Annotated in this window: 56 protein-coding genes and 1 pseudogene; 45 read left to right on the forward strand and 12 right to left on the reverse strand. The window is 68.5% G+C overall.

Going from position 1 to position 44,271, the window contains the following annotated elements; genetic code table 11:
• The 42 genes and pseudogenes from B5M43_RS12570 to B5M43_RS12775 form a co-directional block, all read left to right on the forward strand.
• Positions 1-250, forward strand: a pseudogene (locus B5M43_RS12570) (IS5/IS1182 family transposase); the annotation flags it as partial.
• A gap of 264 nt (positions 251-514) precedes the next feature.
• A complete protein-coding gene (locus tag B5M43_RS12575) occupies positions 515-2,116 on the forward strand; it encodes a DUF4012 domain-containing protein (RefSeq protein WP_167626785.1) in 1,602 nt (533 codons plus the stop codon).
• Between the two features lie 320 nt (positions 2,117-2,436).
• On the forward strand, positions 2,437-3,816 hold the full coding sequence (locus B5M43_RS12580) for a sugar transferase (protein ID WP_230668066.1): 1,380 nt from the start codon (positions 2,437-2,439) through the stop codon (positions 3,814-3,816).
• 151 nt (positions 3,817-3,967) lie between these two features.
• A complete protein-coding gene (locus B5M43_RS12585) occupies positions 3,968-4,183 on the forward strand; it encodes an Rv0909 family putative TA system antitoxin (RefSeq protein ID WP_134745974.1) in 216 nt (71 codons plus the stop codon).
• A gap of 234 nt (positions 4,184-4,417) precedes the next feature.
• Positions 4,418-5,275, forward strand: a complete 858-nt coding sequence (locus tag B5M43_RS12590) for a phospholipase (protein WP_230668068.1) — start codon at positions 4,418-4,420, stop codon at positions 5,273-5,275.
• A gap of 135 nt (positions 5,276-5,410) precedes the next feature.
• Positions 5,411-6,532, forward strand: a complete 1,122-nt coding sequence (locus B5M43_RS12595; protein WP_134745973.1) for a glycosyltransferase family 4 protein — start codon at positions 5,411-5,413, stop codon at positions 6,530-6,532.
• Between the two features lie 16 nt (positions 6,533-6,548).
• Positions 6,549-7,790 carry a hypothetical protein gene (locus B5M43_RS12600; RefSeq protein ID WP_134745972.1) on the forward strand — a complete coding sequence of 414 codons (1,242 nt, stop codon included), beginning with the start codon at positions 6,549-6,551 and terminating at the stop codon, positions 7,788-7,790.
• Between the two features lie 23 nt (positions 7,791-7,813).
• Positions 7,814-8,356, forward strand: coding sequence for an acyltransferase (locus B5M43_RS15455; protein ID WP_230668070.1), 543 nt, complete (start codon positions 7,814-7,816; stop codon positions 8,354-8,356).
• A 390-nt stretch (positions 8,357-8,746) separates the two neighbouring features.
• Complete coding sequence (gene rpsJ / locus B5M43_RS12610) at positions 8,747-9,055, forward strand: 30S ribosomal protein S10 (RefSeq protein WP_055992136.1); 309 nt, start codon at positions 8,747-8,749, stop codon at positions 9,053-9,055.
• Between the two features lie 14 nt (positions 9,056-9,069).
• Positions 9,070-9,729, forward strand: coding sequence for a 50S ribosomal protein L3 (gene rplC, locus B5M43_RS12615; RefSeq protein WP_134745971.1), 660 nt, complete (start codon positions 9,070-9,072; stop codon positions 9,727-9,729).
• Positions 9,730-9,734: 5 nt separating this feature from the next.
• Positions 9,735-10,394: a 50S ribosomal protein L4 gene (rplD, locus tag B5M43_RS12620; RefSeq protein WP_055992142.1), complete on the forward strand. Its 660-nt coding sequence runs from the start codon at positions 9,735-9,737 to the stop codon at positions 10,392-10,394.
• Entirely contained in the window at positions 10,391-10,690 is a 300-nt protein-coding gene (gene rplW, locus B5M43_RS12625; protein ID WP_055992145.1) for a 50S ribosomal protein L23, read from the forward strand. The genes rplD and rplW overlap by 4 nt, the downstream gene beginning before the upstream one ends.
• Before the next feature lie 22 nt (positions 10,691-10,712).
• The gene (gene rplB, locus B5M43_RS12630) at positions 10,713-11,552 is read left to right on the forward strand and encodes a 50S ribosomal protein L2 (RefSeq protein ID WP_055992148.1); all 840 of its coding nucleotides are present in this window, start codon (positions 10,713-10,715) and stop codon (positions 11,550-11,552) included.
• 11 nt (positions 11,553-11,563) lie between these two features.
• On the forward strand, positions 11,564-11,845 hold the full coding sequence (rpsS, locus tag B5M43_RS12635) for a 30S ribosomal protein S19 (protein ID WP_055992152.1): 282 nt from the start codon (positions 11,564-11,566) through the stop codon (positions 11,843-11,845).
• A gap of 25 nt (positions 11,846-11,870) precedes the next feature.
• Positions 11,871-12,266, forward strand: a complete 396-nt coding sequence (gene rplV / locus B5M43_RS12640) for a 50S ribosomal protein L22 (RefSeq protein ID WP_055992155.1) — start codon at positions 11,871-11,873, stop codon at positions 12,264-12,266.
• The gene (rpsC, locus tag B5M43_RS12645) at positions 12,266-13,024 is read left to right on the forward strand and encodes a 30S ribosomal protein S3 (RefSeq protein WP_055992158.1); all 759 of its coding nucleotides are present in this window, start codon (positions 12,266-12,268) and stop codon (positions 13,022-13,024) included. Before rplV ends, rpsC begins: the two co-directional genes overlap by 1 nt.
• Positions 13,024-13,443 carry a 50S ribosomal protein L16 gene (rplP, locus tag B5M43_RS12650; protein WP_055992161.1) on the forward strand — a complete coding sequence of 140 codons (420 nt, stop codon included), beginning with the start codon at positions 13,024-13,026 and terminating at the stop codon, positions 13,441-13,443. The genes rpsC and rplP overlap by 1 nt, the downstream gene beginning before the upstream one ends.
• The gene (gene rpmC, locus B5M43_RS12655) at positions 13,443-13,748 is read left to right on the forward strand and encodes a 50S ribosomal protein L29 (protein ID WP_134745970.1); all 306 of its coding nucleotides are present in this window, start codon (positions 13,443-13,445) and stop codon (positions 13,746-13,748) included. Before rplP ends, rpmC begins: the two co-directional genes overlap by 1 nt.
• On the forward strand, positions 13,748-14,056 hold the full coding sequence (rpsQ, locus tag B5M43_RS12660) for a 30S ribosomal protein S17 (RefSeq protein WP_055992166.1): 309 nt from the start codon (positions 13,748-13,750) through the stop codon (positions 14,054-14,056). The genes rpmC and rpsQ overlap by 1 nt, the downstream gene beginning before the upstream one ends.
• A complete protein-coding gene (gene rplN, locus B5M43_RS12665; RefSeq protein WP_055992168.1) occupies positions 14,053-14,421 on the forward strand; it encodes a 50S ribosomal protein L14 in 369 nt (122 codons plus the stop codon). Before rpsQ ends, rplN begins: the two co-directional genes overlap by 4 nt.
• A gap of 3 nt (positions 14,422-14,424) precedes the next feature.
• Complete coding sequence (gene rplX / locus B5M43_RS12670) at positions 14,425-14,784, forward strand: 50S ribosomal protein L24 (protein WP_055992171.1); 360 nt, start codon at positions 14,425-14,427, stop codon at positions 14,782-14,784.
• Positions 14,785-14,786: 2 nt separating this feature from the next.
• Positions 14,787-15,374 carry a 50S ribosomal protein L5 gene (gene rplE / locus B5M43_RS12675; RefSeq protein WP_082543139.1) on the forward strand — a complete coding sequence of 196 codons (588 nt, stop codon included), beginning with the start codon at positions 14,787-14,789 and terminating at the stop codon, positions 15,372-15,374.
• A gap of 172 nt (positions 15,375-15,546) precedes the next feature.
• The gene (gene rpsH, locus B5M43_RS12680; RefSeq protein WP_055992177.1) at positions 15,547-15,945 is read left to right on the forward strand and encodes a 30S ribosomal protein S8; all 399 of its coding nucleotides are present in this window, start codon (positions 15,547-15,549) and stop codon (positions 15,943-15,945) included.
• A gap of 6 nt (positions 15,946-15,951) precedes the next feature.
• Complete coding sequence (rplF, locus tag B5M43_RS12685) at positions 15,952-16,488, forward strand: 50S ribosomal protein L6 (RefSeq protein WP_055992180.1); 537 nt, start codon at positions 15,952-15,954, stop codon at positions 16,486-16,488.
• Positions 16,489-16,490: 2 nt separating this feature from the next.
• Positions 16,491-16,850 carry a 50S ribosomal protein L18 gene (gene rplR / locus B5M43_RS12690; protein ID WP_055992182.1) on the forward strand — a complete coding sequence of 120 codons (360 nt, stop codon included), beginning with the start codon at positions 16,491-16,493 and terminating at the stop codon, positions 16,848-16,850.
• Entirely contained in the window at positions 16,847-17,539 is a 693-nt protein-coding gene (gene rpsE / locus B5M43_RS12695; RefSeq protein ID WP_134745969.1) for a 30S ribosomal protein S5, read from the forward strand. Before rplR ends, rpsE begins: the two co-directional genes overlap by 4 nt.
• Positions 17,539-17,724: a 50S ribosomal protein L30 gene (gene rpmD / locus B5M43_RS12700; RefSeq protein ID WP_055992188.1), complete on the forward strand. Its 186-nt coding sequence runs from the start codon at positions 17,539-17,541 to the stop codon at positions 17,722-17,724. Before rpsE ends, rpmD begins: the two co-directional genes overlap by 1 nt.
• On the forward strand, positions 17,724-18,224 hold the full coding sequence (gene rplO, locus B5M43_RS12705; protein WP_134745968.1) for a 50S ribosomal protein L15: 501 nt from the start codon (positions 17,724-17,726) through the stop codon (positions 18,222-18,224). The genes rpmD and rplO overlap by 1 nt, the downstream gene beginning before the upstream one ends.
• Before the next feature lie 102 nt (positions 18,225-18,326).
• Positions 18,327-19,649: a preprotein translocase subunit SecY gene (gene secY, locus B5M43_RS12710; RefSeq protein WP_134745967.1), complete on the forward strand. Its 1,323-nt coding sequence runs from the start codon at positions 18,327-18,329 to the stop codon at positions 19,647-19,649.
• Entirely contained in the window at positions 19,646-20,245 is a 600-nt protein-coding gene (locus tag B5M43_RS12715; protein WP_134745966.1) for an adenylate kinase, read from the forward strand. The genes secY and B5M43_RS12715 overlap by 4 nt, the downstream gene beginning before the upstream one ends.
• Before the next feature lie 65 nt (positions 20,246-20,310).
• Positions 20,311-21,117, forward strand: coding sequence for a type I methionyl aminopeptidase (gene map / locus B5M43_RS12720; protein WP_230668087.1), 807 nt, complete (start codon positions 20,311-20,313; stop codon positions 21,115-21,117).
• 57 nt (positions 21,118-21,174) lie between these two features.
• Complete coding sequence (locus tag B5M43_RS12725; protein WP_134745964.1) at positions 21,175-21,849, forward strand: thioredoxin domain-containing protein; 675 nt, start codon at positions 21,175-21,177, stop codon at positions 21,847-21,849.
• 171 nt (positions 21,850-22,020) lie between these two features.
• On the forward strand, positions 22,021-22,242 hold the full coding sequence (gene infA, locus B5M43_RS12730; protein ID WP_055992200.1) for a translation initiation factor IF-1: 222 nt from the start codon (positions 22,021-22,023) through the stop codon (positions 22,240-22,242).
• 63 nt (positions 22,243-22,305) lie between these two features.
• Positions 22,306-22,422 (forward strand): 50S ribosomal protein L36, encoded by a 117-nt coding sequence (rpmJ, locus tag B5M43_RS12735; RefSeq protein WP_005050492.1) that lies wholly within the window; start codon positions 22,306-22,308, stop codon positions 22,420-22,422.
• 216 nt (positions 22,423-22,638) lie between these two features.
• The gene (gene rpsM / locus B5M43_RS12740) at positions 22,639-23,013 is read left to right on the forward strand and encodes a 30S ribosomal protein S13 (protein ID WP_134745963.1); all 375 of its coding nucleotides are present in this window, start codon (positions 22,639-22,641) and stop codon (positions 23,011-23,013) included.
• A gap of 25 nt (positions 23,014-23,038) precedes the next feature.
• Entirely contained in the window at positions 23,039-23,437 is a 399-nt protein-coding gene (gene rpsK / locus B5M43_RS12745; protein WP_055992206.1) for a 30S ribosomal protein S11, read from the forward strand.
• Positions 23,438-23,601: 164 nt separating this feature from the next.
• The gene (locus B5M43_RS12750; protein WP_134745962.1) at positions 23,602-24,591 is read left to right on the forward strand and encodes a DNA-directed RNA polymerase subunit alpha; all 990 of its coding nucleotides are present in this window, start codon (positions 23,602-23,604) and stop codon (positions 24,589-24,591) included.
• A 39-nt stretch (positions 24,592-24,630) separates the two neighbouring features.
• A complete protein-coding gene (rplQ, locus tag B5M43_RS12755; protein WP_134745961.1) occupies positions 24,631-25,170 on the forward strand; it encodes a 50S ribosomal protein L17 in 540 nt (179 codons plus the stop codon).
• Between the two features lie 215 nt (positions 25,171-25,385).
• A complete protein-coding gene (locus B5M43_RS12760; protein ID WP_230668073.1) occupies positions 25,386-25,865 on the forward strand; it encodes an S-ribosylhomocysteine lyase in 480 nt (159 codons plus the stop codon).
• Positions 25,862-26,557, forward strand: a complete 696-nt coding sequence (gene mtnN / locus B5M43_RS12765; RefSeq protein WP_230668076.1) for a 5'-methylthioadenosine/S-adenosylhomocysteine nucleosidase — start codon at positions 25,862-25,864, stop codon at positions 26,555-26,557. Before B5M43_RS12760 ends, mtnN begins: the two co-directional genes overlap by 4 nt.
• A gap of 29 nt (positions 26,558-26,586) precedes the next feature.
• Entirely contained in the window at positions 26,587-27,438 is an 852-nt protein-coding gene (locus B5M43_RS12770) for a tRNA pseudouridine(38-40) synthase TruA (RefSeq protein ID WP_134745960.1), read from the forward strand.
• 52 nt (positions 27,439-27,490) lie between these two features.
• Positions 27,491-28,162: an endonuclease/exonuclease/phosphatase family protein gene (locus tag B5M43_RS12775; protein WP_134745959.1), complete on the forward strand. Its 672-nt coding sequence runs from the start codon at positions 27,491-27,493 to the stop codon at positions 28,160-28,162.
• Positions 28,163-28,167: 5 nt separating this feature from the next.
• On the opposite strand, the gene B5M43_RS12780 is transcribed toward B5M43_RS12775, so the two are convergent.
• The 7 genes from B5M43_RS12780 to B5M43_RS12810 form a co-directional block, all read right to left on the reverse strand.
• Positions 28,168-29,001 carry a hypothetical protein gene (locus B5M43_RS12780; protein ID WP_134745958.1) on the reverse strand — a complete coding sequence of 278 codons (834 nt, stop codon included), beginning with the start codon at positions 28,999-29,001 and terminating at the stop codon, positions 28,168-28,170.
• A gap of 126 nt (positions 29,002-29,127) precedes the next feature.
• Positions 29,128-30,402 (reverse strand): hypothetical protein, encoded by a 1,275-nt coding sequence (locus tag B5M43_RS12785; RefSeq protein ID WP_134745957.1) that lies wholly within the window; start codon positions 30,400-30,402, stop codon positions 29,128-29,130.
• 4 nt (positions 30,403-30,406) lie between these two features.
• Positions 30,407-31,327: a hypothetical protein gene (locus tag B5M43_RS12790; RefSeq protein WP_134745956.1), complete on the reverse strand. Its 921-nt coding sequence runs from the start codon at positions 31,325-31,327 to the stop codon at positions 30,407-30,409.
• A 14-nt stretch (positions 31,328-31,341) separates the two neighbouring features.
• Positions 31,342-31,944 (reverse strand): low molecular weight phosphatase family protein, encoded by a 603-nt coding sequence (locus B5M43_RS12795; RefSeq protein WP_134745955.1) that lies wholly within the window; start codon positions 31,942-31,944, stop codon positions 31,342-31,344.
• 4 nt (positions 31,945-31,948) lie between these two features.
• Positions 31,949-33,397 carry a polysaccharide biosynthesis tyrosine autokinase gene (locus B5M43_RS12800; RefSeq protein WP_134745954.1) on the reverse strand — a complete coding sequence of 483 codons (1,449 nt, stop codon included), beginning with the start codon at positions 33,395-33,397 and terminating at the stop codon, positions 31,949-31,951.
• A 69-nt stretch (positions 33,398-33,466) separates the two neighbouring features.
• Positions 33,467-33,844 (reverse strand): DapH/DapD/GlmU-related protein, encoded by a 378-nt coding sequence (locus B5M43_RS15365; protein ID WP_167626784.1) that lies wholly within the window; start codon positions 33,842-33,844, stop codon positions 33,467-33,469.
• 178 nt (positions 33,845-34,022) lie between these two features.
• A complete protein-coding gene (locus tag B5M43_RS12810) occupies positions 34,023-35,168 on the reverse strand; it encodes a glycosyltransferase (RefSeq protein WP_134745952.1) in 1,146 nt (381 codons plus the stop codon).
• A 117-nt stretch (positions 35,169-35,285) separates the two neighbouring features.
• Between B5M43_RS12810 and B5M43_RS12815 the strand changes: the two genes are divergently transcribed.
• The gene (locus B5M43_RS12815; RefSeq protein WP_134745951.1) at positions 35,286-36,266 is read left to right on the forward strand and encodes a glycosyltransferase family 4 protein; all 981 of its coding nucleotides are present in this window, start codon (positions 35,286-35,288) and stop codon (positions 36,264-36,266) included.
• 15 nt (positions 36,267-36,281) lie between these two features.
• Here the strand turns inward: B5M43_RS12815 and B5M43_RS12820 are convergent, their stop codons facing one another.
• The 5 genes from B5M43_RS12820 to B5M43_RS12840 form a co-directional block, all read right to left on the reverse strand.
• The gene (locus tag B5M43_RS12820; RefSeq protein WP_167626783.1) at positions 36,282-37,262 is read right to left on the reverse strand and encodes a glycosyltransferase; all 981 of its coding nucleotides are present in this window, start codon (positions 37,260-37,262) and stop codon (positions 36,282-36,284) included.
• Positions 37,263-37,431: 169 nt separating this feature from the next.
• Complete coding sequence (locus tag B5M43_RS12825; RefSeq protein WP_134745949.1) at positions 37,432-38,328, reverse strand: NAD(P)-dependent oxidoreductase; 897 nt, start codon at positions 38,326-38,328, stop codon at positions 37,432-37,434.
• A gap of 1 nt (position 38,329) precedes the next feature.
• Positions 38,330-39,313 (reverse strand): GDP-mannose 4,6-dehydratase, encoded by a 984-nt coding sequence (locus tag B5M43_RS12830; protein WP_134745977.1) that lies wholly within the window; start codon positions 39,311-39,313, stop codon positions 38,330-38,332.
• A 98-nt stretch (positions 39,314-39,411) separates the two neighbouring features.
• The gene (locus tag B5M43_RS12835; RefSeq protein WP_230668090.1) at positions 39,412-40,338 is read right to left on the reverse strand and encodes an NAD(P)-dependent oxidoreductase; all 927 of its coding nucleotides are present in this window, start codon (positions 40,336-40,338) and stop codon (positions 39,412-39,414) included.
• Positions 40,331-41,461, reverse strand: a complete 1,131-nt coding sequence (locus B5M43_RS12840) for a glycosyltransferase family 4 protein (protein WP_167626781.1) — start codon at positions 41,459-41,461, stop codon at positions 40,331-40,333. The genes B5M43_RS12835 and B5M43_RS12840 overlap by 8 nt, the downstream gene beginning before the upstream one ends.
• A gap of 207 nt (positions 41,462-41,668) precedes the next feature.
• On the opposite strand from B5M43_RS12840, the gene B5M43_RS12845 reads away from it, so the two are divergent.
• Both B5M43_RS12845 and B5M43_RS12850 read left to right on the forward strand, forming a co-directional pair.
• A complete protein-coding gene (locus B5M43_RS12845; RefSeq protein WP_134745946.1) occupies positions 41,669-43,120 on the forward strand; it encodes a hypothetical protein in 1,452 nt (483 codons plus the stop codon).
• On the forward strand, positions 43,117-44,271 hold a 1,155-nt coding region (locus B5M43_RS12850), incomplete at its 3' end, for a UDP-glucose/GDP-mannose dehydrogenase family protein (protein WP_230668080.1). The genes B5M43_RS12845 and B5M43_RS12850, both read left to right, overlap by 4 nt.

Here is a 44,271-nt window from a genome sequence, read left to right on the forward strand (position 1 = left end):
CAAGGCCGTGATCCCCGAGCCGTCCGACCAGCAAGGCCACCGCAAGCGCCGCGGCTCACGCGGCGGACGCCCCGTCGGCCTCGACGCCGCCGACTACAAGGGCCGCAACGTCATCGAGCGCCGCTACTGCCACATCAAGCAATGGCGAGGACTCGCCACCCGCTACGACAAACTCGCGATCACCTACCGGGCCGCTGTCATCCTCAACGCCGTCATCGCCTGGACCCGGCAATTGTCAGACATGCCCTAAGCGCACCTTGACCCACGGCGCGGGAGTCGCGCGCCACGAGGGCTCCCGTGGGCTGGGCTCAGCGGCATCTCGTACCATGACGGAATGCCTCATTCCCCCGCCGATCAGCTCGTTCACTCGTCGAGGCGGGCTCGACGGGGTCGCCAGGCCGGCAGTCTCCACAGGCGGAGTCGAGCCCGGACACGACGGCGACTCATCGGTCTGACCGCGCTGGTTCTCTTGGCCGTCACGGTGGGCGCAATCGGGTGGGTCGCCCTCCGGGCCGTGACCGTGAAGAACGAACTCGAGGCGAGTCGCGCCGTCATTGCTGACGTCCAGGCGGACCGCGTCAGCGTGACCGAAGGGGTCGAGGTTCTAACGAGTCACTCCGCCCGCGCCGCGGAGGCAGCGGCCGACCCGATCTGGCGGATGTTCGAGGTTCTGCCATTTCTTGGCGAGAACCTCCGAGCGGTGAGGCTCGCCTCGGAGTCTGTGGATGTATTGGCGCGTCAGGTTGCGGAGCCGCTGGTCAGCGGCTCTGACGGATCGGTGGTCCAGCGTCTGCTCGATGTGACGGAGCGGACCGGTGCTCGCATCTCCCTGCTCGCCAGCGAACTACAGGGAGCCACACGCTCAAGCACGTTGATCGGCCCGGTCCGGGACGGGGTTTCGGGGGTTGCCGACGTGATGGCGACCATGGCGCCGGTCATGGAACTTGCGCCGCCGATGTTGGGTGCCGAAGGGCCGCGCAACTATCTCCTGGTCTTTCAGAACAACGCCGAGGCTGTGGGGCTGGGGGGATCCGCGGCAGCGCAGACACTAGTTGCGGTGGACAACGGCGCGCTCTCGCTGCGGAGCCAGGCGAACAGCGGCTCGTACGCCACAGGACAGGCAGTCGATGCGGACGTCCCCAGAAGCGCGATCGACCTGTACAGCAACTATCTGATCGATCACATCAATACGTCAGCCAGCCGACCTGACTTCCCTACGATGGCGAACATCCTGATCGGGTGGTGGCAGCGCGACATCTCTGATGACCGGATAGATGGCGTCGTCTCGATTGATCCGATCGCGCTCGCCCGGGTCCTACGTGCTACCGGGCCCATTGCGCTGCCCACCGGTGACGAGTTGAACGAGTCCAACGCTGTCGATCTGCTCCTGCACGACATCTATATGCGGTGGGGATCATACGAAGAGGCGCCGCTCGTAGACGCGTTCTTCGCGGGGGTTGCAGGCCTGGTGTTCGAGAAGGTGGCGACAGGCGCGTTCGATCTGCAGGACATGGCCTGGGCTCTGCGTGAGGGCATCGATGAGGGAAACATCATGTTCTACAGCACAGACGAGCGGATCCAACGTGAGATCGCGCCGTTGCGGGTATCGGGGATCCTGCCGAACGACAACACTGTCACCACGACTGCGGGCGTGTACTTCCGGGATGAGTCGACGTCAAAGATCGATTACTACATGAGCTCGGCGATCGACCTCTCCGAGCGATGCAGCGATGGAATGCGGTTCTTCACGGTCCAGCCCACGCTCAAGCTCGACCTCTCTCAGGCCGAGGCCGACATGCTCCCTCAGTACATCAGGAGCGGCCGGTGGGGTTCCGCGCAGTTCCGTACTCAGGTCTACGTCTACGGCCCTCCCGGCACTGCGGTGGAGTCCGTATCCGTGGATGGTCGCGATGTTCGCGTCGTCCGTGACGATGTGACGGACCTGGAGCGCCCGGTGGCCTGGTTCGAGACGAATCTGGCGCCAGGTGAGGCGGCGACCGTGTCGGCGACATTCGCTGGTCCCGAAGCCGAGTACGGCCCGTTGGAGATCCGATCGACCCCGATGATCAACAAGACGCCGTACTCGACCTCGTCCGAGGGCTGCCGGGGGCGGTGACCGAAGGGCGCCGCAGCTGCCGTATCTGGCGTGGTGGCGCGGGTAGTGCTTCCCCGGCGCGTATTCTGCGAGCGGAGTAGACTGCCACGGTCGCCGGTCGACGGCAACAGGAGGCTTTGGGCTTGACAACCGAGATCACGAGTGCCGGTCAGGCAAGGGTGGGCGCGTCGGGCGATGCTCCGGCCCGTCGTGCACCCTCGCCGTTCCCAGCTGTCGTGCGGACTGCGAGCGGAGGCATTCCCGTTGTCGCCGGTGCGTCCAGACCTCGATTCGACTGGCGCAAGCGCTATGCCCGGATGCTTAGGATCACTGACCTTTTCGTGATCCTGGTCGTGGTCTTCGGCACCCAGTTCAGCTGGCTGGGCTTGCACGCGAATATTCCGATGCCGATTCCCACGTGGCCCGGATTGTCGTCCTATTCGTTCCTGTCCGCGCTCATCGTGTCGCTCTGGATGTTGGTGCTCGCGCTGAATGACACGCGCTCGGAGCGAGTAGTGGGGGTCGGTGCAGAGGAGTATCGCCGGATCTTCGACAGCAGCTTCATGCTGTTCGGCGTCATCGCCATCGTCGCGTTCGCGCTGGGGGTCGAGATCGCCCGGGGCTATCTGTTCATCGCGTTGCCGCTCGGCGTATTCCTCCTCATCGCCGAGCGATACCTCTGGCGGTTCTGGCTACGCCGTCGGCGCGCGAGGGGAGAGTACTCCGCCAACGTGCTGCTCGTGGGATCCGAGGCGAGCGTGGCTCACATGGCCCGGGAGCTTAAGCGCGCGAGCGGCGCCGGGTACCACGTGGTCGGCGCGTGCATCCCGACCGGCCGGGTGGCGGCCGAGCTGGCGGGCACCGACGTCCCGGTCATGGGCAGCGTTGACTCGATCGAGCGTGCGATCAGCGTGACAGGTGCGGACACAGTCGTGATCACGAGCACCGACGCGATCGGTCCGCAGCGGGTCAAGGAGATCTCGTGGGCGCTCGAGTCCGGGCGCCAGCACCTGGTCCTCGCCCCGAGCATCACGGACATCGCCGGTCCGCGACTCCACATGCGGCCGGTCTCCGGGCTTCCACTGATGCACGTCGAGACGCCGCGGTTCTCCTCGGGGCAGCGGTTCGTCAAGCGGATGATGGACCTCTTCTGCGCATCTCTTCTGGTGGTGCTGCTCAGCCCCGTGTTCCTCGTGCTCGCGGTGCTCGTGTGGGGCACCTCGAAGGGGCCGATCATCTACCGCCAGAAGCGCGTCGGACGGCACGGACGCGAGTTCGAGATGCTCAAGTTCCGCTCGATGGTCGCCGACGCGGACAAGCAGCTCGCGTCGCTGCTCGACATGCAGGACATGGGCAACTCGGTGCTGTTCAAGATGCGCAACGACCCCCGCGTCACGCCGGTGGGCCGCATCATGCGGAAGTACAGCCTCGACGAGCTGCCGCAGCTGTTCAACGTGATCGGCGGCTCCATGTCGCTCGTGGGTCCCCGCCCGCCGCTGCAGCGCGAGGTGGACCAGTACGCGGACCACGTGCACCGCCGGTTCCTCGTCAAGCCCGGCATCACCGGCCTCTGGCAGGTGTCCGGCCGGTCGAAGCTGTCGTGGGACGACAGCGTCCGCCTCGACCTCTCCTACGTGGAGAACTGGAGCGTGATGGGCGACATCGTGATCCTGTTCAAGACCGGTAAGGCCGCGCTCATGCCCGGCGACACCGTCGCCTGACGCGCCGGCCGCCGGCCTCGCGGGCAGTCCTGCCCATGACGCCGTGCGTCGCCACTCCCGCTGGATGGGTTCCCCGCCGCGCGTCCGCCTGACACAATGGCGGCGACGCGTCCGAGCTGCGGACGCACCGAACCCTTTGGGAGGGGAAATCATGGGCTTCGACGATCTCGTGAACCAGGGCAAGGAACTCTTCGAGCAGAACAAGGACAAGCTCCAGGACGCGCTCCAGAGCGCGGAGGCCGAGGGCGTCAGCGACTCGGTCCTGGACAAGGTCACGGACTTCGCCAAGGGCGTTCTGCCGGACGGCCTGGACGCGCAGATCGACCAGATCCGCGACAACGTCGACGGCGCCGTCGGCGACGAGTAAGCAGCCGGCTTCCGACGCCTCCGCCCTCACCGGGCGGGGGCGTCGTCGCGTACCCGGACGAGCGGAGGGCGGGCGGATCCAGGTAACGAACAGGTAACGCCCACGGGTCGTCCAGACCAGTCGGTAACGGTAGGGGGTCCCCATTCGCCGCGGCCGCCACCCGAAGGCCCGCCGCGTGGCGCGCCTCCCGTGCGCGCACGGCGAGTGCGGACGTACCCGAACGAAACGCAAGGTATGTCGCACAACACACCCGAAACACCCCTGCTCACCCCGTTCCCGCGTCCCAACCACCTGGCCCTGCTGCGTCGCGAGCGCCGCGCCCGTCAGCGTCGCCGCCTGCTCGGCGTCGCTGTGGCCGCAGGCCTGATGCTGTCGGGCACCGCCGCCGTGGCGGCGACCGCGCCGCCGCCGGGCGCGCGCACCGTCGCCGAGCCGACTCAGGGCGCGGACGACGCCACGGCCGCCGCCGTGGCCGAGGCCGCGCTCGACCGGGCCGAGAAGGCGCTGGCCCAGGCGCACGCCGAGGCCGACACGAGCAAGCTCCGCGCGAAGCTGGACGAGCTCAGCGACTACGAGAAGCTGCCGGCCGTCGTGATCAGCGGCGAGGCCGTCGAGACCGAGCACGCCACGCAGGACCTCGTGGCCCAGACGGCCGCCCTCGTGCGCGAGGACGAGGAGGAGGCCCGCCGCGCCGCCGAGGAGGCCGCTCGCAAGGCCGAGGAGGAGGCCGCGCGCAAGGCCGAGGAGGAGCGCCAGGCGGCCGAGGCCCTCGCCGCCGCGAACACGCCCGCGGGCGCCCAGGCGATCGCCGAGCGCATGGCGGCCGAGGTCTACGGCTGGGGCGCCGGCGAGTTCAGCTGCCTCGTGTCGCTCTGGAACAAGGAGTCCGGCTGGAACTACCAGGCCATGAACCCCTCGAGCGGCGCCTACGGCATCCCGCAGTCGCTGCCCGGAGACAAGATGGCGACGGTCGCGTCGGACTGGGCCACGAACGCCACGACGCAGATCACGTGGGGCCTCGACTACATCTCGCGCGCCTACGGCACCCCCTGCGCGGCGTGGGGTCACTCGCAGGCCGTGAATTGGTACTGACCCCGCCGTAGGGCTCCGTGCGGGTCCAGTGGAACGCGCGTGGGTGCGTCAGTCGTTCAATTAGTGTTGAGGCGGCTGTCTTCGCTCCGGTCGGCGGTGCGTGGAGGCCACCGATCTCGCGGCACCCGAGGAGACATGAGAGTTCTCGTACTGACCCCGCACTATCCCCCTCGCCACGGGGGCACCTCCGATTACACGAAGCGATTTGTCGCAGAACTGCGGCACCGCGGTGCCGTGGTCCAGGTGGTCACGAAGGAAGGCGGCAATGCGGAGGAGCCTGACGCGCGCACCTTCGAAGGGCCGTGGTCCCTCCGTTCGTTCGGATGGTTCCACCGCCTGCTGAAGGAGTTCGGGCCCGACGCGGTCGTCGTGCAGTACGGCCCGTACTCCTTCAACAAGCGCGGTCCGGGCCTGCCCGTCACGTCTCTTCTTGTGGCCTTGGTGTCCTTGCATCGCGTGCCCCTGCTGGTCTATGGTCACGAGCTTTACTCGCCCTGGCGCGAGTCCCTCCTGAGGGCTCCGTGGGGCGTCGCTCAGCGTCTCGCGGTCATTGCTCTCATCGCCCGTTCGCGCTCGTTCATCGTGACCATCGAGTCGCGCCGATCCCGGCTCGTGCGCCTGCTGCCTTGGTGGCGACGACGCATCAACGCGATCTCGGTGCCGCCGACGCTCTCCGACGAGCCGATCGATGCGGCGTGGCGCAACGCTCGAGGAGTGCCGGACGGTGTACTCCTCGTGGCATCCATGGGCGTCGACGACCCGACGAAGGGCGCTGATTCGCTGGCCGCCGTCGCTGACGGCCTCGCCGACGCGGGCGTACAGGCACGCGTGATCGCGGTCGGTGGGCTGCAGTCCCATAGTCCCCGGGTGGAGGCGTGGGGGTACGTCAGCCGTTCCGACGCCTGGAACCTGGTCTGCGCTGCTGACCTGTTCGTCGCGCCGTACTCCGACGGCGTGTCAGCGCGTCGCACGACGGTGGTCAACGCGCTGATGGCGGGCAGCGCGATCCTCACCACTGACGGTGTCAACACTGATCCCCGGATCTTCTCCCCGGAGGCCCTCGCGCTCGTACCGGCGGGCGACACGGAGGCGCTCGTGCGTCGTGCGGTGGAGCTGAGCGGGAGCGTCGAGGAGCTCGCTCGGCTGAAGAGGGCCGCCCGCGACCTCGGCCTTCGAGAGTTCGGCTGGGATGCTCACATGTCCCGGTGGACACGCCTCCTCGCGGACGTGACCGGCGATATCCGGCAGGGCCGGTAATGGCAGGGGGCGCCTCATGAGCCGTGTGGCCAGCGCGCGCCGGCTGCTCGGCAGGAGCCGTCAGGTTCTCGCGCTGGCCGGCGTGACCTACGCGGGCCTCGCGCTCAGTGTCCTTTCCGCCCCGATGCTCGCAATGGCACTCGGAGCCAGCGGACGTGGGCAGCTGGCTGCGGCGTTCGCGGCCATCCAGGTCATGGGGTTCGTCGCGTTCCTGGGGTTGCCGCGCGGCGTCGCGGTGCAGGACAGCCGAGAGGCTTCGGCGTCGAGACAGGCAGTGGTGCTCGTCGGCGCACTGGGCATACTCTCTGCGCTCGCGTGCTTCGCGGCTGCGGAGATTCTGTCCGGTGGTGATGCGTGGGTGGCGGGTGCCATCCGCATCGCCAGCGTCGTGCTTGCCCTCACGGGTGTCTACCAGATCGGCGTAGAGCGTCTTCTTCTCACGTCGCGGCTGGGCGTATACAACCTGAGTCGCGTCTTCAACGTCATCCTGCCGTCACTGGGATACATCGTCGCTTTCCTCTTGGGTGCTCTGACGCTTGAGCTGGCCTTCGTCATCTCTCTGATCGGGCAGCTGGCGGGCTCGCTCGTCGGTGTTGTCAGCTCCTTCGGGGTTCTCGCGCGTACCGACGCCAAGAAGACCCCGTGGCGATTCAGCCTCTCGATGTGGTCGTCAACCGTCGTCGACGGCGTGGCGTGGCGAATGGACCAAGTTGTGTTGGCCATCTTCGCAAGCTCGGCCACCCTCGGTATCTATGCGGTCGCGTCGACTGTCGCCAACGCGTCCGGTGGTCTGACCCAGGCGCTGAATACGGTCTTGTACGGCCGTTTCGCGGTGTCGGAAGAGGGCGGCTCGGCACGCACCGGCCGCGTGCGCCTGATCGCGCTCGTCTCTTCGTGCGTCACCTCCACGGCCGTGATCACTGCGATCGGTCTCTGGCAGGAGCAGCTTCTCGGCCCCACGTACGGCGGACTGATGGTGCCGCTGGTCTTGCTGTGCATCGCCCAGGCGCTCAACGACCAGTGGCAGCTGCAGGTATACCGCCAGGCGGCCGCACAGAAGTCAGCGTGGATCACGGCACCCTCCTGGGGTGGCCTTGTGGCACTGGGCGCTGCGGCCTTCGCCTTCGGATACTGGTGGCGTCTCGACGCTGCCACGATGGCGATCGCGGTCCTGATCGGAGCTGTGGTGCGGCTCGCGTTGAGGGAGGCGGGGCAGTCGCTCGATCATCGGCGCGAGCGAGTGGAAGCCCGCGCGTGAGGTTCACGCTAGGCTCTCGTCTCGTGCGGTTCCTCAAGGCGTGGTGGCTCGAGCTGCGTGTGTACGCCTCCAATCACGTGATCAGCCACGTGCCGCTTCACTGGGTGCGGCTCGGCTTCTATCGCAAGCTGATGCACTACAGGATCGGGCGCGGATCCTCGATACACCTGGGTGCGTGGACCGACATCGCCCGGGGCCTCGTCATCGGCGACGACACGACCATCAACCAGAACTGTCGGCTCGATTCCCGTGGCGGTCTGACGATCGGAAATCGTGTGTCCATCTCCGCTGACTGCATCATCCTCACCGCTGACCACGATGTCCAGTCGTTCGACTTCGCCGGGCGCCGGACGCCGGTTGTGATCCACGACTACGTCTTTCTGGGCACTCGGGTGACTGTGCTTCCCGGCGTCACGATCGGCGAAGGCGCCGTGGTCGCCGCCGGCGCCGTCGTCTCAAGGGATGTGGAGCCATACGCGATCGTCGGAGGCGTGCCGGCGAAGAAGATCGGCGAGCGGCGGCGCGACCTCGACTATCGACCGATCTACCGTCGCGTTCTGCACTGAGGGCGGGCCGCCAGCCTCTCCGAGGCCTCTCCTCCGCCTTGCTGGGAGGGTGCCGAACGCCCTCCCGAGACCCGCGTGATTCCGCGGGATCTCGCGCGACACGCCCGGGTTGCTCTCGTGCCGCCCGGGGTGGCAGAATAGACAAGTTCCACATTCCTGCGTGCGCTCCCTCGGGAGGACTGCGCGGGATCACTGCCAGGGCAGTGCACAGACCTGAAGGTCTGGGCCGCGGGCAGGAGAACGAAATCACACACCCACCTCGCAGAGGTTGCTCTGCGCGCGTGGACTGACATGTGAACACGACCCATAGGGGTCAGCCCGAAGGGTATCCGGAGGGTACGTGCGTCCAATGCCCGTGAGGTACGACGCGTAAAGAGAGTGAGCAGACAAATGGCGGGACAGAAGATCCGCATTCGCCTGAAGTCGTATGACCACGAGGTCATCGACACGTCGGCGCGCAAGATCGTCGACACGGTCACCCGTGCGGGTGCTCAGGTCGTGGGCCCGGTGCCCCTTCCGACCGAGAAGAACGTGGTCGTCGTGATCCGTTCGCCCCACAAGTACAAGGACAGCCGCGAGCACTTCGAGATGCGCACCCACAAGCGCCTCATCGACATCGTGGACCCGACGCCGAAGGCCGTCGACTCGCTCATGCGTCTCGACCTTCCGGCCGACGTCAACATCGAGATCAAGCTCTGAGGCTGGGGATCGACATGGCTGACATCAACAACAAGATTTCGAAGGGCCTGCTGGGCACCAAGCTCGGCATGACCCAGGTGTGGAACGAGAACGGCAAGCTCATCCCCGTCACGGTGATCGAGCTCGCGCCGAACGTGGTCACGCAGGTCCGCACGGCGGAGAAGGACGGCTACTCGGCCATCCAGATCGCCGCCGGCGCGATCGACCCGCGCAAGGTCAACAAGCCGCTCTCGGGCCACTTCGAGGCCGCGGGCGTCACGCCCCGCCGTCACCTCGCGGAGATCCGCACGGCCGACGCCGCCGAGTACTCGCTGGGCCAGGAGCTCACGGTCGACGGCACCTTCGAGGCCGGCCAGCTCGTCGACGTCGTCGGCACGAGCAAGGGCAAGGGCACCGCGGGTGTCATGAAGCGCCACAACTTCAAGGGCGTCTCGGCTTCGCACGGTGCGCACCGCAACCACCGCAAGCCCGGTTCGATCGGCGCCTCGTCGACCCCGAGCCGCGTCTTCAAGGGCATGCGCATGGCCGGCCGTATGGGCGCCGAGCGCGTGACCGTCCTCAACCTCACGGTTCACGCCGTCGACGCCGAGAAGGGTCTGCTGCTCGTCAAGGGCGCCGTCCCCGGCGCGCGCGGCCGCACCGTGTACGTCCGCAACGCTGTGAAGGGGGCCTGAGTTAGATGGCTGACTCGACTCTCGCTCTCGACGTTCTGGGCATCGACGGCAAGAAGGCCGGCTCGGTCGAGCTGCCCGCCTCGGTGTTCGACGTCAAGACGAACATCCCGCTGATCCACCAGGTCGTCGTCGCGCAGCTCGCCGCGGCTCGCCAGGGCACCCACTCGACCAAGCGTCGCGGTGAGGTCTCGGGCGCCGGCCGCAAGCCCTTCAAGCAGAAGGGCACGGGCAACGCCCGTCAGGGCTCGATCCGCGCGCCGCACATGACCGGCGGTGGCATCGTCCACGGCCCGAAGCCGCGCGACTACTCGCAGCGCACCCCCAAGAAGATGATCGCCGCCGCCCTCGCGGGCGCGCTCAGCGACCGTCTGCGGGGCGAGCGCATCCACGTCGTCGAGTCGTTCGGTGTGACCGAGCCCTCGACCAAGGCCGCCGCCTCCTTCCTCGCGAAGGTGTCGCCTGCCAAGAACGTGCTCGTCGTGCTCGACCGCGAGGACGACTTCGGCTACCTGAGCGTGCGCAACCTCGGTTACGTGCACGTGCTGATGGCCGACCAGCTGAACGCCTACGACGTGCTCGTCTCGGACGACATCGTCTTCACCAAGGCCGCCATCGACGCGTTCATCGCGCAGAAGGCCGGCGCCACTGAGGAGGTCTCGGCATGACCGCCGTCCAGAAGGACCCGCGCGACGTCATCCTGAAGCCGGTCGTCTCGGAGAAGAGCTACGGTCTCATCGACGAGGGCAAGTACACGTTCATCGTGGACCCCCGCTCGAACAAGACCGAGATCAAGCTCGCGATCGAGAAGATCTTCGGCGTCAAGGTGGCTTCGGTCAACACGATCAACCGCGTCGGCAAGGCCCGCCGCACCCGCTTCGGCATCGGCAAGCGCAAGGACACCAAGCGCGCCATCGTCACGCTCAAGTCGGGCACCATCGACATCTTCACGGCAGTCGGCTGACGGTCGGGGAGGAAGAGAGAACATGGCTATTCGCAACTACAAGCCCACGACCCCCGGTCGCCGCGGCTCGTCGGTGGCAGACTTCGCCGAGATCACCCGGTCGACGCCTGAGAAGTCGCTGCTCCGCCCGCTCGCCAAGACGGGTGGCCGCAACAACCAGGGCCGCATCACGACGCGCCACATCGGTGGTGGCCACAAGCGCCAGTACCGCGTGATCGACTTCCGTCGCAACGACAAGGACGGCATCGACGCGAAGGTCGCGCACATCGAGTACGACCCCAACCGCACGGCGCGCATCGCGCTCCTGCACTACGTGGACGGCACGAAGCGCTACATCCTCGCGCCGAACAAGCTGCAGCAGGGCGACGTCGTCGAGTCGGGTCCGAACGCGGACATCAAGCCCGGCAACAACCTGCCGCTGCGCAACATCCCGACCGGTACCGTCGTGCACGCCATCGAGCTGCGCCCCGGTGGCGGCGCGAAGATGGCGCGCTCGGCCGGCGCCGCGGTGCGTCTCGTCGCCAAGGACGGCCCCTACGCGCAGCTCCGTCTGCCGTCGGGTGAGGTCCGCAACGTCGACGCCCGCTGCCGCGCCACGATCGGCGAGGTCGGCAACGCCGAGCAGTCGAACATCAACTGGGGCAAGGCCGGCCGCAAGCGCTGGAAGGGCGTCCGCCCGACCGTCCGCGGTGTCGCCATGAACCCGGTCGACCACCCGCACGGTGGTGGTGAGGGCAAGACCTCCGGTGGCCGTCACCCGGTCACCCCGTGGGGTCAGCCTGAGGGCCGCACCCGTCACGCCAACAAGGAAAGCGACAAGCTCATCGTGCGTCGCCGTAACGCCGGCAAGAAGCGCAAGTAGGAGTAAAGAAGATGCCCCGCAGTCTGAAGAAGGGCCCCTTCGTCGACGAGCACCTGCTGCGCAAGGTGGTCTCGCAGAACGAAGCCGGCACCAAGAACGTGATCAAGACCTGGTCGCGTCGCTCGATGATCATCCCGGCCATGCTCGGCCACACGATCGCCGTGCACGACGGTCGCAAGCACATCCCGGTGTTCGTCACCGAGACGCTTGTCGGCCACAAGCTGGGCGAGTTCGCGCCCACCCGCACCTTCCGCGGCCACGAGAAGGACGACAAGAAGGGCCGTCGCCGCTGACCGCGGTGACGCAAGAGGAGAAGAAATGGTGGAGTCCATCGCACGCGTGCGACACATCCGCGTGACCCCTCAGAAGGCTCGTCGTGTCGTCGCGCTCATCAAGGGCAAGCAGGCCCAGGAGGCGCTCGCGATCCTGAAGTTCGCGCCGCAGGCGGCTTCCGAGCCGATCTACAAGCTCGTCGCGTCGGCCATGGCCAACGCGCAGGTCAAGGCCGACAAGGACGGCGAGTACCTGGACGAGCAGGACCTGTTCGTGGCGAACGCCTACGTGGACGAGGGCACGACGCTCAAGCGTTTCCAGCCCCGTGCCCAGGGCCGCGCGTTCCAGATCAAGAAGCGCACGAGCCACATCACGGTCGTGCTCTCGACGCCGGCGGTCGCGGAGACCGCTGACGCCGACAAGAAGAAGGCGAGCAAGTAATGGGACAGAAAGTCAGCCCCTACGGCTTCCGCCTCGGCATCACCACGGACCACGTTTCGCGCTGGTTCTCGGACTCGACGAAGCCGGGTCAGCGGTACGCCGACTACGTGGCCGAGGACATCAAGATCCGCAAGCTGCTGCAGACGAACCTCGACCGTGCCGGCGTGAGCCGCATCGAGATCGAGCGCACGCGTGACCGCGTCCGCGTCGACATCCACACGGCCCGCCCGGGCATCGTGATCGGTCGTCGTGGCGCGGAGGCCGAGCGCATCCGCGGCGAGCTCGAGAAGCTCACCGGCAAGCAGATCCAGCTGAACATCCTCGAGGTGAAGAACCCCGAGGCCGACGCTCAGCTCGTCGCCCAGGGCGTCGCCGAGCAGCTCAGCGCCCGCGTGGCCTTCCGCCGCGCGATGCGCAAGGGCCTGCAGGGCGCCCAGCGCGCCGGCGCCAAGGGCGTCCGGATCCAGGTCTCGGGCCGCCTCGGCGGTGCGGAGATGAGCCGTTCGGAGTTCTACCGCGAGGGTCGTGTGCCGCTGCACACGCTGCGCGCGAACATCGACTACGGCTTCTACGAGGCCAAGACCACCTTCGGCCGCATCGGCGTGAAGGTCTGGATCTACAAGGGCGACCTCACCAACAAGGAACTCGCGCGCGAGCAGGCCAACATGAAGCCGGCCCGCGACCGCGATCGTGGCGGCCGCCGTGGCCCGCGTCGTGACGACGCGCAGGCGCCGGTCGCGGAAGGAGCTTCGGCGTAATGCTCATCCCCCGCAAGGTCAAGTACCGCAAGCAGCACCACCCCAAGCGGGATGGCGCGGCGACGGGTGGCACCAAGGTCTCCTTCGGTGAGTTCGGCATCCAGGCCCTCACGCCCGCGTACGTGACGAACCGTCAGATCGAGTCCGCTCGTATCGCCATGACGCGTCACATCAAGCGCGGCGGCAAGGTGTGGATCAACATCTACCCCGACCGTCCGCTCACGAAGAAGCCCGCCGAGACCCGCATGGGTTCGGGTAAGGGCTCGCCGGAGTGGTGGGTCGCCAACGTCAAGCCGGGTCGCGTCCTCTTCGAGGTCGCCGGCGTCAACGAGCAGCTCGCTCGTGAGGCCCTGACCCGTGCCATTCACAAGCTGCCTCTCAAGGCACGCATCATCAAGCGCGAGGAGGGCGACGCGTAATGGCGATCGGCACCAAGGAGCTCGCCACGAGCGAGCTCGACACGTTCGAGGACCAGCGCCTCGTCGAGGAGCTGCGCAAGGCCAAGGAGGAGCTGTTCAACCTGCGCTTCCAGTCGGCCACCGGCCAGCTCGAGAGCCACGGCCGCATCCGCGCCGTCAAGCGCGACATCGCGCGGCTCTACACCGTCATCCGTGAGCGCGAGCTCGGCATCCGTGCCACGCCCGCTCCGGCCGAGGTGAAGGCCAAGAAGAGTAAGGCGAAGAAGTCGGACGAGACTTCGGTCGCCGAGGGAGAGGCTGAGTGATGGCCACCGAGAAGAAGGTCGGCGAGCACGCCGAGCACGACGTCCGCGACGCGGACGCCCGTGGCTACCGCAAGTCGGTCCGCGGCTACGTCGTGAGCGACAAGATGGACAAGACGATCGTCGTCGAGGTCGAGGACCGCGTTAAGCACCCCCTCTACGGCAAGGTCATCCGTCGCACCAAGAAGCTCAAGGCGCACGACGAGCAGAACACCGCCGGCATCGGCGACCTCGTGCTCATCAACGAGACCCGTCCGCTGAGCGCGACCAAGCGCTGGCGCCTGGTTGAGATTCTGGAGAAGGCCAAGTGATTCAGACCGAGTCCCGCCTCAAGGTCGCCGACAACACCGGCGCGAAGGAGCTGCTCACGATCCGCGTCCTCGGTGGTTCGAACCGCCGTTACGCCGGCGTGGGCGACACCATCGTCGCGACGGTCAAGGACGCGATCCCGGGCGGCAACGTCAAGAAGGGCGACGTCGTCAAGGCGGTCGTCGTCCGCACCGTGAAGCAGACGCGCCGCGCTGACGGCTCGTACATCAAGTTCGACGAGAACGCCGCCGTGATCCTGAAGAACGACGGGGAGCCCCGCGGCACCCGCATCTTCGGCCCGGTCGGCCGCGAGCTTCGTGACCGCAAGTTCATGAAGATCGTCTCGCTCGCCCCGGAGGTGCTGTAAGCAATGGCGAAGATCAAGAAGGGCGACCTCGTCCAGGTCATCACCGGCGCCAAGCAGGACCGCGGCGGCGACCGCGGCAAGCAGGGCAAGGTGCTCGAGGTCGTGGACGGCGGCCAGCGCGTCGTCGTCGAGGGCGTCAACTACATCACGAAGCACAACCGGATCGGCCAGACCCAGCGCGGCACGAAGACCGGTGGCATCGAGACGTACGAGGCCCCCATCCACATTTCCAACGTCGCGCTCGTCGACCCCGAGACGAAGAAGCCGACCCGCGTCGGCTTCCGCGTCGAGGAGCAGGTCAAGGACGGCGTCAAGAAGACTGTTCGCGTTCGCTACGCGAAGAAGTCGGGTAAGGACATCTGACAGTGAGCACCATTGACGCGCAGGCTGGCAAAATCCAGCCGCGCCTGAAGCAGGTCTACCGCGACCAGATCCGCCAGAAGCTGCAGGACGAGTTCGGCTACGAGAACGTCATGCAGATCCCTGGCCTGGTCAAGGTCGTCGTCAACACGGGTGTCGGCGAGGCAGCTCGCGACTCCAAGGTCATCGAGGGTGCGGTCGCCGACCTCACCGCGATCACCGGTCAGAAGCCCGTCGTCACCAAGGCGAAGAAGTCGATCGCGCAGTTCAAGCTGCGCGAGGGCCAGCCCATCGGCGCCCACGTCACGCTCCGTGGCGACCGCGCCTGGGAGTTCCTGGACCGCCTGATCTCGCTCGCCCTGCCCCGCATCCGCGACTTCCGCGGTCTGTCGGGCAAGCAGTTCGACGGCAACGGCAACTACACCTTCGGTCTCCAGGAGCAGTCCGTGTTCCACGAGATCGACCAGGACAAGATCGACCGCGTGCGCGGCTTCGACATCACGGTGGTCACCACCGCGAAGTCGGACGACGAGGGCCGGGCGCTCCTGCGCCACCTCGGCTTCCCGTTCCGCGCCGACGACCAGCAGGCCTGAGACATCTCTCAGGTCGGTCTGCGGTAAGATCGAGCGTTTGTGTTCCGCCGCCGGTCGGGATCTTCTCGGCCGGCGGCGGAGCCGCGCGAAGCACAACTGAATACGGATCGATCATCGAAGGTCGTCTGTCGTGGACCGGCAGCCGAAACCTCATGAACAAAGGACACGTCATATGACGATGACAGACCCGGTCGCAGACATGCTGACCCGTCTGCGCAACGCGAACTCGGCGCACCACGACACCGTGTCGCTGCCGTCGAGCAAGCTGAAGACGCACATCGCGGAGATCCTCAAGCAGGAGGGTTACATCGCGGCGTGGGAGGAGACCGACGCGCGCGTCGGCAAGACCCTCACGATGACCCTCAAGTACGGCCCGAACCGCGAGCGGTCGATCGCCGGCATCAAGCGCGTCTCGAAGCCCGGCCTCCGCGTGTACGCGAAGTCGACCGAGCTGCCCCGCGTGCTCGGCGGACTCGGCGTCGCCATCCTGTCCACCTCCTCCGGTCTTCTCACCGACCGTCAGGCTGAGCAGAAGGGCGTGGGCGGAGAAGTTCTCGCCTACGTGTGGTGATCCCTCATGTCGCGTATCGGACGTCTTCCCATTGACATCCCCGCCGGCGTCACCGTGACGGTCGACGGGCAGCAGGTTGCCGTGAAGGGCCCCAAGGGCGAGCTCGCGCTCACCGTGGCCAAGCCCATCGAGGTCAAGGTCGAGGAGAACCAGGTTCTCGTCACCCGCCCCGACGACGAGCGCGCCTCGCGCTCGCTGCACGGTCTCACGCGCACCCTGATCAACAACAACATCATCGGCGTGACCCAGGGCTACACCAAGGGCCTCGAGGTCGTCGGCACCGGTTACCGCGTCGCGCAGAAGGGCTCGGCCGTCGAGTTCGCTCTGGGCTTCTCGCACCCCGTGACCGTCGAGCCGCCGGCCGGCATCACGTTCACCGTCGAGGGCAACAACAAGCTCACGGTGAGCGGCATCGACAAGCAGGCCGTCGGTGAGACCGCCGCCAACATCCGCAAGATCCGCAAGCCCGAGCCGTACAAGGGCAAGGGTGTGCGCTACGCCGGCGAGGTCGTGCGTCGCAAGGCCGGAAAGGCTGGTAAGTAATCATGGCTGTGAAGTCGAAGTCGGCCGCGCGTACGCGCCGTCACGTTCGCCTCCGCAAGAAGGTCGTCGGCACCGAGGCCCGTCCTCGTCTCGTCGTGACCCGTTCGGCGCGCCACGTCTTCGTGCAGCTCGTCGACGATAGCAAGGGCCACACCGTGGCCTCCGCCTCGACACTCGAGACCGACCTGCGCGGCTTCGAGGGCGACAAGACCGCCAAGGCCCGCAAGGTCGGCGAGCTGCTCGCTGAGCGCGCCAAGGCCGCCGGGTTCACCGACGTGGTGTTCGACCGTGGTGGCAACCGCTACGCCGGTCGTGTCGCCGCGATCGCCGAGGGCGCCCGCGAAGGGGGGCTGAACCTGTGAGTGACAACAAGGAGACCGAAGTGACCACCGAGGCCCCCGAGGCCGGCGCCGAGCAGGCGCAGACCGAGCAGCGCACCGAGCGCGGCGACCGCCGCGGCGGACGCGGTGAGCGCGGCCAGGGCCGTGGCGGCCGTGACCGCAACGACCGTGGCGCCGACAGCCAGTTCCTGGAGCGCGTCGTCACGATCAACCGCGTGTCGAAGGTCGTGAAGGGTGGTCGTCGCTTCAGCTTCACCGCTCTCGTGGTCGTCGGCGACGGCAACGGCGTGGTCGGTGTCGGCTACGGCAAGGCCCGCGAGGTGCCCCTGGCGATCTCGAAGGGCGTCGAGGACGCGAAGCGCAACTTCTTCCGCGTGCCCCGCGCCGGCGCCACCATCCCGCACCCCGTGCAGGGTGAGGCCGCGGCCGGTGTCGTCATGCTCCGCCCGGCGTCCGCGGGTACCGGTGTCATCGCCGGTGGCCCCGTGCGCGCCGTGCTCGAGTGCGCCGGCATCCACGACGTGCTGTCGAAGTCGCTCGGCTCGTCGAACACGATCAACATCGTGCACGCGACGGTGGAGGCCCTGAAGCAGCTCGAGGAGCCCCGTGCGGTCGCCGCGCGTCGTGGCCTCGAGTTCGACCAGGTCGCCCCCGCGCGTCTGGTCCGTGCGGAGGCCGAGGCCGCCGCTGCTGCGAAGGCAGGTGTCTGATGGCTGCTCGTCTGAAGGTGACGCAGACCAAGTCCAAGGTGAGCGAGAAGCAGAACCAGCGTGACACGCTGCGCAGCCTCGGCCTGAAGCGGATCGGCGACTCGGTCGTCCGTCCGGACGACGCGCAGACGCGCGGTTACGTCAAGGCCGTCGCTCACCTCGTGAAGGTTGAGGAGATCGACTGATGGCTGAGAAGAAGGCCGCGGCCGACAAGGCCGAGAAGAACACCGCCGCCGAGGCCAAGCGCCCCGGCGTGCTGAAGGTCCACCACCTCCGTCCGGTCCCGGGCGCCAACACCGCGAAGACCCGTGTCGGTCGCGGTGAGGGCTCGAAGGGCAAGACGGCCGGTCGAGGCACCAAGGGCACCAAGGCGCGCTACAGCGTCCGCCCCGGCTTCGAGGGTGGCCAGATGCCGCTGCACATGCGCACCCCGAAGCTGCGCGGGTTCAAGAACCCGTTCCGCGTCGAGTACCAGGTCGTGAACCTGGACAAGCTCGCGGAGCTCTACCCGCAGGGTGGCGACGTGACCGTCGCCGACCTGGTGGCCAAGGGCGCGGTCCGCAAGAACGAGAAGGTCAAGGTTCTCGGTGGCGGCGACATCGCCGTGGCCCTGAACGTGACCGTCGACAAGGTCTCCGGCTCGGCTGAGCAGAAGATCGTCGCGGCCGGCGGCAGCGTCAAGTAACCCACGTCAAGGGGCCGGAAGCGATCGCTTCCGGCCCCTTGCGTTAGCCTGGAGGCCGGTCCCGCCCTCGCGGGCCCGTCTCATTCCCCGGGAGGCACGTCCTTGTTCAGCGCCATCGCGCGGATCTTCCGCACGCCGGATCTGCGGCGGAAGATCGGATTCACCCTCGCGATCATCGCGATCTACCGCTTCGGCGCGCACGTGCCGGCTCCGTTCGTGAACTTCCCGAACGTCCAGAGCTGCATCGACCAGACGTCGGGCACTGACGGACTGCTCTCGCTCGTCAACCTCTTCTCCGGCGGCGCGCTGCTGCAGCTGTCGATCTTCGCGCTCGGCGTCATGCCGTACATCACGGCGACGATCATCACGCAGCTGCTCCGCGTCGTGATCCCGCACTTCGAGACCCTCTACAAGGAGGGCCAGTCGGGCCAGGCGAAGCTGACGCAGTACACGCGCTACCTCACGATCGCGCTCGCGCTGCTGCAGTCGACCACCCTCGTGACCGTCGCCCGCACCGGCCAGCTGTTCGGCGTGACGGGCATCCCGGAGTGCACGCAGCTGCTCGTCAACGACGTGTGGTGGGCCCAGCTGCTCATGATCATCACGATGACCGCCGGCACCGGCCTCATCATGTGGTTCGCCGAGCTCGTCACCGAGCGCGGCATCGGCAACGGCATGTCGCTGCTGATCTTCACGTCGATCGCCGCGACCTTCCCCGCCGCCATGGGCGCCATCTGGCAGGCCCGCGGCTTCGAGATCTTCCTGCTCGTGATGGCGGTCGGCGTGCTCGTCGTGGCGCTCGTCGTGTTCGTCGAGCAGTCGCAGCGCCGCATCCCGGTCCAGTACGCGAAGCGGATGGTGGGCCGCCGCACGTACGGCGGAACCAACACCTACATCCCGATCAAGGTCAACATGGCCGGCGTCGTGCCCGTCATCTTCGCCTCGTCGCTGCTGTACATCCCGGCGCTCATCGCGCAGTTCAACACCCCGGCCGACGGCACCCTGCCCCCGGAGTGGGTGACGTGGATCTCCACGTACCTGACCACGGGCGACCACCCGCTGTACATGGCCCTCTACTTCCTGATGATCATCGGCTTCACGTACTTCTACGTGGCCATCACGTTCAACCCGGTCGACGTCGCCGACAACATGAAGAAGTACGGCGGCTTCATCCCCGGCATCCGCGCGGGACGTCCCACCGCGGAGTACCTCGACTACGTGCTCACGCGCATCACGCTGCCCGGCTCGATCTACCTCGGTCTCATCGCCCTGATCCCGCTGATCGCGCTCGCGACCGTGGGCGCCAACCAGAACTTCCCGTTCGGCGGCGCCTCGATCCTGATCATCGTCGGCGTGGGCCTCGAGACCGTCAAGCAGATCGACGCGCAGCTGCAGCAGCGCCACTACGAAGGGCTCCTCCGATGACCTCCACCCGTCTCCTGATCGTCGGACCCCAGGGCTCGGGCAAGGGCACGCAGGGCGTGCGGATCGCCGAGGCGTACGGCATCCCCGAGATCTCGACCGGCGACATCTTCCGCGCCAACATCAAGGAGGGCACGGAGCTCGGCCTGAAGGTCAAGGCGATCACCGACGCCGGCGACCTCGTGTCGGACGAGCTGACCGGCGAGATCGTGCGCGACCGCCTGTCGCAGCCCGACGCGGCCGACGGCTTCCTGCTCGACGGCTACCCCCGCAACATCGCGCAGCTGCACCACCTCGACGAGTTCCTCGCCGAGCGGGGCGAGTCGCTCGACGCCGTGATCGAGCTCGCGGTCCCGCGCGAGGAGAGCCTCAAGCGGATCGCGCTGCGGGCCGGGGAGCAGGGCCGCTCGGACGACACCGAGGAGGCCATCGCGCACCGCCTCGACATCTACGAGCGCCAGACCGCGCCGCTCCTCGCGGTGTACGGCGAGCGCGGCATCGTCGAGACGATCGACGGCGTCGGCAGCCTCGACGAGATCACCGAGCGGATCCTCGCGGCGCTCGAGGCGCGCGGCCTCGTGCGCACGGCCGCGGTCTGACCTGCGCCGTCCTCCCGCACGTGTTCCGCAAGTCGATCTACAAGACCCCCGCGCAGCTGCGCGCGATGGTCGAGCCCGGCCTCATCACGGCCGCCGCGCTCGAGGCCGTGCGCCCGCTGATCCGCCCCGGCGCGACCACGCTCGAGCTCGACGCCGCGGCGAACCGCGTGATCACCGAGCGCGGCGCGCGCTCCAACTTCCAGCTGGTGCGCGGCTACCGGCACACGATCTGCGCCTCGGTCAACCAGGCCGTCGTGCACGGCATCCCGACGGATGTGCCGCTGCAGCCGGGTGACATCGTGTCGATCGACTGCGGGGCCGAGACTTCGGACGGCTGGAACGGCGACTCGGCGATCACCGTCGTGATCCCGGACCCCGAGCGTCCCGACGTGGTCGCGCGGCGCGAGGAGCTGTCGCGTGTGACCGAGGGGTCGATGTGGGCCGGCATCGCCGCGCTCGCGTCGGCGAAGCGCCTCGGCGAGGTCAGCGCCGCGATCCAGGACTACATCGAGGCGAACCCGCTGTCGCACTCGGGGGAGCCCGCGGGGATCCTGCGCGAGTACGTCGGCCACGGCATCGGCAGGAAGATGCACGAGGCGCCGTCGATCTTCAACTACCGGACGTCGGACCCGGGGGCCGAGATCAAGCCCGGGCTGGCGGTGTGCATCGAGCCGATGATGACCTCCGGATCGGACGAGACGTTCGTGGAGGACGACGACTGGACCGTCTCGACGGTCGACGGCTCGGACGGCTCCCACTGGGAGCACAGCGTCGCCGTGCACGATGGAGGCATCTGGGTGCTCACGGCACCCGACGGCGGTGCGGCCGGCCTCGCGCCGTTCGGCGTCGTGCCGGTTCCGATCGGTCGTTGAGCGGAGCGAAGCGGAGTCGAAACGCTCCCAGCCTCGCCAGGACATGAAGGAGATCCGATGACCACGAAGCGGACCAACTGGCTCGCGATCTGGATCTCGGCGGCCGTGGTCGTGCTGCTCGTGGCCGTCGGCGGCATCGCGGTCTGGATGAGCAACCAGGCGACGGCCCCCGCCGAGTCGCCCGGCTCCGCCGTGGTCGACACGCGGACGGGCGCGATCTCCATCGGCGAGGGCGACGACGTCCTGGACGAGTACGTCGACTTCATGTGCCCGATCTGCGGCGACTTCAACGACATCTACGGCGAGACCGTGCGCGACCTCGTCGCGGCGGGGGAACTCACGCTCAACCTGCATCCGATCTCGATCCTCGACCGCTATTCGCAGGGCACCGAGTACTCCACGCGCGCGGCGGCCGCGACGTACTGCGTCGCCGACGCGAACCCGGATGCCGTGTACCCGTTCTTCGAGTCGCTCTACGCGAACCAGCCCGCCGAGGGCTCGACCGGTCTCACGGACGAGCAGCTCATCGGCTACGCGGCCGATGCCGGTGCGGGCGATGCGGAGTCGTGCATCGCCGACGGCGAGTACCGCGACTACGTGACGCAGATCACGGAGGAGACGCCGGTGCAGCCGGGCGCGCAGGGGATCGGCACGCCCACCGTGCTCCTGAACGGCGAGTTCGTCGCCCTCACGGGCGACCCGGAGGCCGACATCGCCTCCCGGGTGCGCTGAGCGCGGTGCGGCCTACCACCGCGCGACACGCCGAGGTTGCCGACACGCCCGGCGTCGCCTAACATAGATCTTTGGTGCCTTGCGCCTGTTTCGGCGTGTCGCCGCGACCGCATCTCCGGCACCGAATCCACCCACCGCAGACCGACCGGTCTGCACAAGCAAAGCGAGTCTATGGCGAAGAAAGACGGTGTCATCGAGATCGAGGGTGTGATCACCGAGGCTCTGCCCAACGCGATGTTCCGCGTCGAGCTGACCAACGGTCACAAGGTCCTCGCCACGATCTCCGGGAAGATGCGGCAGAACTACATCCGGATCATCCCCGAGGACCGCGTGGTCGTGGAGCTCAGCCCCTACGACCTCACGCGCGGCCGCATCGTCTATCGCTACCGCTAGGCCGGTCGAGAAGTAACGGCCGTGCCCGAGAGGGCGCGGTACGAAGACAGCGAAAGAAGAATCATGAAGGTCAACCCCAGCGTCAAGCCGATCTGCGACCACTGCAAGGTGATCCGTCGCCACGGCCGCGTCATGGTCATCTGCAAGAGCAACCCGCGCCACAAGCAGCGCCAGGGCTGATGCGGGCCCCTCGGGGCCCCGTCTCTCGCAGCACACAACTCAACATCGACCCCTCGCCGAGGGTGGCGTCGAGCCGTTTCGACTCGCTTCGCTCGCTCAACGACCGAGGACATCACTAGGCAGGATCAGAACCCGCGACAGCGGGGGACACCTCGGGGCGGAGGCCCGGGCACCGATCCTGCTCCACACCTCCAACAACACTCAGGAGAAAGTCGCATGGCACGTCTTGCCGGCGTCGACATCCCGCGCGACAAGCGCGTGGTGATCGCCCTCACGTACATCTACGGCGTTGGACGCACTCGTTCGAACGAGATCCTCGCCGCCACTGGCATCAGCCCCGACATCCGCGTCAAGGACCTGAACGACGACCAGCTCGTCGCGCTCCGTGACTACATCGAGGGCAACTACAAGGTCGAGGGTGATCTGCGCCGCGAGGTCGCCGCCGACATCCGTCGCAAGGTCGAGATCGGCTCGTACGAGGGTCTCCGCCACCGCCGCGGCCTCCCGGTCCGCGGTCAGCGCACCAAGACCAACGCGCGCACGCGCAAGGGTCCGAAGCGCACCGTCGCCGGCAAGAAGAAGGCCCGCTAAGCGCGGTTCGGTTTAGGAGAACAACATGGCTGCACCCAAGACCGCTGCGCGCAAGCCGCGCCGCAAGGAGAAGAAGAACATCGCCGTGGGCCAGGCCCACATCAAGTCGACGTTCAACAACACGATCGTCTCGATCACGGACCCGTCCGGCGCCGTCATCAGCTGGACCTCGGCCGGTGGCGTGGGCTTCAAGGGCTCGCGCAAGTCGACGCCGTACGCGGCCGGCATGGCGGCCGAGTCGGCCGCCCGCCAGGCCCAGGAGCACGGCGTCAAGAAGGTCGACGTCTTCGTGAAGGGCCCGGGCTCGGGCCGCGAGACCGCGATCCGCTCGCTGCAGGCCGCTGGTCTCGAGGTCGGTTCGATCCAGGACGTGACGCCGCAGGCGCACAACGGCTGCCGCCCGCCCAAGCGCCGCCGCGTCTGACGTGATCCCCGCCGGGGAGCCAGGCTCTCGCAGCCCTGGCCCCCCGGCGTCTCGTCGTCCCACGGCCGCGCGTCCCTGAGACACGGCGCGTCCGTCCGAGAACAACTCAAGACCTCATCCACGCAAGTGTCATATAGCGGGCACTTGATCGAAAGGAACAACCAGTGCTCATTGCACAGCGTCCCACCCTCACCGAGGAGAAGATCTCGGAGTTCCGCAGCCGGTTCGTCGTCGAGCCCCTCGAGCCCGGCTTCGGCTACACCATCGGGAACGCGCTCCGTCGCAGCCTCCTCTCGTCGATCCCCGGCGCGGCGGTGACCAGCATCCGCATCGACGGCGTGCTGCACGAGTTCAGCACCATTCCGGGCGTCAAGGAGGATGTCACCGAGATCATCCTCAACATCAAGCAGCTCGTGGTGTCGAGCGAGCGCGACGAGCCCATCACGGCTTACCTGCGCAAGACCGGCGCCGGCGAGGTCACGGCCGCCGACATCTCGGCCCCGGCCGGTGTCGAGGTGCACAACCCCGAGCTGGTCATCGCGACGCTCAACGACACCGCCAAGTTCGAGCTCGAGCTCACGATCGAGCGCGGCCGCGGCTACGTGTCGGCCGTGCAGAACCGCAACGAGTACGCCGAGGCCGGCCAGATCCCGGTCGACTCGATCTACTCGCCGGTGCTCAAGGTCAGCTACCGCGTGGAGGCCACGCGCGCCGGTGAGCGCACCGACTTCGACAAGCTCGTCCTGGACGTCGAGACCAAGCCGTCGCTCGCCCCGCGCGACGCCGTCGCGTCGGCCGGCCGCACGCTGGTCGAGCTGTTCGGCCTGGCCCGCGAGCTGAACGTCGAGGCCGAGGGCATCGAGATCGGCCCGGCGCCGGTCGAGACCGTCCTCTCGAACGAGCTGTCGATGCCGATCGAGGACCTCGACCTGTCGGTCCGCTCGTACAACTGCCTCAAGCGCGAGGGGATCAACACGGTCAGCGAGCTCGTCGCCCTCTCGGAGACGCAGCTCATGAACATCCGCAACTTCGGACAGAAGTCGGTGGACGAGGTGCGCGACAAGCTCACCTCGCTCGGCCTGTCGCTCAAGGACTCGGTGCCCGGCTTCGACGGCACCGGCTTCTACGGCGGCTACGACGACGAGTCGCTCTGATCCGTTTCGACTTCTTTCCGACAACTGGAGTAACAAGAAATGCCTAAGCCCACGAAGGGTCCCCGCCTCGGAGGCGGCCCCGCCCACGAGCGTCTGCTTCTCGCGAACCTCGCGGCGGCTCTGTTCACGCACAAGTCGATCAAGACGACCGAGACCAAGGCCAAGCGCCTGCGTCCGCTCGCCGAGCGCCTGATCACGTTCGCGAAGCGCGGCGACCTGCACGCGCGTCGTCGCGTGCTCTCGGTGATCGGCGACAAGGAGGTCGTGCACACGCTGTTCGCCGAGATCGCGCCGCTCGTCGCGGAGCGTGAGGGCGGCTACACCCGCATCACCAAGGTCGGCAACCGCAAGGGCGACAACGCCCCCATGGCCGTGATCGAGCTCGTCCTCGAGCCCGTCTCGCCGAAGGTCAAGAAGGCCGCGCCGGCCGCCGAGAAGGCGCCGGTCGCCGAGGAGACCCCGGCCGAGGAGGCCCCCGCCGAGGACACGACCGAGGTCGTGGAGGAGGCTCCCGCCGAGGAGACCACCGAGGCCGCTGCCGAGGAGACCGCCGAGGCCCCCGCGGAGGAGACCAAGTAAGTCCCGCCCGCATCGCACGAAGGGTCCTGCCGTCCGGCAGGGCCCTTCGTCGTTCCCGGGCGAGTGGGGAGGCGCGGCGCCGTGTCGACTCCTCGCTGGCGCTCGTCGCTCAACGACCACGAATCGGCGTCCCCCCCCGTGGTCGTTGAGCGAGCGAAGCGAGTCGAAACGTCGTCGAGCCTCCCGACGGCATCGACCCGGATTAGGCTCGAAGGGTGACCGAGCCCCGCATGAACGTCGAGTCCTTCAACCTGGACCACCGCGCCGTCGCCGCGCCCTACCTGCGCGTCGCCGACCGCAAGGTGCTGCCGCACGGCGACGTGATCGTGAAGTACGACGTGCGCTTCGCGCAGCCGAACATCGCGCACCTCGAGATGCCGGCCATCCACTCGCTCGAGCACCTGTTCGCGGAGAAGAGCCGCAACCACTCCGACCGCGTGATCGACTTCTCGCCCATGGGCTGCCAGACGGGCTTCTACCTGATCCTGCAGGGCGACCACACGTTCGAGCAGGTGGAGGAGCTCGTGGCCGCGACGCTGCAGGACATCCTCGACGCCGACGAGGTGCCCGCCGCCAACGAGGTGCAGTGCGGCTGGGGCGCGAACCACACGCTCGAGGGCGCGCAGCAGGCCGCGCGCGCGTTCCTGGCCGAGCGCGGCCAGTGGGCCCAGGTCTTCGCGGGCGAGAGCCGGTGAGCGCCGGATCCGTCGCGGTCGTGCTGGTCGCGATGGAGGAGGAGGCCGCGCCCTTCCTCGAGCAAGCGGGCGAGGTCAGCGAGCCCGTGGTCATCGGCCGAGCGGAGCACCGCGGCATCGTCGTCGACGGGCGCACGCACGTGCTCGTCCGCACCGGCATCGGCATGGTCAACGCGGCCGACGCCGCGGCGGGCGCGATCGCCCGCTACGGCCGTGACGTGCACCTCGTGAGCGCCGGATCGGCCGGCGGGCTCGCGAAGGGCGTCCAGGTCGGTGACGTCGTGGTGAGCGATTCGCTCGTGAACGTCGGCGCCGACGCGCGCGCCTTCGGGTACGCGCTGGGGCAGGTCCCGGGCATGCCCGTCACCTACGACGGCGACGCGGAGCTGCGGCAGGCCCTCCTGGGCGCGGCCGGCGACCTGACCGTGCGGGAGGGGGCGATCGGCTCGGGCGAGCGGTTCGTGACCGCAGAGCTCGCCGAGGAGCTGCGCCGCGACTTCCCGCACCTGCTCGCGGTCGACATGGAGTCGGCGGCGATCGCGCAGGTCGCGCACAACCACGGCGTCCGCTTCGTCTCGGTGCGCGCGGTCTCCGACCTGTGCGCGCCGGACGGCACGGAGTTCCTGACGCACATTGACGGCGCCGCCGAGCGCTCGGCGCGCGTCGTGCTGGGCGCGCTCGCGGCGCTCTGACGCGAGCCGGTGCCGCATAGGCTGGAGCCGTGCCCCGCATCCGCCTCGACATCGCCTACGACGGCACGCACTTCCGGGGCTGGGCCCGCCAGCCGGGCCTGCGCACCGTGCAGGGAGTGCTCGAAGGGGCTCTGGAGCGCATCATCGGGTCGCCGGTTCCGCTGACCGTGGCGGGGCGCACCGACGCGGGAGTGCACGCCAGCGGCCAGGTCGCCCACGCCGACCTGGACGACGCGCAGTGGGCGCGCGCCACGCAGCGCCGGCGCGACAGCGTGCGCCACGAGGACCCGGTCGCTCCGCTCGCCCGCCGCCTGACCGGCGTGCTGGGCCAATACGCCGACGTGGCCGTCCTCCGCACGTCGAGTGCGCTCGAGGGGTTCGACGCGCGCTTCTCGGCGGTCTGGCGGCGATACGAGTACCGGGTGGCCGACGCCATCACGGGGTACGACCCGCTCGAGCGGCACCGCACGACGACCGTGCGGGCCGAGCTGGACGTCGAGGCGATGGACGCCGCGGCCCGCAGCCTGATCGGGCTCCACGACTTCGCCGCCTACTGCAAGCCGCGGCCGGAGTCGACCACGATCCGCACGCTGCTCGACTACGAGTGGCGGCGGGACGACCTCGGTGTGCTGGTGGCCCATGTGCGGGCCGACGCGTTCTGCCACTCGATGGTGCGCGCCCTCGTGGGCGCATGCGTCGCGGCAGGCGAAGGCAAGCTGCTGCCCGAGCACCTCGTGGCGATCCGGGACGCGCGCCTGCGCACCAGCGAGTTCAAGGTGCTGGCGGCGCGGGGCCTCACACTGACCGAGGTCGGCTACCCGGCCGACGACCTGCTCGCCTCTCGCGCGGAGCAGACCCGGCGTCGGAGGGACGACGAATAACCTCGTCAACCCCAGGGGGCGCGCAGACCGCCGAGCGTAGGGTGGAGCCGACATGAGGGTGATCTCGTACAACCTGCGCAAGCACGCCGCGGCCCACGAGCTCGAGGAGCTGGTGGACCGATGGGAGGCGGACGTCCTGTGCCTGCAGGAGGCCGACACCGCCCACCTGCCCTCGCACCTCGCGGGGCTGACTCTCGCCCGCGCGACGGCCAAGAACCGCCTGGGCCTGGCGCTCTACTACCGCGAGAACATGTTCCAGCTGCGAGACGTCGTGAGCCTGTCGCTCAAGAAGTCGCTGCACGACATCCTGCTCCGCCCGGCGCACGAGCGCGTTCTCGCCGCGCGCCTGCGCGACATCGACGCGGGGCGGGACGTGGTGATCGCGTCCTTCCACGCCGCGCCGCTGACGGCGCTGAACTCGCTGCGCCGCCACCAGATCCGCACCGCGTTGACCGAGCTGAGCAAGCTGGGGGACGGGCTGCCCGTGCTGATGGTCGGCGACTACAACTACCCGGTCTTCAAGGAGCGACTCGGCGAGCACATCCGCGGTCACGGGCACGACCTCACGCTGAGCGACGCGCGCACCTACACGCGGTACCGCTTCTTCAAGGGGCACTACGACTTCGCGACATCGATCGGCCTCGACGTCGGCAAGGTCACCACGCTGCCGCAGGGCGCGTCGGATCACCTGCCGATCCTGGTCACCGCGACCTACCGGCGCTGACGGGCTCAGCCGAAGAGCGAGCCGAGTGCGTCGCCGATCAGGCCGTCGTCGGAGGCCGGCTCGTCGGCGGGCTCGGTGGGCCCGGGACTCGGGGTGGGGCGCTGCGCGGAGCGCGTGATCTGCGGACGGGGCTCGCTCGTGGCGCTCGGGTTGGGCTCGGAGACGCCGCCATCCGATGTCGACGGTGCGGAGGTGCTCGGGCTGGGAGCGGGCTGCATCATGACCGCCGTGCTCTCTCCGGCGGGGGCCGCGGGCTGCTCGACCGGTGCCGTATCCACGGCGGTCACGCTCGGAGCCGACACGTCGCGTAGAGCGGCCTGCGTCGGGGAGGGACTCGGGGCCGCGCTGGGACGCGGGCTCGCCGTGGGGAGCAGACCGGGATCGGCCGGGGATCCGGTGACGGTCGCCGAGGGCGCCGTGCCCGCGCCCGGCGTCGGGACCGCGTGGGTGGCGGTCGGCCCCTGAACCGAGCCGAGCGCCAGCGCCCCCGCGCCGCAGCCGCCGAGGATCAGCAGGGCGATCGCGCCGCCGATGATCGGGCCCCGGGCTCGACGCGGCGACGGCACGGGGTCCGGCTCGGCCTGCGGCAGCACGGTGTCCTCGTGGCGTCCGTAGCGGGGCAGGGGAGCGGTCGGGGTGCTGTGCGAGCCGGCTCCCGGGTCCCGGCGAGCCTGCCCTCGGCGCATCGGCCCGGGATTGGCGCGTGCGATGTCGCTCGGCGTTGTGGCATCCGCGAACTGCATCGCGAACGAGGCGTCCGTCGTCGGCCGCGCCTTCGGGGCCGGGTCGGTGGGCTGGTCGTGATCGTGGTCGGCGAAGAGCTCTTCGAGTCCGCTCATCCTGTCATCACCTCTCCGTCATCCCCCGCCGAGGGACCCTACCGGGTCAGCCTGAGGGGGCGCGTAAGGCGTGGTCACCTTCGTCTGCTATCGGTGCTCGCGCGCGAGGGAGGCGACCGTGACCGATCAGCTCTGCCAGTCGGATCCGCCGAGTCCGGGCGGCAGGATCACGCCGCCACCGCCGCCGGGCTGCTCGTCGGTCGGCGGTTCGCTGGGCTCGGTGGTCGGCTCGGGCTCGGTCGTGGGCTCCGGCTCCGCGGTGGGCTCCGGCTCGGTCGACGGCTCGGGCTCGGTGGTCGCGGGCGGCGCGATGGGGTTCACCGGCGGCTCGTACGCGGGTGGCTCCTGGGCCAGCTCCTCCTGGCGGATCTGCTCGTCGCGCAGAGCGCCGACCGCCGCGACGAACGCCGCGATCGCGTCGGGCCCGTCGGAGCCCGTGGCGGCAGCGGCGCTGTCGACGGCATCGTGAAGAGCCGTTCCGGCCAGAGGAGCCGCGTCATGGGCGGCGGCCGCGACGTCCGGGAACGTGTCCGTGATCGCCTCCAGCGATGCGAGCGCCGCCTCGGACGCGCCGCTCAGCCCGCGGTCGATCGCCTCGATGGCGGTGTGCGACTCCTCGAAGAGGATGCTCTGCCGATCGACGGCTTCGAGTCCGTCGGCGAGCTGCGCGGGGGTGGCCACCCCCGCGATCTCGAGCTCGAAGCCGTCAGGAAGAGCGATCGCGTCGACAGCCGACGCTTCGCGCCCGAGTGCGGTGGCTGCGTCGCGTGCCGCCGCGACCAGCGCCGGATCCAGCACATCCTCGGCGCCGCGCAGCGCCGTGCCGATGCGGTCGGCGAACCGCGCGGCGGCGCCGGACGCATCGAGCAGGGCGGTGTGAGCCTGCGTGAGCCGTGTGGTCGCCGAGGCGAGCTCGGACTGCGCCCGCTGCAGGGCATCGACACGTGCCTGGTTCTCGGCCGAGGAGGCCAGCTGCGATGCCGCGGCCTCCTGCGCCTGAACCGTCATCGCGGTCACCGCGGCCCCGGTGCCGCCCAGCGCGACGACCAGCGCGCCCGCCAGGATCACGGCGCGCGGCGGGAGCCGTCGGCGCGCGGCGAACGCGGGGACGGTTCGGGGGCGCGCTGACGCGGCGTTCGCGCGCGCGGCCGCGGATCCGTCGGCGACGGGTCCGGCCGACGCTCCGGCGGCCCGATCCGAGCCTCGGTCGGTCGAGGTGAACAGCGAGTCCAGTCGCGCGGTCTCCGGCGCCTGGTCAGGGGCGCGCGCAGGAGCGGCCTGCTTGCGGGGCTGCCCCGCGAAGAGCGCATCCAGCGGAGCGCCCGAAGATGAGGCCTTCTGCTCCCCAGGCGGCCTGGCCGGGCGCTTCTCGCCCTCGAAGAGGGAGTCCAACCCGCTCACGGCGTCAGCCCCAGTTCGCGCCGCCGTCGGCCGAGCGGCCCACGACGTCGCCGGCCCACGCGACGACCGTTCCGTCGCCGCCGGCGGCGAGGGCCACGTCACCCGGGGCGTACTCGGCAGGCAGGCAGGCGCCGGCGGGTGCGACGGCGCCGTCGGCGAGCGCGGCGACCTGCACGCCCGCGCACTGCGCCGCGGACCCGTCGAGCATCACTCGGAAGCCGTCCGCGGCGGCGTGAACGGTCAGGGCCCCCGGCGCGGGGACAGGAGCAGACCACGTGGCGGCGTTGTCGGTCGTGGTGACCACGGTGGCGTCGTCGCACAGGGCGATCGCGGTCGTCTCGTATGCCGAGAGGGCAAGTGCGGTGCAGGGCAGCGGCACGTCGCCCGCAGGGGCGTGCACGGTCGTCGGAGCGCCCGGGTTGAAGTACCAGGAGCCGGCGACGAGATCGGCGGTCTGCTCCCACGCCGCGCCCTCGCTGAAGGACCACATCCCGGTGGGAGCGCACGCCGCGTCGAGCGTGATCGCCTGTCCGATGTCGCCGGACAGCAGTCGCAGCACCTGCGATGCGCCGGCGGCGCTCGTGTCGCCCGCAGCCCAGGTCGCGCCGGCGTCGGTGCTGAACTCGACGGTCGGGGCGTTGCCGCCGCATTCACCGGTCGTCGACCGGATGAGCGTGCCCGTGGTGAGCTGAGTGAGGTGCCGGGTCGGAGCGACGGCTGCCGGGGCCTCAGGCTCGGCGGAGGGCGTGTCAGATGCGCTCGGCTCCGGTTGCGGCGACTCGGTGGCGGTCTTCGAGGGCGACGGGGAGCCAGCCGTGGCCGGGGCTCCATGATGCTGCGTGAGCGCGAGAGCCGAGAGCGCGAGCACGACGACTCCGAGCAGGCCGAGCGCGGCGAACGTCCACACCCGGGGGATGGCGTTCATCCGGTGTCGGAATCTCATGAGCGCCCCAGGTCGGCCGCGCGCCGGAGCAGCGCCACCGTGGTGGCGATCGCGGGGGAGAGGTGCTGTGCGGAGAGCTCGAACACGTCGTCCGACCTGCGGTACGGATCGATCACGTCGTCGCCGTCCTCGGTGGCCGGGGGCGGGACCGTTCCCCGAGAGAACCCGATCTCCTCGACGGCGAGGCGCATCCGCTCGGCTGCGTCGGGCTCATCGCGCACGAGGTCATCGATGGTCTCCGTCGGCACATTCTCGGCGATGCGGGCGAACTCACGGATCGTGAAGGTGTAGCGCGACGCGCGCGGCACCAGCTCGACGATCTGGCGGCGGTGCTCACGCGCCATGCCGAGCACGAGATCCGCCTCGCGGATCATGTCGGCAGTGATCTGACGCGCGCGGTGCGTCTCAGGGGTCAGCACGCCGAGCCCGCGCGCGATGCGCAGCGACTGCGCGGGCATCCCCTCGTCGACCAGGGCGCCGGTGCCCGCGCTGGCGACCGTGACCGGCAGCCCTTCCAAGCCGAGCGCGAGCAGCTGCTCGCCGAGCGGCGAGCGGCACACGTTGCCCGTGCAGACCGTCAGGATCGTGAACGTGCCCATCGCCTCACCTCTTCGCGGTGGCGGTGCTGCGGCGCGCGGCCTTCTCGCCCTCGCGGCGCGACTCGAGCGCGCTGTCGTCGATCGGGCTGTTCTGGCCGTAACCGTACTCGCCGTAGCCGTAGCTGTCGGGGCCCTTGGTCGGCAGCTTCGTCACGACCACGCCGAGAAGCTCGGCGCCCGCCGTCTCGAGCGTGCGGACCGCGGCCTGGAGCGCGGCCTTCTTGGTCTGGCCCGAGGCGGCGACCAGGATGACGCCCTTCGTCTTCTTGCTGACGACGGCGGCGTCGGTGACGAGGAGCAGCGGCGGCGCGTCGATCAGGACGTAGTCGAAGTGCTCGCCGAGCATCTCGAGCAGGCGGTCCATGGCCGTGGAGCCGAGCAGCTCGCTCGGGTTCGGCGGCACCTTGCCCGCGGGCAGCACGTACAGCTGGGTGCGGCCCCAGCGCTGCAGCGCGTCGACGAGCTCGACCTTGCCGATGAGCACGTCGGTCATGCCCACGCCGCCTTCGATGCCCATGTACGTGGCCACCTTCGGCAGGCGCAGGTCGCCGTCGAGAAGTGCCACGCGGGCGCCGGTCTCCGCGAGAGAGATCGCGAGGTTCGCCGTCGTCGTCGACTTGCCCTCGCTGGGGCCGGCGCTCGAGACGACGAACGCGCGGGACCCCTCGCCGACCTGAAGGAACTGCAGGTTCGTGCGGAGCGTGCGGAAGGACTCGGCCCGCGGGTTCCGCGGGTCGGCGTGCACGATGAGCGGGCGCGAGCTCGCCTCGGGGTCGTACGCGATGCCGCCGAGCAGTGGCTTGTCGGTGATCTGCTCGATGTCGTGGAGCGAGTGGACACGCGTGTCGAGCACGGTGCGAAGCACCGCGATCCCGAGCCCGAGCGCGAGCCCCAGGATTCCCGCGAGAGCGAGGTTCACGGGGACGCGCGGGCTGACCGGGGCTCCCGGGGCCATCGCGGGCTGCACCGTCGTTATGCGGATCGGACTGTTCTCTCCTTCGCCTCCAGGCGAATCGAGCTCGTCCTGCGCGACCCGCGTGAAGCTCGCGCCCGTGGCGTTCGCGATGTCGGCCGCGCGCTGCGGGGAATCGGCGCTGGCCGTGATGTCGATCATCACGGTGTTGGCGGCGGATGTCGCCGTGACGTTGCGGGCGAGCTGACCGACGGACACGTCAAGGTCCAGCTCTTCGATGACCGGCTCCAGGACGATCGCGGTGCCGATGACGTCGACGTAACTAGCCACGATCTGACGAGCGAATGTGCTGCCCTGGACAAGGTCGCCGGTCGCGGCGCCCTCGGCCGTGCGGACGGAGACGTAAAGGCGGGTCGACGCCTGATAGGTCGGAGCGGTGAGCAACGAGACTGTCGCGCCCGCGCCGATCCCGACCAGAGTGGTCACCAAGATGAGGATCCAATGCTTGTGCAGGATCCGGATGTAGTCCTGAAGGGTCATGTCATCTCCGGCCGATGGCGTGTTCGCACGATTCTTTCATGCTCTCGGCGAGAGCCGGTTCCGCGCGGACTAGCCATCTGCGAAGTCGATGCGGCGGACAATGCGTGCAGGCACGCCGGCGACGACCGCGCCCGCGGGCACGTCTTTCGTGACGACGGAGCCCGCAGCGATCACGGCGTCATCCCCGATGCGGCAAGGGCCGATGACGGTCGCGTTGCTGCCGATGAAGACGCCGTTTCCGATGGTGATGTCGTGCCCTTCGTCGAGGATCGCCCGCTTGCGCTCCACGCCCCGCTTGGACATGTCGTGCGTGCCCGCAACCAGGCTGACGCCAGGACCGAGCATGCTGTAGCGACCGATCGTGACGATGCCACTAGTGGCGTTGATGTGCGCGTTCCCGATCGTGGCGGTCGGGTCGATCCGGGAGCGCGGCCCGTTGCCGCCCACGATGTAGGGCTGTCGCTCGTATGCGAAGCGCACGAACGATCCGATCGGACCGTCGGCCAGGCGGCGTCGAAGTGCGCCTACGAGGACCTGCCACGACGTCGGCTTCGCCGGGGGCAGTCGGTGCTCCCGGGGTGCCGGCTGATGTCCGTGGGGTCGGGGGCGTAGGAGTGGCACCCGATCATCGTGCCACAGCATGGTCAGCGGACCTCGACCCGCCTGTCGCTTCAGCGCCCATCGCACGATCGATTGCGATACGGAGCTTCTTGAGGAAGTTCTCCTCCGAGAACGTCGCCGCGTGGCGACGGATCGCTTCCGGGTCCCAGCTTCGAGTCCGGCTCGCGAGGATCGCCTCGCCGATCGCTTCGGGAAGAGGCGCGTCGAAGTAGGTTCCGGTCGTCCCCTCGCTGATGGTGTCCAAGAAGCCGCCCCATCGGAGGGCGATGGCCGGCTTCCCGAAGACTCCGGCTTCGATGGGCGTCAGCCCGAAGTCCTCATAGCTGGCCGCCACCACCGCCTCGCAGTGCGCGTACAGCCATCTCATCTCCGAGTCAGTGAGTCCCTTGAGGAACGTGACATTGGCCGATGCGCGGGATCGCAGCCGCTCCTCCTCGGGGCCGGCGCCGACGACGACGAGCCGGTGATCCAATTCGCGGAAGGCGTCCACGACAGCATCCACGTTCTTGTACGGCAGGAGCCTCGAGATGCAGAGATAGAAGGCGCCATCATCGTCGATGGCGCTGGGGCGGCTCTGCTCACCGGATGCATCGTAAGAATGCGGCGCGTGCACCACGGTGGCGTCGATTCCATATGTGTCGCGGATCCGCTGCTGAACCACGGTGGAGATGGCGATGTATGCGTCCGCGCTCCGCGCTTGACGACGGTCCCAGCGCCGCAGCCACGGGCCGAGCACGCCGATCAGCAGGCGCTGAGCCAGTGAGGCGCTGTCCCCCAGGTAGACGTCCTGCTGATAGAGCCACCGGGCAGGCGAGTAGCAGTACACGACCTTCTTGCCGGTCGTCCGGAATCCGTGAGCCCACCCGCTCGAACTGACCACGGTGAGATCTGCGTCGATCACCGTGCGCGAAACGGATCGCGCGAGGAACGGCAGGGCGAAGCGGTGATTACGCCGCAGGAACCCGAAGCGGTTGAGCTGGGTCGTCCGGATGTCCAGGTCGCGGAACTCCGGGTAGGTGCCCGCCGCCTCGTAGAGCGTGGTTTGGATGGGTGCACCCGGGAAGCCCTTGGCGAGCGCGAGCACGACCTTCTCGGCCCCTCCGCGCTGCGTCAGATAGTCGTGCGCGATAACTACAGGCGGTCGGGACATATCTTCAGATCGTAATGTAGCTTCGAGGGCCGCACCGGCGGCGCAGTCGGGAGGCGTAGCTTGCAGGTCGCATGGATCGCGTTGGAATGGCCTCGTGAGGGGCACCACTCCGGCGGCGTGGGGCGGTACCTGCAACGGCTGGCCGAACGCATGCGCGACCTCGTGGACCTCACCGTCATCTGCTTCGACGACGCCATCCCGATGGAGGGCGTGAACTTCGTGCGGCTGCCTGCCCCGAGGGGGCGTTTCGGGAGGTACTACACCTCAGCGATCCGGGCTTCGCGTGTGCTGCGTCGAATGGTCCCCGACGTTGTCCATTCGCACGGAGACGACCTGATGCTCCCCCGAGGCGTCCCGCTGATCCGCACCTTCTATGGGTCTTCGTTGAACGAGGCACGGAGTTCGCGTGGCCTTCGCAAGTACAACCACTATCTGCTCGCTGTGTTGGAACAGCTGTCCGCCCGGCGGGCATTCGTCAAGCTCGGAATCGCGCCGGAATCGCGCGAACTCATGGGATGCGACGCGATCTTTCCGCCGTACTTCGGCGTCGACCGTGCGCCGACGGACCCCGCGCCGGAGCCGATGGTGCTGTTCGTCGGCAGCTACGAGGGGAGGAAGCAGGGGCACGTCGTCCAGTCGGCTGTTGAGGCGCTGAGGCGAGAGGGGCGCGGCATCGAGCTGACGGTGGTCGGACCGCACACGGACGCTTCCTCCTGGGCGCCGTGGGTGGACCACCGGTCGGGCATGTCGGATGCCGAGGTAGCGCAGCTCTACCGTCGAGCATGGGTGCTCGTCTCGCCGTCGGCGTATGAGGGATTCGGCATCCCGGTGCTTGAGGCGCTTGATCACGGCATTGCCGCGATCGCCTACCCGAACCCTGGTTCGACTTACCTGCGGTCGCTCGCGGAAGACGACGCCCCGCTGATCCTCGCGGAGGGCGCGGAGTTCGTGCAGGCCCTGCGCGAGCGCATTGACCGCGGGCCAGCCCTGTCCACTCGAGAGCGAGAGAGCGCGACCGAACTCATCGAACAGGTGAAGAGGGATGGCTCGCCTCACCGCCTCGTGGACTACTACCACCGGGCGGTCGGCGCGCGCTGAGGGTCTGCGGGCTTGTCAACGGGTGGATGCCACGCGGGCGAAGAAGTCCGCGTAGCGCTCAGAGATCTCCGAGTCGCGCGGCACCGGCTGCTCAGCCCGGAGATTGGCGTGCAGGCGCGCACGCAGATCGGGTTCGTCGGCAACGCGCCGCATCGCTTGGGCGAGGGACGAGACGTCACCCGGCTTGGTGAGGACACCTGTTTCGCCGTGCCGCACCCATTCCAGAGGGCCCCCTGCGGCCGCCGCGATCGTGGGTCTCGCCGCAGCCAGGTACTGGAGAAGGTTCTGGCCCATCGGCTCTGGGCGAGTCGAGGCGTGGACGCAGATGTCCCACTGCTCGAGGAGAGGCCAGACGTCACCGACATGCCCGAGGAAATCGACTCTGTCGTCGATGCCGAGGGTCTTCGCAAGTTCCTGGAGTTCCCGGGCGAACACTTCCTCGCCGAACGCCGCCGAGCCGGCGAACTGAAGGCGCACGTCCGAATCTGCGAAGGCGGCCGCGAACGCCTGGAGCACCTCCGCCTGGCCCTTCCAAGGTGCGAGACGCGCGAGCATCCCAACGGTGCTCACCGCCTCTCGGAGGGGAGCGATAGGTCGATCCCCGCGATGACCGACGGAGGAAGGGATCACCGCCGTGACCGCGTCGTCTCGGATCCACCTGGCGGCAGTCTGCAGGGTGTAATCCGAGTTCGCGATCACCCCATGCGCCTGCTTCAGCGCGAGAGACATGGCGCGCACCGCCACCCCGCCGATTGCCTCGGGTTCCACCGCATCACGGAGGTGCACGACGAGGCGACGACGGGAGAACGCGGTCGCGAGCGTCGCGATCAGGGCTGCTCGGCTTGTGTTCGCGTGGACCACCTGTTGCTCACGGAAGCACTTCGAGCGTCTCAGCGCGAAGCCCTGCCGGACCACGCCCGCCAGCATGCCGATCTTCGCAGCCAGTGAGCCCGAGATCGCGCCAGCCTGCTGGGGGACGCCGACGATTTCGATCATCGTGTCTGGCAAGGACATGTAGGCGCCGCGCCCTCCTGCGGTTGGGGGGAGGAACACGGTCGCATTCCACGCCGGCTTCCCCTCCAACAGGCGTCGCAACGCGATCTCCGCTCCTCCCGGTTCGACGGTGTGATCGACGTGAGCCACGCCGGGAACCCCGGACCGGGACTCAGACATGCGCAGCCACGGCGTCGGCGATCGATGTCGCGAAGTCATGGCGCGGTGACCACCCCAATCCCTCGCGCAACCGGGAGGCATCGCCCACCACCCGCGGGACATCGATGGGGCGCGACCGATCCATCTGGACGCGAGGGATTTCACGCCCCATGGCAGTGCAGATCTCGGCAAGGACCTCATGCCCGCTGCGGGACCGTCCGGATGCGACGTTGTAGATCCTGTGGTCCAACGTCTCCGCGGCCGTCAGCATCAGGTACGCCGCCGCAACATCACGTACATCGGTGTAGTCGCGTTCCGCGTCGAGGTTGCCGGTGCGAAGCGGCTCACCCGTCGGAAGCGTCCTGAGGCGATGGATGAGATCCGGCACCAGGAACCCGAGCCCTTGGCCGGGACCGATGTGGTTGAAGGGGCGCGCGACGATGAGATCGAGGCCACGGCTGCCGTAGTAGGAGAGGAGGTTCTCGACGGTCGCCTTGCTGACCGCGTACGGCGATGAGTAGGACAGCGGCGAGTCCTCTGTGAGTGCTCGAGACGAGCGGGCGTAGAGCGCGCCCGTGCTCGCGACGACCACTCGAGTCGAGCGGCCCTGGCGAAGTAGTTCCTCGCACAGGTTGATCGTGATGGCGGCGTTCTCTGTCACGTAACGCAGAGGGTCGTCGAACGACGGGCCGACAGCCGCGAGCCCCGCGAGGTGCACGATAGCGTCGACGTCCGGCAACCGAGGCCAGGCGTGAGCCAGGTCCGCCGAGACGTACTCGGACACGCCGGGGACGTCGGCGGACTGGCTTCGGCCGATACCGATCACGTGGAAGCCGGCACGCCGCGCCTGCGCCGCGACGTGGCGCCCGACGAAGCCCTCGACGCCCGTGACCGCGAGGCGGGTCGTCATGTCAGCCGGCAGCGCCGACGAGGTTCAGGTCATGCGCGACCATGAGCTTGACGAGGCCGGGGAAATCGACCTCGCGCTTCCACCCGAGCACGCCCTCCGCCTTTGCCGGGTCGCCGAGGAGGATGTCCACCTCAGCGGGGCGCATGAAGGCCGGATTCTGCTGGACATACGGCTTCCAGTCGTCGATGCCGATCTCGGCGAATGCAAGATCGAGGAACTCCTCGATCGAGTGCGTCTCGCCCGACGCGAGGACGAAGTCATCAGGGGTGCCGTGCTGCACCATCTGCCACATTCCGCGCACGTAGTCGCCTGCGTATCCCCAGTCGCGCTTGGGCCACAGGTCGCCCAGCTCGATGTGATCCTGGAGGCCCGCCTTGATGCGAGCCACTGCGTGAGTGATCTTGCGGGTAACGAACTCGACGCCGCGCCGCTCACCCTCGTGGTTGAAGAGGATCCCGCAGCTGACGAACATGCCGTAGCTCTCACGGTAGTTCTTGGCGATCCAGTGTCCGTAGAGCTTGGCGACACCGTACGGGCTGCGCGGGTGGAACAGCGACTCTTCGTTGTAGCCCCGACCCGGGCGGTTGTAGTCGAGTCCGCCGAACATCTCGGAGGTCGATGCCTGGTACACCTTGGTCTTCTCGGCGAGGCCGGCGAGTCGGACGGCCTCGAGCACGTTCAATACGCCCTTGCCGGTCACCTCGGCGGTGAGCGTGGGGTTCTTGAAGGAATAACCCACGTGGCTGATCGCGGCCAGGTTGTAGAGCTCATCCGGTTGCGCGATCTCGACCGCGCGCACGATCGAGGTCGGGTCGGCGAGATCGCCCTCGATCAGCGTGACATACGGGAATTCGGCCTCCACGGCCTGGCGGCGCGGGTTGTGCTGACCACGGATCAGGCCGAAGATCTCGTAGCCCTTCTCGTGGAGCAGCTCTGCGAGATGTCCGCCGTCCTGGCCAGTGATTCCTGTGATGAGCGCGCGCATTCCCCACCTGTTCTTGTCTCTTGAGGCAATCTTCAGCATCGTACCGTGAGGGCGAGGGGACCCAAGGAGAGGGCATCGCCCACGGGTGATGGAACGGCTCAGTCCGCGTCAGCCGCGACCCACCGATACGTCTCGGCGAGCCCTTGTTCGAGCCCGTACGTCGGGCTGAATCCGAGCGACCGCAGAGCGCTGACGTCGGCCTGCCAGTTCTCGGGGTCGCCTGCCCTGACCTGGCCGCTGAATTCCACGGCATCCGAACGGCCAGCCACGGCCAGGATGTGCGCGGCGAGCGTGGCGAGAGTCGTCTCGACACCTGACGCGATGTTGTATGCCTCCCCGCGGAGGTCTCCCGCCTCCGCGACGGTGATCATCGCATCCGCGGCATCGCGGACGTGCACGAAATCGCGAGACACCCGGGCGTCCCCGAGGAGCCTCACGGGACGCTCTCCGGCGGCGACCCGTCGCGAGAGGTCGTACACGACCTGCTTGCGTTGCCCGGGGCCGTAGATCGAGAAGAACCTGGCGGACGCGGCTCGCAGTCCGTTCGTCTCCGCGAAGAGGCGCACGTACAACTCCGCGCTCAGCTTCGAGACGCCGTAGGGGGAGAGCGGCGCCAAGGGGTGCTGTTCTGACATCGGCAGGTGGCGGCTCGTCCCGTACACCGCCGCGGAGGACGCGTAGACGAGTCGTGCTCGTGCGTCGAGCACGCGCATGCGCCACAGGACGCGCAACACGGCACGCACGTTGTCGTCCAGGTCTCCGCAGGGGTCCTCAACGGATTGCGGCACTGAAGCGCGGCCAGCGAGGAAGTACACGTGGTCGCTGGAGAGCAGGAGCGCATCGAGATCCATGGTGGCGACGTCGCCAGTCACTGTCCGGTGCGGGCTCTCGAGGCCTGCCGCTGCGGCACCTGAGCGGCTGACTCCTGTGACATGGTAGCCCCGCCGTACGAGCGAGTCGACGAGCCAGGTGCCGAGGAATCCGGACGAGCCGATCACCAGGGCCCTGGGCGGGCCGTCATGCATTCGCGTTTCCAGCGACCTGGCGGAGGAGGGACTCGAGCTCACCCGCGACACTCTGCCAGGTGAATGCCGACGACGCCCGTTCACGCGCCCGGGACCCCAGTTCGCGGGCGAACGCGGGGTTGGTGCCCAAATCGAGCAAGGCCGTCGCGATCTCGTCGACGGACTCCGGGTCGACCAGCAGACCGGTTTCGCGATGCAGCACCGCTTCCCGGGGTCCGCCGACGTTGCCCGCGATTGCCGGGAGGCCCCACGCCGCCGCCTCCAGATATACGACCGGGAAGCCCTCGCCAGCGACCTCTCCGCGCGGGTATCGAGCCGGCATGACGAATGCGTCCGCCTCGGCCAGCCATCGTTCCTTCTCGGCGTCATCCACGGCGCCTCGGAACTGGACGGCATGAGCCACGCCGAGTTCGGCCGCACGGGACTCGAGTGCCGACCGTCGCCGCCCGTCGCCGAGCACGATCCATCGCGCATCCGGGATGCGCTCGAGGACGCGCGGCATCGCCTCCAGGACGACGTCGTGGCCCTTGTACCAATCCCGCAGACGCCCCACAGTCAACATGGTGAACGGGCCGTCGCCCGACGCGCGCTCGCTCTTCTGCGGTACGTCAACGCCCGGGTGCACGACGTGTACGGGCGGGACCTCGCGTCCGTTCGCGGCGGCGACCAGCTGCGACTTGGTGTACTCGCTCACCGCGACCGCTGCGGCGCTGCGTCGAAGCCCCCAAGCCGCAAGACGGGGGCGACCGGCGATCTCCTTGCCGTACACGTACAACACCGTCGGTACGTGGAACCGTCGAGCGGCGAGAGTGGCAAGCGGACTCGTGACGACGTGGCCGTTGAGGATGACATCCGGCTTCCAGGAGCCGAGCGCCGCGACTCCGCGGGCGTTGAACAGGGCGTTACGCACGATGGGCTTCGACGAGCCCACGGGCACGCGTCTCACCGTCACTCCGGAGTCGATGTCGAACGCCCGTGCCCCAGGAGCGTCGGGAGTCAGCACCTGCACCTCACTGCCGGGCATCGCAGATGTGATGCGGTGCAGGAGCCGCTGGATTCCACCGAACGCGGGAGGGAAATCAGGCGTGATGAGGAGGACGCGCAACGCTGAGGGGGTCGTCATCTGGGTGCGGGGCCTTTCGGTCGGTCGAGGCGGGCCACGAACGCGATTCTGGCGATCGCCAAGATCCGTGCGGAGTGAACTGAGCCGCCCCGTCATCGTCTCATGAGCCTCGCAGTCCCGCATGGCGGACGATCGCCCTTGCGATGAGGAGGGTGGTGGACTGAGCCGCGGCGCGTCCCGCCGCGGCATGGCGGATAGGATCCCAGCATGGCCGCGTTCCCGATTACCCGTGGGGGAGGCGTGGACCGGAGTGGCCGCCGGGTGGCTTCGTGGCGCCGAGAAGGCTCACTCCCACGGGCGGCGGTGGCGGTCCTGGCAGCAGCAGCGTGCTCGTTCGTGCTGGTGCTCGTTGCTCTGAGGCTCCCTGTTCAGGTGAGCATGGTCTGTATCGGCATGATGGCCGCGGTGATCCTGGGCAGTCGTACCGGGATCGTGGCTCTGGTGGTCGTGCTCGTCCCAACGTTGGGACTCGTGCGGCGGCTCGTTTCGGGCGGGGATTCCGGATCCGGGCAGGATCCGCTGCTGGTCCTGCCGAGCCTCCTCGTTCTCAGCGTGGTCTTCTGGAGTGTGTTCCGTCCCCAAGCAGAACGGCGAAGCCGCATGCCTGGTGCATTGGTCCTCGGAACGATCGTCGGCGCAGGGCTGTCCTTCGCGCTTAGTGGTCAGCTGGGTGTCGAGCCGCTCTACTACGCGGCTGTCCTCGTGCTCCCTTTGTGCCTTGCCTATGTCATTTCGACGGGACAGCTGCCTGACGTCTGGGGAACCGTGCGGAGGTTGTTGCCCCCGCTGGGCTTTCTCGTCGGGACATACGGGCTGTTCCAGTTCTTCGTGTTGCCGCAATGGGACCGAAACTGGATGCGAGCGAGTGGCCTGACGAGCATCGGTGCGCCCGAACCGCTTCAGGTGCGCCTCTTCGGTGCGTCGGAGTCGCCTGGACCATACTCGTTGTTCATCGGCACCGTCGTGGTGCTTTGCCTCGTACAGGTCGTGGTCGAGACTCGGGTTGGGAAGCGACTTGCGTGGGCATCGCTGGGCGCCTACCTGTTGCTGCCGCTCGTTCTGTCCGGAGTGCGTTCCGCGCTCATCGGCGTCGCGATCTGCGCATTGCTTCTTGCGCTGATCCGAGCCCGCGGTTTCAAGCGTGTCCTCGTTGTTGCGTTCCTCGCTGGCGGCTACTACGTCCTGACATCGGCGATCGGGAGATTCGGAGCCACTTCGAGCATCCTGAGCGCCGACAGGTACACCGATCTATCCAACGACGCTTCGCTTGCCGCGAGGTTGGACCTCCTCCAGTACTTGCGTGAGCCCTGGCGCTACGTCCTCGGAAACCCAGCGGCGCCGACGATGGACAACCTTTTCATCGATGTGCTGGTTCGCTTCGGACTGATCGCCGCGGTGTGCATGGTCCTCCTTGTCGGCTATGTCGGTGTGGTCGCAGTGAGAAACCTCGTGAGCAAGCAAAGGGAGGACGCCGCACTCGCCGCTATGTTCATCGCTATCGCGACATTGTTCGGACCCGTCTTCAATTCGACGTTCGGCATCCTGATTGGCATCATCTTCGGCACCGTGATGGCGAGTTCCAAGGTCCTGGGTGCTGCCGCCGACGGTTCGACGTCAGCAGGCAAGGCCGGGTCCGACGAGAGGAGCCTTTCGGGATGAAGCTGAGCGTCATCGGCTGCGGGTATCTCGGCGCGGTGCATGCCGCGGCGATGGCGTCGCTGGGTCACGACGTGGTCGGCATCGATGTCGACGAGGCGAAGATCGGAAAGCTCGCCGCGGGTGAGACGCCGTTCTTCGAGCCCGGGCTGGCGGAGATCCTGACGGCGGGGATCGGGTCGGGCCGGTTGTCGTTCACGACCGACATGGCCGCCGCGGCGGACGCGGATGTGCACTTCATCGCGGTCGGCACCCCGCAGCGGCGCGACGGCGCGGGCGCGGACCTGCGGTTCGTGGACTCCGCCGTCGAGGGCCTGATCCCGCACCTGAAGCCCGGCTCCCTGGTGGTGGGCAAGTCGACCGTGCCGGTCGGCACCGCCGCCCGCCTGGCCGGGCTGGTGGAGCCTGCCGGGGCGCGCCTGGCGTGGAACCCGGAGTTCCTGCGGGAGGGGTTCGCCGTGAAGGACACGATCGAGCCGGACCGGCTCGTGTACGGCGTCGCCGACGCGTCGAAGGAGCAGGACACGCAGATCCTGGACGAGGTGTACGCGACGGCCCTGTCGACCGGGACGCCGCGGATCGTGACCGACTACGCCACCGCGGAGCTGGTCAAGGTCGCCGCGAACTCGTTCCTGGCCACGAAGATCAGCTTCATCAACGCGATGGCCGAGATCGCCGAGGTCACCGGCGCGGACGTCACCCAGCTGGCCGACGCGATCGGCCACGACAACCGCATCGGCCGCCGCTTCCTCAACGCCGGCGTCGGATTCGGCGGCGGCTGCCTCCCCAAGGACATCCGCGCGTTCGCGGCCCGCGCCGAGGAGCTCGGCAAGGGCGAGTCCGTCGCGTTCCTCAAGCAGGTCGACGAGATCAACCTCCGCCGCCGCCAGCGCCTGGTCGACCTGGTCGTGGACTCCTTCGACGGGCAGGTCTACGGCCACCGCGTCGCCGTGCTCGGCCTGGCCTTCAAGCCCGACAGCGACGACATCCGCGACTCCCCCGCCCTCGACGTCGCCGTCCGCCTCAAGGGCCTCGGCGCGGAGGTCATCTCCCACGACCCCGAGGCCATGCCCAACGCCCGCCGCCTGCACCCCCAGCTCGACTACGCCGACACCGTCGACCAGGCCCTCACCGGCGCCGAGGCCGTCGTGATC

Source organism: Microbacterium sp. MEC084, assembly GCF_004514465.2.
In the GTDB taxonomy this organism is placed as follows: Bacteria; Actinomycetota; Actinomycetes; order Actinomycetales; family Microbacteriaceae; genus Microbacterium.

Excerpts from the sequence above, each read along its gene's own strand:
- B5M43_RS12585 (WP_134745974.1), top strand. The coding sequence starts at position 3,968 with ATGGGCTTCGACGATCTCGTGAACCAGGGCAAGGAACTCTTCGAGCAG.
- B5M43_RS12590 (WP_230668068.1), top strand. The coding sequence starts at position 4,418 with ATGTCGCACAACACACCCGAAACACCCCTGCTCACCCCGTTCCCGCGT.
- B5M43_RS12595 (WP_134745973.1), top strand. The coding sequence starts at position 5,411 with ATGAGAGTTCTCGTACTGACCCCGCACTATCCCCCTCGCCACGGGGGC.
- B5M43_RS12600 (WP_134745972.1), top strand. The coding sequence starts at position 6,549 with ATGAGCCGTGTGGCCAGCGCGCGCCGGCTGCTCGGCAGGAGCCGTCAG.
- rpsJ (WP_055992136.1), top strand. The coding sequence starts at position 8,747 with ATGGCGGGACAGAAGATCCGCATTCGCCTGAAGTCGTATGACCACGAG.
- rplC (WP_134745971.1), top strand. The coding sequence starts at position 9,070 with ATGGCTGACATCAACAACAAGATTTCGAAGGGCCTGCTGGGCACCAAG.
- rplD (WP_055992142.1), top strand. The coding sequence starts at position 9,735 with ATGGCTGACTCGACTCTCGCTCTCGACGTTCTGGGCATCGACGGCAAG.
- rplW (WP_055992145.1), top strand. The coding sequence starts at position 10,391 with ATGACCGCCGTCCAGAAGGACCCGCGCGACGTCATCCTGAAGCCGGTC.
- rplB (WP_055992148.1), top strand. The coding sequence starts at position 10,713 with ATGGCTATTCGCAACTACAAGCCCACGACCCCCGGTCGCCGCGGCTCG.
- rpsS (WP_055992152.1), top strand. The coding sequence starts at position 11,564 with ATGCCCCGCAGTCTGAAGAAGGGCCCCTTCGTCGACGAGCACCTGCTG.
- rplV (WP_055992155.1), top strand. The coding sequence starts at position 11,871 with ATGGTGGAGTCCATCGCACGCGTGCGACACATCCGCGTGACCCCTCAG.
- rpsC (WP_055992158.1), top strand. The coding sequence starts at position 12,266 with ATGGGACAGAAAGTCAGCCCCTACGGCTTCCGCCTCGGCATCACCACG.
- rplP (WP_055992161.1), top strand. The coding sequence starts at position 13,024 with ATGCTCATCCCCCGCAAGGTCAAGTACCGCAAGCAGCACCACCCCAAG.
- rpmC (WP_134745970.1), top strand. The coding sequence starts at position 13,443 with ATGGCGATCGGCACCAAGGAGCTCGCCACGAGCGAGCTCGACACGTTC.
- rpsQ (WP_055992166.1), top strand. The coding sequence starts at position 13,748 with ATGGCCACCGAGAAGAAGGTCGGCGAGCACGCCGAGCACGACGTCCGC.
- rplX (WP_055992171.1), top strand. The coding sequence starts at position 14,425 with ATGGCGAAGATCAAGAAGGGCGACCTCGTCCAGGTCATCACCGGCGCC.
- rpsH (WP_055992177.1), top strand. The coding sequence starts at position 15,547 with ATGACGATGACAGACCCGGTCGCAGACATGCTGACCCGTCTGCGCAAC.
- rplF (WP_055992180.1), top strand. The coding sequence starts at position 15,952 with ATGTCGCGTATCGGACGTCTTCCCATTGACATCCCCGCCGGCGTCACC.
- rplR (WP_055992182.1), top strand. The coding sequence starts at position 16,491 with ATGGCTGTGAAGTCGAAGTCGGCCGCGCGTACGCGCCGTCACGTTCGC.
- rpmD (WP_055992188.1), top strand. The coding sequence starts at position 17,539 with ATGGCTGCTCGTCTGAAGGTGACGCAGACCAAGTCCAAGGTGAGCGAG.
- rplO (WP_134745968.1), top strand. The coding sequence starts at position 17,724 with ATGGCTGAGAAGAAGGCCGCGGCCGACAAGGCCGAGAAGAACACCGCC.
- B5M43_RS12715 (WP_134745966.1), top strand. The coding sequence starts at position 19,646 with ATGACCTCCACCCGTCTCCTGATCGTCGGACCCCAGGGCTCGGGCAAG.
- map (WP_230668087.1), top strand. The coding sequence starts at position 20,311 with ATGGTCGAGCCCGGCCTCATCACGGCCGCCGCGCTCGAGGCCGTGCGC.
- B5M43_RS12725 (WP_134745964.1), top strand. The coding sequence starts at position 21,175 with ATGACCACGAAGCGGACCAACTGGCTCGCGATCTGGATCTCGGCGGCC.
- infA (WP_055992200.1), top strand. The coding sequence starts at position 22,021 with ATGGCGAAGAAAGACGGTGTCATCGAGATCGAGGGTGTGATCACCGAG.
- rpmJ (WP_005050492.1), top strand. The coding sequence starts at position 22,306 with ATGAAGGTCAACCCCAGCGTCAAGCCGATCTGCGACCACTGCAAGGTG.
- rpsM (WP_134745963.1), top strand. The coding sequence starts at position 22,639 with ATGGCACGTCTTGCCGGCGTCGACATCCCGCGCGACAAGCGCGTGGTG.
- rpsK (WP_055992206.1), top strand. The coding sequence starts at position 23,039 with ATGGCTGCACCCAAGACCGCTGCGCGCAAGCCGCGCCGCAAGGAGAAG.
- rplQ (WP_134745961.1), top strand. The coding sequence starts at position 24,631 with ATGCCTAAGCCCACGAAGGGTCCCCGCCTCGGAGGCGGCCCCGCCCAC.
- B5M43_RS12775 (WP_134745959.1), top strand. The coding sequence starts at position 27,491 with ATGAGGGTGATCTCGTACAACCTGCGCAAGCACGCCGCGGCCCACGAG.
- B5M43_RS12780 (WP_134745958.1), bottom strand. The coding sequence starts at position 29,001 with ATGAGCGGACTCGAAGAGCTCTTCGCCGACCACGATCACGACCAGCCC.
- B5M43_RS12790 (WP_134745956.1), bottom strand. The coding sequence starts at position 31,327 with ATGAACGCCATCCCCCGGGTGTGGACGTTCGCCGCGCTCGGCCTGCTC.
- B5M43_RS12795 (WP_134745955.1), bottom strand. The coding sequence starts at position 31,944 with ATGGGCACGTTCACGATCCTGACGGTCTGCACGGGCAACGTGTGCCGC.
- B5M43_RS12800 (WP_134745954.1), bottom strand. The coding sequence starts at position 33,397 with ATGACCCTTCAGGACTACATCCGGATCCTGCACAAGCATTGGATCCTC.
- B5M43_RS12810 (WP_134745952.1), bottom strand. The coding sequence starts at position 35,168 with ATGTCCCGACCGCCTGTAGTTATCGCGCACGACTATCTGACGCAGCGC.
- B5M43_RS12820 (WP_167626783.1), bottom strand. The coding sequence starts at position 37,262 with ATGATCGAAATCGTCGGCGTCCCCCAGCAGGCTGGCGCGATCTCGGGC.
- B5M43_RS12825 (WP_134745949.1), bottom strand. The coding sequence starts at position 38,328 with ATGACGACCCGCCTCGCGGTCACGGGCGTCGAGGGCTTCGTCGGGCGC.
- B5M43_RS12830 (WP_134745977.1), bottom strand. The coding sequence starts at position 39,313 with ATGCGCGCGCTCATCACAGGAATCACTGGCCAGGACGGCGGACATCTC.
- B5M43_RS12835 (WP_230668090.1), bottom strand. The coding sequence starts at position 40,338 with ATGCATGACGGCCCGCCCAGGGCCCTGGTGATCGGCTCGTCCGGATTC.
- B5M43_RS12840 (WP_167626781.1), bottom strand. The coding sequence starts at position 41,461 with ATGACGACCCCCTCAGCGTTGCGCGTCCTCCTCATCACGCCTGATTTC.
- B5M43_RS12845 (WP_134745946.1), top strand. The coding sequence starts at position 41,669 with ATGGCCGCGTTCCCGATTACCCGTGGGGGAGGCGTGGACCGGAGTGGC.